This window comes from Bowmanella denitrificans (genome assembly GCF_002887595.1).
GTDB lineage: Bacteria > Pseudomonadota > Gammaproteobacteria > Enterobacterales > Alteromonadaceae > Bowmanella > Bowmanella denitrificans.
Genome location: NZ_PEBU01000015.1, coordinates 1 through 56,545, shown reverse-complemented (window position 1 = coordinate 56,545; position 56,545 = coordinate 1). Strand labels below are relative to the sequence as shown.

The 56,545-nt window shown below is 49.3% G+C and carries 62 protein-coding genes, 4 tRNA genes and 1 pseudogene (1 of these 67 cut by a window edge); 25 read left to right on the top strand and 42 right to left on the bottom strand.

Annotated elements, in window-relative coordinates:
- A protein-coding gene (locus CSR04_RS21705; RefSeq protein WP_172449456.1) for a transglutaminase TgpA family protein crosses the window boundary here: on the top strand, positions 1-1,691 show its 3' portion. 316 nt of this gene lie to the left of the window's left edge; only the last 1,691 of its 2,007 coding nucleotides appear in the window; its start codon lies off the left edge, out of view; its stop codon occupies positions 1,689-1,691.
- Positions 1,692-1,705: 14 nt separating this feature from the next.
- On the opposite strand, the gene rlmM is transcribed toward CSR04_RS21705, so the two are convergent.
- From rlmM to CSR04_RS21685, 4 genes are read right to left on the bottom strand one after another with little or no spacing between them, the layout of a single operon-like run.
- Entirely contained in the window at positions 1,706-2,764 is a 1,059-nt protein-coding gene (gene rlmM, locus CSR04_RS21700; protein ID WP_102798438.1) for a 23S rRNA (cytidine(2498)-2'-O)-methyltransferase RlmM, read from the bottom strand.
- A complete protein-coding gene (locus tag CSR04_RS21695) occupies positions 2,764-3,138 on the bottom strand; it encodes a DUF423 domain-containing protein (protein WP_102798437.1) in 375 nt (124 codons plus the stop codon). The genes rlmM and CSR04_RS21695 overlap by 1 nt, the downstream gene beginning before the upstream one ends.
- Positions 3,135-3,749 carry an alpha/beta family hydrolase gene (locus CSR04_RS21690; protein ID WP_102798436.1) on the bottom strand — a complete coding sequence of 205 codons (615 nt, stop codon included), beginning with the start codon at positions 3,747-3,749 and terminating at the stop codon, positions 3,135-3,137. Before CSR04_RS21690 ends, CSR04_RS21695 begins: the two co-directional genes overlap by 4 nt.
- Complete coding sequence (locus CSR04_RS21685; protein WP_102798435.1) at positions 3,736-4,644, bottom strand: transcriptional regulator GcvA; 909 nt, start codon at positions 4,642-4,644, stop codon at positions 3,736-3,738. The genes CSR04_RS21690 and CSR04_RS21685 overlap by 14 nt, the downstream gene beginning before the upstream one ends.
- Before the next feature lie 205 nt (positions 4,645-4,849).
- Here CSR04_RS21685 and CSR04_RS21680 point away from each other — a divergent pair, with 205 nt between their 5' ends.
- Positions 4,850-5,113: a hypothetical protein gene (locus CSR04_RS21680; protein ID WP_102798434.1), complete on the top strand. Its 264-nt coding sequence runs from the start codon at positions 4,850-4,852 to the stop codon at positions 5,111-5,113.
- Between the two features lie 49 nt (positions 5,114-5,162).
- On the opposite strand, the gene CSR04_RS21675 is transcribed toward CSR04_RS21680, so the two are convergent.
- From CSR04_RS21675 to hemA, 9 genes are all read right to left on the bottom strand, one after another.
- The gene (locus CSR04_RS21675) at positions 5,163-5,612 is read right to left on the bottom strand and encodes a hypothetical protein (protein WP_102798433.1); all 450 of its coding nucleotides are present in this window, start codon (positions 5,610-5,612) and stop codon (positions 5,163-5,165) included.
- Positions 5,612-6,463: a 3-deoxy-8-phosphooctulonate synthase gene (gene kdsA / locus CSR04_RS21670; RefSeq protein WP_102798432.1), complete on the bottom strand. Its 852-nt coding sequence runs from the start codon at positions 6,461-6,463 to the stop codon at positions 5,612-5,614. Before kdsA ends, CSR04_RS21675 begins: the two co-directional genes overlap by 1 nt.
- The gene (locus CSR04_RS21665; protein ID WP_102798431.1) at positions 6,460-7,707 is read right to left on the bottom strand and encodes a DUF819 family protein; all 1,248 of its coding nucleotides are present in this window, start codon (positions 7,705-7,707) and stop codon (positions 6,460-6,462) included. The genes kdsA and CSR04_RS21665 overlap by 4 nt, the downstream gene beginning before the upstream one ends.
- 45 nt (positions 7,708-7,752) lie before the next feature.
- Entirely contained in the window at positions 7,753-8,556 is an 804-nt protein-coding gene (locus CSR04_RS21660; protein WP_102798430.1) for a SirB1 family protein, read from the bottom strand.
- 47 nt (positions 8,557-8,603) lie between these two features.
- Positions 8,604-8,972, bottom strand: coding sequence for a SirB2 family protein (locus CSR04_RS21655; protein WP_342751428.1), 369 nt, complete (start codon positions 8,970-8,972; stop codon positions 8,604-8,606).
- 190 nt (positions 8,973-9,162) lie between these two features.
- The gene (locus CSR04_RS21650) at positions 9,163-10,731 is read right to left on the bottom strand and encodes a DUF3369 domain-containing protein (protein WP_102798514.1); all 1,569 of its coding nucleotides are present in this window, start codon (positions 10,729-10,731) and stop codon (positions 9,163-9,165) included.
- Positions 10,732-10,887: 156 nt separating this feature from the next.
- Entirely contained in the window at positions 10,888-11,736 is an 849-nt protein-coding gene (prmC, locus tag CSR04_RS21645; RefSeq protein ID WP_102798428.1) for a peptide chain release factor N(5)-glutamine methyltransferase, read from the bottom strand.
- Entirely contained in the window at positions 11,726-12,814 is a 1,089-nt protein-coding gene (prfA, locus tag CSR04_RS21640; protein WP_102798427.1) for a peptide chain release factor 1, read from the bottom strand. Before prfA ends, prmC begins: the two co-directional genes overlap by 11 nt.
- Before the next feature lie 15 nt (positions 12,815-12,829).
- Positions 12,830-14,086 (bottom strand): glutamyl-tRNA reductase, encoded by a 1,257-nt coding sequence (gene hemA / locus CSR04_RS21635; protein WP_102798426.1) that lies wholly within the window; start codon positions 14,084-14,086, stop codon positions 12,830-12,832.
- 125 nt (positions 14,087-14,211) lie between these two features.
- Between hemA and lolB the strand changes: the two genes are divergently transcribed.
- The 12 genes from lolB to CSR04_RS21575 all read left to right on the top strand — a co-directional run bounded on the left by lolB (position 14,212) and on the right by CSR04_RS21575 (position 21,867).
- Entirely contained in the window at positions 14,212-14,802 is a 591-nt protein-coding gene (gene lolB, locus CSR04_RS21630) for a lipoprotein insertase outer membrane protein LolB (RefSeq protein ID WP_102798425.1), read from the top strand.
- Complete coding sequence (ispE, locus tag CSR04_RS21625) at positions 14,787-15,644, top strand: 4-(cytidine 5'-diphospho)-2-C-methyl-D-erythritol kinase (RefSeq protein WP_102798424.1); 858 nt, start codon at positions 14,787-14,789, stop codon at positions 15,642-15,644. The genes lolB and ispE overlap by 16 nt, the downstream gene beginning before the upstream one ends.
- A gap of 153 nt (positions 15,645-15,797) precedes the next feature.
- Positions 15,798-16,745 carry a ribose-phosphate pyrophosphokinase gene (locus CSR04_RS21620; protein WP_102798423.1) on the top strand — a complete coding sequence of 316 codons (948 nt, stop codon included), beginning with the start codon at positions 15,798-15,800 and terminating at the stop codon, positions 16,743-16,745.
- A gap of 103 nt (positions 16,746-16,848) precedes the next feature.
- Positions 16,849-17,226: a hypothetical protein gene (locus CSR04_RS21615; RefSeq protein ID WP_146027228.1), complete on the top strand. Its 378-nt coding sequence runs from the start codon at positions 16,849-16,851 to the stop codon at positions 17,224-17,226.
- Positions 17,227-17,357: 131 nt separating this feature from the next.
- Entirely contained in the window at positions 17,358-17,987 is a 630-nt protein-coding gene (locus CSR04_RS21610) for a 50S ribosomal protein L25/general stress protein Ctc (protein ID WP_102798421.1), read from the top strand.
- A gap of 5 nt (positions 17,988-17,992) precedes the next feature.
- Complete coding sequence (pth, locus tag CSR04_RS21605) at positions 17,993-18,577, top strand: aminoacyl-tRNA hydrolase (RefSeq protein WP_102798420.1); 585 nt, start codon at positions 17,993-17,995, stop codon at positions 18,575-18,577.
- 14 nt (positions 18,578-18,591) lie between these two features.
- Entirely contained in the window at positions 18,592-19,683 is a 1,092-nt protein-coding gene (gene ychF, locus CSR04_RS21600) for a redox-regulated ATPase YchF (RefSeq protein ID WP_102798419.1), read from the top strand.
- A 309-nt stretch (positions 19,684-19,992) separates the two neighbouring features.
- Positions 19,993-20,069: transfer RNA gene (locus tag CSR04_RS21595), tRNA-Met, on the top strand.
- A gap of 5 nt (positions 20,070-20,074) precedes the next feature.
- A tRNA-Leu gene (locus CSR04_RS21590) sits at positions 20,075-20,159 on the top strand.
- Positions 20,160-20,162: 3 nt separating this feature from the next.
- A tRNA-Gln gene (locus tag CSR04_RS21585) sits at positions 20,163-20,237 on the top strand.
- 27 nt (positions 20,238-20,264) lie between these two features.
- A tRNA-Gln gene (locus CSR04_RS21580) sits at positions 20,265-20,339 on the top strand.
- A 130-nt stretch (positions 20,340-20,469) separates the two neighbouring features.
- Positions 20,470-21,867 (top strand): alanine/glycine:cation symporter family protein, encoded by a 1,398-nt coding sequence (locus CSR04_RS21575; RefSeq protein ID WP_102798418.1) that lies wholly within the window; start codon positions 20,470-20,472, stop codon positions 21,865-21,867.
- Positions 21,868-21,871: 4 nt separating this feature from the next.
- Here the strand turns inward: CSR04_RS21575 and CSR04_RS21570 are convergent, their stop codons facing one another.
- Positions 21,872-22,558: a hypothetical protein gene (locus CSR04_RS21570; RefSeq protein ID WP_102798417.1), complete on the bottom strand. Its 687-nt coding sequence runs from the start codon at positions 22,556-22,558 to the stop codon at positions 21,872-21,874.
- 183 nt (positions 22,559-22,741) lie between these two features.
- Positions 22,742-23,902 (bottom strand): FAD-dependent monooxygenase, encoded by a 1,161-nt coding sequence (locus CSR04_RS21565; RefSeq protein ID WP_102798513.1) that lies wholly within the window; start codon positions 23,900-23,902, stop codon positions 22,742-22,744.
- Between the two features lie 201 nt (positions 23,903-24,103).
- Between CSR04_RS21565 and CSR04_RS21560 the strand changes: the two genes are divergently transcribed.
- The 8 genes from CSR04_RS21560 (at position 24,104) to CSR04_RS21525 (ending at position 31,578) form a co-directional block, all read left to right on the top strand.
- Positions 24,104-24,388, top strand: a complete 285-nt coding sequence (locus CSR04_RS21560; protein ID WP_102798416.1) for a hypothetical protein — start codon at positions 24,104-24,106, stop codon at positions 24,386-24,388.
- An 86-nt stretch (positions 24,389-24,474) separates the two neighbouring features.
- Positions 24,475-25,326: a DMT family transporter gene (locus CSR04_RS21555; protein WP_102798415.1), complete on the top strand. Its 852-nt coding sequence runs from the start codon at positions 24,475-24,477 to the stop codon at positions 25,324-25,326.
- Positions 25,327-25,441: 115 nt separating this feature from the next.
- On the top strand, positions 25,442-26,881 hold the full coding sequence (gene miaB / locus CSR04_RS21550) for a tRNA (N6-isopentenyl adenosine(37)-C2)-methylthiotransferase MiaB (protein ID WP_102798414.1): 1,440 nt from the start codon (positions 25,442-25,444) through the stop codon (positions 26,879-26,881).
- 14 nt (positions 26,882-26,895) lie between these two features.
- Positions 26,896-27,942, top strand: a complete 1,047-nt coding sequence (locus tag CSR04_RS21545; protein ID WP_102798413.1) for a PhoH family protein — start codon at positions 26,896-26,898, stop codon at positions 27,940-27,942.
- Positions 27,939-28,400 (top strand): rRNA maturation RNase YbeY, encoded by a 462-nt coding sequence (ybeY, locus tag CSR04_RS21540; protein WP_102798412.1) that lies wholly within the window; start codon positions 27,939-27,941, stop codon positions 28,398-28,400. Before CSR04_RS21545 ends, ybeY begins: the two co-directional genes overlap by 4 nt.
- A gap of 32 nt (positions 28,401-28,432) precedes the next feature.
- A complete protein-coding gene (gene corC / locus CSR04_RS21535) occupies positions 28,433-29,311 on the top strand; it encodes a CNNM family magnesium/cobalt transport protein CorC (protein ID WP_102798411.1) in 879 nt (292 codons plus the stop codon).
- On the top strand, positions 29,286-30,842 hold the full coding sequence (gene lnt / locus CSR04_RS21530) for an apolipoprotein N-acyltransferase (RefSeq protein ID WP_102798410.1): 1,557 nt from the start codon (positions 29,286-29,288) through the stop codon (positions 30,840-30,842). Before corC ends, lnt begins: the two co-directional genes overlap by 26 nt.
- Before the next feature lie 106 nt (positions 30,843-30,948).
- On the top strand, positions 30,949-31,578 hold the full coding sequence (locus CSR04_RS21525; protein WP_102798409.1) for a DUF2490 domain-containing protein: 630 nt from the start codon (positions 30,949-30,951) through the stop codon (positions 31,576-31,578).
- A gap of 22 nt (positions 31,579-31,600) precedes the next feature.
- Here the strand turns inward: CSR04_RS21525 and CSR04_RS21520 are convergent, their stop codons facing one another.
- From CSR04_RS21520 to CSR04_RS21495, 6 genes are read right to left on the bottom strand one after another with little or no spacing between them, the layout of a single operon-like run.
- Positions 31,601-32,968, bottom strand: a complete 1,368-nt coding sequence (locus CSR04_RS21520) for a tetratricopeptide repeat protein (RefSeq protein ID WP_102798408.1) — start codon at positions 32,966-32,968, stop codon at positions 31,601-31,603.
- 1 nt (position 32,969) lies between these two features.
- Entirely contained in the window at positions 32,970-33,599 is a 630-nt protein-coding gene (locus tag CSR04_RS21515; RefSeq protein ID WP_102798407.1) for an energy transducer TonB, read from the bottom strand.
- A 2-nt stretch (positions 33,600-33,601) separates the two neighbouring features.
- The gene (locus tag CSR04_RS21510; RefSeq protein ID WP_102798406.1) at positions 33,602-34,006 is read right to left on the bottom strand and encodes an ExbD/TolR family protein; all 405 of its coding nucleotides are present in this window, start codon (positions 34,004-34,006) and stop codon (positions 33,602-33,604) included.
- Between the two features lie 2 nt (positions 34,007-34,008).
- On the bottom strand, positions 34,009-34,383 hold the full coding sequence (locus CSR04_RS21505) for a MotA/TolQ/ExbB proton channel family protein (protein WP_102798405.1): 375 nt from the start codon (positions 34,381-34,383) through the stop codon (positions 34,009-34,011).
- Positions 34,380-35,684, bottom strand: a complete 1,305-nt coding sequence (locus CSR04_RS21500; RefSeq protein ID WP_102798404.1) for a MotA/TolQ/ExbB proton channel family protein — start codon at positions 35,682-35,684, stop codon at positions 34,380-34,382. Before CSR04_RS21500 ends, CSR04_RS21505 begins: the two co-directional genes overlap by 4 nt.
- Positions 35,681-36,400: a DUF3450 family protein gene (locus CSR04_RS21495; RefSeq protein ID WP_102798403.1), complete on the bottom strand. Its 720-nt coding sequence runs from the start codon at positions 36,398-36,400 to the stop codon at positions 35,681-35,683. Before CSR04_RS21495 ends, CSR04_RS21500 begins: the two co-directional genes overlap by 4 nt.
- A gap of 215 nt (positions 36,401-36,615) precedes the next feature.
- Between CSR04_RS21495 and CSR04_RS21490 the strand changes: the two genes are divergently transcribed.
- A complete protein-coding gene (locus CSR04_RS21490) occupies positions 36,616-38,769 on the top strand; it encodes a TonB-dependent receptor (RefSeq protein WP_102798402.1) in 2,154 nt (717 codons plus the stop codon).
- Between the two features lie 66 nt (positions 38,770-38,835).
- Complete coding sequence (locus CSR04_RS21485; RefSeq protein ID WP_102798401.1) at positions 38,836-39,516, top strand: Fe2+-dependent dioxygenase; 681 nt, start codon at positions 38,836-38,838, stop codon at positions 39,514-39,516.
- Here the strand turns inward: CSR04_RS21485 and CSR04_RS21480 are convergent, their stop codons facing one another.
- The gene (locus CSR04_RS21480) at positions 39,517-40,440 is read right to left on the bottom strand and encodes a DMT family transporter (RefSeq protein WP_102798512.1); all 924 of its coding nucleotides are present in this window, start codon (positions 40,438-40,440) and stop codon (positions 39,517-39,519) included. It abuts the gene before it with no gap.
- A 91-nt stretch (positions 40,441-40,531) separates the two neighbouring features.
- On the opposite strand from CSR04_RS21480, the gene CSR04_RS21475 reads away from it, so the two are divergent.
- On the top strand, positions 40,532-41,971 hold the full coding sequence (locus CSR04_RS21475) for an aminotransferase-like domain-containing protein (protein WP_102798400.1): 1,440 nt from the start codon (positions 40,532-40,534) through the stop codon (positions 41,969-41,971).
- Between the two features lie 294 nt (positions 41,972-42,265).
- Here the strand turns inward: CSR04_RS21475 and CSR04_RS21470 are convergent, their stop codons facing one another.
- From CSR04_RS21470 to CSR04_RS25450, 20 genes and pseudogenes are all read right to left on the bottom strand, one after another.
- Positions 42,266-42,568, bottom strand: coding sequence for a type II toxin-antitoxin system RelE/ParE family toxin (locus CSR04_RS21470; RefSeq protein ID WP_102798511.1), 303 nt, complete (start codon positions 42,566-42,568; stop codon positions 42,266-42,268).
- A complete protein-coding gene (locus tag CSR04_RS21465; protein ID WP_102798399.1) occupies positions 42,556-42,813 on the bottom strand; it encodes a type II toxin-antitoxin system Phd/YefM family antitoxin in 258 nt (85 codons plus the stop codon). Before CSR04_RS21465 ends, CSR04_RS21470 begins: the two co-directional genes overlap by 13 nt.
- A 555-nt stretch (positions 42,814-43,368) precedes the next feature.
- Positions 43,369-44,418 (bottom strand): serine hydrolase domain-containing protein, encoded by a 1,050-nt coding sequence (locus CSR04_RS21460; protein WP_102798398.1) that lies wholly within the window; start codon positions 44,416-44,418, stop codon positions 43,369-43,371.
- Between the two features lie 648 nt (positions 44,419-45,066).
- Complete coding sequence (locus CSR04_RS21455) at positions 45,067-45,357, bottom strand: AbiV family abortive infection protein (RefSeq protein WP_102798397.1); 291 nt, start codon at positions 45,355-45,357, stop codon at positions 45,067-45,069.
- 614 nt (positions 45,358-45,971) lie between these two features.
- Positions 45,972-46,289 (bottom strand): hypothetical protein, encoded by a 318-nt coding sequence (locus tag CSR04_RS21450; RefSeq protein ID WP_146027227.1) that lies wholly within the window; start codon positions 46,287-46,289, stop codon positions 45,972-45,974.
- A gap of 135 nt (positions 46,290-46,424) precedes the next feature.
- The gene (locus tag CSR04_RS21445) at positions 46,425-47,036 is read right to left on the bottom strand and encodes a DUF6037 family protein (RefSeq protein ID WP_102798395.1); all 612 of its coding nucleotides are present in this window, start codon (positions 47,034-47,036) and stop codon (positions 46,425-46,427) included.
- Between the two features lie 173 nt (positions 47,037-47,209).
- On the bottom strand, positions 47,210-47,530 hold the full coding sequence (locus tag CSR04_RS21440) for a hypothetical protein (protein WP_102798394.1): 321 nt from the start codon (positions 47,528-47,530) through the stop codon (positions 47,210-47,212).
- A 131-nt stretch (positions 47,531-47,661) separates the two neighbouring features.
- The gene (locus tag CSR04_RS24805) at positions 47,662-48,042 is read right to left on the bottom strand and encodes a hypothetical protein (RefSeq protein ID WP_172449455.1); all 381 of its coding nucleotides are present in this window, start codon (positions 48,040-48,042) and stop codon (positions 47,662-47,664) included.
- Entirely contained in the window at positions 48,032-48,352 is a 321-nt protein-coding gene (locus CSR04_RS21430) for a hypothetical protein (RefSeq protein WP_102798392.1), read from the bottom strand. The genes CSR04_RS24805 and CSR04_RS21430 overlap by 11 nt, the downstream gene beginning before the upstream one ends.
- A 112-nt stretch (positions 48,353-48,464) precedes the next feature.
- Positions 48,465-48,926, bottom strand: a complete 462-nt coding sequence (locus CSR04_RS21425) for a hypothetical protein (RefSeq protein ID WP_102798391.1) — start codon at positions 48,924-48,926, stop codon at positions 48,465-48,467.
- A gap of 466 nt (positions 48,927-49,392) precedes the next feature.
- Positions 49,393-49,752: a hypothetical protein gene (locus CSR04_RS21415; protein ID WP_102798389.1), complete on the bottom strand. Its 360-nt coding sequence runs from the start codon at positions 49,750-49,752 to the stop codon at positions 49,393-49,395.
- A 943-nt stretch (positions 49,753-50,695) separates the two neighbouring features.
- Positions 50,696-51,370, bottom strand: a complete 675-nt coding sequence (locus CSR04_RS21400) for an alpha/beta fold hydrolase (protein WP_102798386.1) — start codon at positions 51,368-51,370, stop codon at positions 50,696-50,698.
- Positions 51,371-51,454: 84 nt separating this feature from the next.
- Positions 51,455-51,766, bottom strand: a complete 312-nt coding sequence (locus CSR04_RS21395; protein ID WP_102798385.1) for a ribonuclease E inhibitor RraB — start codon at positions 51,764-51,766, stop codon at positions 51,455-51,457.
- A gap of 54 nt (positions 51,767-51,820) precedes the next feature.
- Positions 51,821-52,174 (bottom strand): hypothetical protein, encoded by a 354-nt coding sequence (locus tag CSR04_RS21390; protein WP_102798384.1) that lies wholly within the window; start codon positions 52,172-52,174, stop codon positions 51,821-51,823.
- A 272-nt stretch (positions 52,175-52,446) separates the two neighbouring features.
- Positions 52,447-52,650 carry a hypothetical protein gene (locus CSR04_RS21385; RefSeq protein WP_146027225.1) on the bottom strand — a complete coding sequence of 68 codons (204 nt, stop codon included), beginning with the start codon at positions 52,648-52,650 and terminating at the stop codon, positions 52,447-52,449.
- A 136-nt stretch (positions 52,651-52,786) separates the two neighbouring features.
- Entirely contained in the window at positions 52,787-53,287 is a 501-nt protein-coding gene (locus CSR04_RS21380) for a hypothetical protein (RefSeq protein ID WP_102798382.1), read from the bottom strand.
- A gap of 129 nt (positions 53,288-53,416) precedes the next feature.
- Entirely contained in the window at positions 53,417-53,731 is a 315-nt protein-coding gene (locus CSR04_RS21375) for a hypothetical protein (protein ID WP_146027224.1), read from the bottom strand.
- 236 nt (positions 53,732-53,967) lie between these two features.
- Positions 53,968-54,294, bottom strand: coding sequence for a low molecular weight protein tyrosine phosphatase family protein (locus CSR04_RS21370; RefSeq protein WP_102798380.1), 327 nt, complete (start codon positions 54,292-54,294; stop codon positions 53,968-53,970).
- A 122-nt stretch (positions 54,295-54,416) separates the two neighbouring features.
- Positions 54,417-54,836, bottom strand: a complete 420-nt coding sequence (locus tag CSR04_RS21365; protein ID WP_102798379.1) for a hypothetical protein — start codon at positions 54,834-54,836, stop codon at positions 54,417-54,419.
- A gap of 226 nt (positions 54,837-55,062) precedes the next feature.
- Positions 55,063-56,463: pseudogene (locus CSR04_RS25450) on the bottom strand (transposase); the annotation flags it as partial.
- Positions 56,464-56,545: the final 82 nt, after the last annotated feature.

The following is a 56,545-nucleotide window of genomic DNA, read 5'->3' as shown; positions in this document are numbered from 1 at the left end:
GAGACTACTTCCAACTGATTGGCGTGCAGTTTTTCCTGTTAGGGGCTGCACTGGTGTTTAACCAGAATATTGCCTTCAGCCTGTTTTATGCCCTGCTTTGTGTTTTACTGCTGCTGAGTCTGGCCTGTCATATTAATCCGTCTGCCAGGTGGCCGATACTGATTAAGCGGGTTGGCAAATTATGTCTTCAGGCACTACCTATTGCCGTGCTGATGCTACTTGTCCTGCCGAAACTGGGGCCACTTTGGCAGATGCCGACGGGTAAAGGCACCCAGACCGGTCTTAGCGATAAAGTTTCCCCAGGTGATCTGGCTCAATTGGCACGCACCGATGATTTAGCCTTTCGCGTGACCTTTGAAGGGAATGCCCCGCCCATGTCTCAGCGTTACTGGCGGGCACTGGTAATGGAGGACTTTGACGGCAGCAATTGGCAGGTGCATCCCTATCGCCGCAAATTGCAGGAAAGATACAAGGGGGCTAATCAGACCTTTTCACCACAAGTGAGCGGACCGGCACATAGCTATCAAATCATCGCCGAGCCGACCAAACAACGCTGGTTGTTTGCCCTGGATGTGGCAACCAGCCAGGATAGCCACGTATGGCAAAGTCATGACTACACATTGCAAAGTCGAATCCCGTTACAGTCCAACCTGGCTTATCGGGTACGCTCTTACTACCAAACCGCATTGCACGAAGGGATCCCAAATCTGGATAAACGCCTGAATCTGCAAACGCCTGAGCAGGCAAATCCCCGCACTCGCGAATGGGCCAGCCAATTAAAAGCTCAGAACACCAGTGCAGAACAGATCATTCAGGCCATTGCCAAGTTTATGCAGCAGCAGGAGTTTCGTTATACCCTCAAACCCGGCCGTATGCCCGTTGACCCTGTAGACAGATTTTTGTTTGAAGAAAAAGCTGGATTTTGCAGCCATTATGCCAGTGCAACAGCCTACTTGCTGCGACTGAGCGGTGTTCCTGCCAGATTAGTTACCGGTTATCTGGGTGGGGAAATGCGCGGTGACCGTTACATGAGCGTTTACCAATATGATGCCCACGCCTGGGTGGAATGGCTGTCTGATGAAGGTTGGCAACGCTTGGATCCCACCGCCTGGGTAGCGCCTTTACGACTGCAATTTGGTCTGGAACAGGCGGTAGAATTTGAACAAAGCTTTCTGGCCGATGCACCACTTGCCAATCTTCGCAATATTGAGTGGTTTAACAACCTACGTGGATTAATGGCCGACATGGATTACTGGTGGAGCCGTTGGGTTCTGGGATTTGACCAGCAAAATCAACAAGATCTGCTTAAAGCATTGCTGGGCGAATTGAAACTTTGGAAACTGCTGTTGTTTAGCTTCACCCTGGTGGCTGTCATTGCTTTATTACTGGCGGCTTACCATATCAGGCCCTGGTTGCAGGCCAGACAAAACCTGCCCCACTGGTACTACCAAAAAGCACTTAAATTACTGGCCAGGTATGACATACAGCGCCCATATTGGCAGGGGCCACAGGACTTCAGTATGAGTCTGGCAACAAAATCAGATAAGCAATCCCTGCAACACTTTGCAATCTTGACCCGCTGTTTTACCCATCTAAATTATCGACCTTTAACGGCGCAGCAGAAAAAACGACTAGTGCGTCAAATGCGACATCAGCTGCGCAAGCTAAAGCGCAGCCTGGCTAAAAAGTAGCCCCATCAAACGACTCATTTTTTAAACAAGTGCAGGGTGATTTCTTCCCGATCATGGTACAAGTGCTTGGCTACCAGGCGATACGCCTGACCGGCCATGGCCTCTTCGATACAATTCTGCGCTTGCTGCACAGTTTCAAAACGCCTTTTCATTGGCAGTTTAAGGTTAAAAATGGCCTCTTTGCACCAGCCATCTCTTACCCAATCTGCCATCAGTCTCGCCACTCTGACCGGCTGCTCCACCATATCGCATACCAGCCAGTGAACATTCTTTTTCTTTGGCCGGAATTTAAAGCCATCTTCAGCATAATGGCGAACCTGACCGCTTTCCATCAGGCTGGGTGCCATAGCACCATTGTCAACAGCCTGCACAAATAGCCCACGCCGAACCAATTGATAGGTCCAGCCTCCCGGACAGGCCCCCAAATCCACCCCCTGCATACCACTTTGCAGCCTACTTTGTTGTTCAGCTTCGCTTAGAAAGGTCTGAATCGCTTCATCCAATTTAAGACTGGAGCGACTGGGGGCATCCGCAGGGGTTTTCAGACGCATAATCCCCAGCGGATGTGGACTGATTGCATCCGGCTCGGCTACGCCCAGATGTAAATGCTGGCCATCGGTGAAAAAAGCGAAAAGCACCGGCTTTCTGGCATTCTCTTTATGCGTCAGCTTGCCGGCTTTTCGCAGCGCCTGACGCAAAGGGACAGCAAATTTTCGACAAAACTTAGACAGTTCCCGTCCTTCTGTGGTGTCTGGGTACTCCACGCGCAAATCGCCACAAAGGGGAAAATCCGCACACGCGGTCAGAATAGGGCTGATGCGATCAGCAGGATCCAGCGACGTCAGGCTGGCAAGACAGGCAAACTGCTGACGGGAGAAAATCACCTCACTCAGGGGTAAGGCTTCGGCCAAAGGGCGCGCATCTTCGGCTTGATAGCATTCAAACAACACAAAGCCACTGTTTGGTTTTAACCGGGGAAAACCAAATATCTGTCGCTGTGCCGCTTTTTCCTGTAATTCGTTGGCCAGGTCCGATTCAAAGCCAGCCCGGCAATAGGCTAATAATCCAGCCATCAGATTTGGCCTCCCCGCAGTGCTGCAATCAACAGCAACAACCAACCAAGAATCATGGCCAATCCGCCCAAAGGGGTTATGGGTCCCAGCCATTTCATTCCGGTTATTGCCAGCAAATACAACGAACCGGAAAACAATACCACCCCGGAGCACATGCTGATTGCAGCCCATTGCAACAGTGGCTGAGGCTGCTGACGGTACAGTAGCACCAATAGAATAAGCGCCAATGCATGCCAAAGCTGATATTGAACGCCGGTCTGAAACGCCGCCAGTAGTTGATTTTCCAGTTTGCCTTTAAGACCATGAGCTGCAAAGGCCCCCAACATCACGCCGGTCAGCCCAAAAAAAGCCGCCAAGGTTAAAATCCACTTCATTTATTAGCTCCGATAAATGCCACCATCTGCTGACAGGCTGTATGCAAATTATCCTCGAATACCAAGCCCGACGATTTACGCGGTACAAAACTGTGATCGCCATCCGTTATCTTCGCCACCTGAACCCTGCTATGCAGTGAATAGCCAGCAATTTCTTCTTCCCTACCAAAGGGATCCCGCTGCCCCTGCACTATCAAGATGGGCTTGCCAGGCTTTTGCAGGTGGTCAATACGCAATTTTTCGGGTTTACCAGGGGGATGAAAAGGATAACCAAGACACAAACAGCCCTGAACTTCCAGGCTATCAGCCAGCATCGACGCAACCCTCCCGCCCATAGATTTACCGCCGATAAAACGGGGAAGATTAACCGGTACTTGTGCCAATGCGTCCTGCATTGCGGATTGTAATTTGGCCATGCCATCCGGTGGACGTTTTTTACCCTGCTGCTCGGCTAACTGCATATAAGGAAAATTAAACCGGTAGACATTAACACCCAGTTCGCACAGACCTGCAGCGACCTGCTGCATAAAGTCGCTGTGCATACCAGCACCGGCACCATGTGCCAGCAATAAGCTGGCAATGGGTTGGTGGGCAGTATCAGCTAAAATCATCGCTTTCCTGTTCTTCTTTTACCTGAGCCAATACCCAGTCTCTGAAGGTGGCAATTTTACCCAATTCGGTCTGAGATTCATGACACACGACATAGTAGGCATTTTTAGTGATCAGCTTTTCGGCAAAAGGACAGATCAGACGCCCAGCCTGTATTTCCGGGCGCGCCAGAACGGAGTGTCCTAGTGCTATACCCTGCCCTAGGGCTGCGGCCTGTAAAACCAACATGGAATGGCTGAAAATAGGCCCCTGATTAACATTCACCCCCAGCACGTTAAATTCACGGATCCAGTTTTTCCAGGGTTCACGTGAGGCATCATGCAATAGTTGGTGATAACGCAGGTCATCCAGGGTATCCAGCGGTTTGTCTGACTGAAACAACATAGGCGAACATATGGGGGTCAGATACTCAGTATGCAGCTTGTCAGCCTGCAAGCCAGGCCACTTGCCGCGCCCATAATAAATGGCAACGTCCACATCGTCGGTCAAATGGCCTTCATCAAAATCTACTGCCTTGATACGTACGTCAATATCCGGATATTGGGCGCTGAACTTATGAATGCGCGGAACCAACCACTGAATAGCAAAACTGGGAGGTAAAGCCACCGTAATGGCTCCCTTTGCGCCCCTGGCTAATAGGCGCTGGGTGGCTTCCTGCAGTGAGCTGAAGATGTCCTTAATATCCAGATAGTAACCCTGGCCTTCCTCTGTGAGTAACAATGAGCGATTTTTCCGCAAAAAAAGTTTGATACCCAAAAATTCTTCCAAAGCCTTAATTTGGTGGCTAACCGCGGCCTGCGTCACAAACAGCTCATCCGCTGCGCGAGTAAAACTCAGGTGTCGGGCTGCTGCCTCAAAGGCTTTAAGGGAATTCAGCGGCGGTAAGCGGCGTGACATCAAAATGACTCTTTCATTATTTTTTCTAATCCATTTACCTGAATTAATGTCAATTTAACGCTTGCAATTTATCGGTTATATTTTAACCGTGAGATAAAAAATTGCTTTATAAAAAGCAAGTTAACAGTTCATCACCAAAACAAAACTGTAACAAAGATCTCATAAAAGCGTAACTTTAACATTATATTTACTTAAGGTATTGCAGATGAAAAACTTTAACAGAATTCTCACTTGTGGCCTAGTACTGCTTAGCAGCCAGGCCGTTAATGCCAATACATTGGACAAAGACTGGTTAGCCGAGCTCATCCAGGCCCAGGTAAAAGCAGCGGCAGACAGCCTGGAACTGCCTCAAATTAAACCGGTTATTATATTGACCGAGGACAGTCTGACACTGGACAGCAAAGATAACAACGCTGAGCTGCTAGTAAAGGCTGACAGCCGCCAGGATCTGCAGACCAAGGCTGACTAGTCACCTTATCTGCAATCCTGCCATAGGCAAGGATTGCCCCTGTTGATGTTTACGCCTGGACGGCGGGGATATCCCCGCCTTCTTGTGCCCTCATCAAACTTTCCCTCATCAGCATCAACTTTTGCTCAATAATCTCTAAACCCATTTTCTGCCCATAAACATGAAACCCTTCAGAACAGGGGTTCATAAAACCATGCAGCCAAGCACTGTCCAGCACCTCAACCTTGTCTTTTTTACGCAAAGCCGACTTCACCGGTACCAGATCAAAATGTGACTCATGGCTTGGAAACACCAGCGTTGTGCTTATCTGTGTATTCAGCGCCAATGCATTACGAATCTGGCCAGGATAGAAACCAATAATATGCTGAACATGATCAAATGCCTGTTTGCTACTGTAAGGGCTGACACAAGTGATTTGTGCATATTGCTGGATGGTTTCCCTGACCTGTTGCAGCCAGGGACCATCGCCAAAGATATCGGTCACCAACAGGCAGTTCATCAACTGGCACTGGTATCCAAAGGTGCGAAACCTTTAATTAAATCATCCAAGGCTTTCATTTGCTGTAAGTAAGGCTCCAGCTTGTCTAGTTGCAGGGCACAGGGACCGTCACACCGGGCCTGATTTGGATCAGGATGCGCTTCAATAAACAGGCCAGCCAGCCCAAGAGCCATGCCACTGCGGGCAAGTTGTGCAGCCTGAGCACGCCTGCCATCCGCCGAATCACTGCGACCACCTGGTTTTTGTAATGCATGAGTGGCATCAAATATAACTGGGGCAAAGGCCTTCATTTCGTCCATGCCTAACATGTCCACCACCAGGTTGTTGTAACCGAAGCAACTTCCCCGCTCACATAAAATCACGCGGTTATTGCCGGCTTCGATAAACTTGCTGATGATATGGCGCATCTCATGCGGCGCCAGAAATTGCGGTTTCTTAACGTTAATAACCGCATTAGTCTTCGCCATGGCCACCACCAGATCGGTCTGGCGGGCCAGAAAAGCCGGGAGCTGAATCACATCCACCACTTCTGCAACAGGGGCTGCCTGATGGGGTTCATGTACATCGGTAATCAAGGGCACATCAAACTCACGCTTGATCTCTTCAAAAATTCGCAGCCCTTCTTCCATACCGGGTCCCCGGTATGAATGCACCGATGAGCGGTTAGCCTTATCAAAGGACGCCTTAAATACATAGGGAATGCCCAGGCGGTTGGTGACCTGTTTATAATGCTCGGCGATGCGCAGGGCCAAGTCTCTGGATTCCAGCACATTCATCCCGCCAAACAAGACAAAAGGCTGGTTGTTTGCCACTTGTAAACCAGCAAAGTCGATTTGCTGCAGATTACTCATCCCGCTACTCCTTTCATAATCAAACCACAAAGATAGGCCATATAAGTACCCAGACCATACCCCATCACTGCAAGCAGGATACCCACTGGTGCCAGTGATGGGTGGAATGCTGCCGCAACAACCGGCGCAGACGCGGCGCCTCCCACATTAGCCTGACTACCCACCGCCATGTAAAAAATCGGTGCCCGAATCAGCTTGGCAACCCCCAGCATTAATCCAGCATGGATCATCATCCAGACAATACCCAGAACAAAAAATACCGGGGTTTCAGCAATCTTAGTAATATCCATATGCAAGCCGATGGTGGTCACCAGAATGTAGACAAACAAGCTGCCCACCTTAGAAGCACCGGCTTGTTCAAGGTGGCGCATGGGACTGAATGACAAGGCGATACCTATAGTGGTTGCGGTAACCACCAGCCAGAAAAATTGACTGTGCAGGCTGTATTGCTCACCCCACGGCGCATTCACCACCATCCAGGGTTGAATAGTATCGGCCAGAAAATGGGCAATGCCACAAGCACCAAAACCAACGGCAAAAATACCGACCAAGTCTTTCAAATGTGGGATACGGCGTTTTTCCGCTTCATATTTTTCCACTTTTTCGATGATGTCCTGAATGGCTGAGGTATCCGCTCCACTTTTGGCATCCAACTGCTTGGCATTGGCAGCCATCACTAGCAATACCGCCATCCAGAGATTGGCCACAATAATATCCACCGTCACCATAGTGGAAAAAATGCCGCCCCCTACTTCAAATATTTCCTTCATGGCCGCCTGATTGGCACCACCACCAATCCAGCTACCTGCGATAGTCGTCAGGCCCCGCCACACTTCATCAGGGCCCTGCCCATTCATCGCTTCTGGCGCCACGGCAGACATTATCAGCAGTGCGATAGGACCACCAATCACAATGCCCACAGTACCGGTCAAAAACAGGATCAAGGCTTTTGGCCCAAGGCCAATAATAGACTTGAGATCCATACTCAGGGTGAGTAACACCAAGCAAGCAGGTAATAAATAACGTGACGCCATGTAATAAGCATTGGAAGTGTGGCCGTCAACAATGCCAAAGGTATTCAGTAATGATGGGATGAAATAGCACAGCAGCAAGGCTGGCACATAGCGATAAAAGCCTTTAAAAAAAGCATGATTACTGTGGGATGTATAAAATACCCCCCCCAGAATAATCGCCAAAATACCTATCACCACTGCATCGTTGGTGATCAAAGCGGGATGGGCCATCAGACCTCCTAAATATCGTTAACCCTTTATCGTTACACCACCAGCTCAGTGCAGTACAACGAATTCCTGGGTAAAATGTTTAAGCTGCATCTTCAGCAACTGGGCAGCCGGGTCTCTGGGACATTGGCTGATGTAATAGCGGTAGTCTGCCAGTGCGCCACCAGGGCAATCAAGCTGCTGTAATAAAAAACCTCTGTCCCGGCGCTCATATGGATCATCCGGGCATAGCTGCACCAGCAGATCACTGGCCTGCCAGGCCTGTTCAAAACGTTGCTCTTGAATAAACGTGGCTTTTAGGTTGTTAAGCAACCGCACGACGATATCTCTGCAACTGCCAGGTTGTAACCAGTTAGCGAGTTGAGACTCGTCATCTTCTTCATGCATGTCGTCCAGCAGCGTATGATACAACGCTTCCACTTGCTGCCAGTTGAGGATCTTGCCATTGAGAGGATCGATAAATTGCCGACGCAATGCCCCTTTTTGACGACTAATCAGAAAATGACCGGGAAAGTTAATTTCAGTCAATTCAAACCCCAACTGCCTGCCCATATAGCAAAACAGTAAGCCCAGACAAATGCTCCCTCCGGAGCGATAAGCCAAAACCTGATCCATTCTTACCATATTGGAAGCATGTAAGTCCGGCCCCTGGCCAAAGGCCAGTTCCTTATAGAAAAAATGCAGAAAGGCACCAAAGGGGTCTGGGCCAGTCAGGCGCTTTTTTCCAAGCTCAATCCACTCATGCACCTGACGTATCTGTGCATCCACATCCACCGGGCCAAACAACAGACCAAGTTGCAAGGCAGCCTTCAGCGGCTGCTCTTGCGCAATACTAGAAAATACAGGCGACACTATTTACCTCTGGGGCAACTACATCAAGGTCGACAATCCGACGAATTTCAGGAGAACAATATGGGTTGCTTGAATATGGCGACTTTGGCGGCAAAGGCTAACCAACTGATGGCACCAACAAAACCAATCCAACGAATGGTATTGGTGCGGCCTAACTTAAGGGCCACCAGTCCCAACAAAATGTAGAACAGTACAGCCATCAGTTTCTCTGTTACCCAGGCATGCACAAACGGATATTGCGCAATCATCACACACAAGGTGACGGCACTGGCCAGCAGCAAAGTATCGACGACATGGGGAACAATTTTGACCCATTTCTTGTGCAGCATCGGAGACCCTCTAAGCTGCCAGAAGAAACGCAATATAAACAATGAAAGACTGATAGCAATTGCGGTCAGGTGAAGGTGTTTGACCATCATATACATAGCACTAACCCTGTTATTGTAATTATATTGTGAGGCGCTTCGTGCCCCACCGGAGCCCAACTTTACTTTGCCAAAGAGGCAAAATCGAGCCCTGAAATGCGATTTAGGACTAACTGGCTATTTTTGCGATGAATTCAGGTTAAAACCGCAACTCAATATCAATATTGTCAACCAACTAGCATTAGCTGCATGGCGATTCTGGCAAGTTGTCCGGATAGGCATAGCAAATAGCCTCTATTTTATCCCGATTGGCCAGCATGATATCCACTAACCTGGGGTCAAACTGCTTGCCGCGCTGCGACTTAATTAAGTCCAGTACCTTATCCAGCGGCCAGGCTTCTTTGTAACAACGTTTGGCATGCAATGCATCGAACACGTCGGCCAGCGCGGTTATGCGGCAAAAAATATGAATTTCATCGCCTTTCAATCCACGTGGATAACCCTGCCCATCCCAGTATTCGTGATGGTCCCTGGCCAGCAGTGCGGCCGCTTTTATGATTGGACGACGGGAATCCTTAAGAAGCTGATAACCAAACTCTGCATGATTCCGTACAATTTCAATCTCTTCAGCGTTTAGTTTGCCAGGCTTGAGCAAAATGGACTCTGGGATCTTTAATTTACCGACATCGTGCAATGGTACGGCCAACTTGAGTATGTCCAGTTCCTCGTCACAGAGACCATATTCCCGGCCCAGCAACTCACACATCAGCGTCATTCGTTGAATATGCTTGCCACCGCCCATTTCCTTTTCCAAAGCCTGGCCTAAGCGCTCGACAATTTCCCGCTGAGTATCTTCGATATCTTTGGTCAGCAGTACATTGTCAAAGGCAATCTGCACGTTCTGAGCAAAAATTTCCAGTAAGCGTTTGTCAGTCTCGGTTAATTTGCGCGGCAACCCAGACAAGTACAACAACGAGCCACGCATGGTTTTGCTGTTGCAGTAAGCGACCAGATATTCTTCGGCATAAACGATTTCCCTTTCACGCAACGCCTGATGGCAGGCATCCAGTTGCGAACCGCTCAGCACATTATCCAGAGGTTTACCTTCATGATCGGCAAAGTCGCCTTTGCCGGTAAACACATAGAAATCAGAGGACACATCGTTATCGATAGGACGGGGGCCTGCCACCGCAGAGGTAATATAAGCGGCGTCCTGTGTGCCGCCTAACAACGAAGACAGTTGCTGTACTATGCCGTCAATAAAGTGCTCAAGAGAATGAATGCTGAACAGATCTGCAGAGGCTGATATGATTTTCTCCAGCCCCTTACGGTTCTCTTCGATAACCATAATGTCGCGATAAGAGCGCAGGGTGGCAATAACCACGGTAAACAGCTTCTGTGCCGTCAGCTCCGTCTTGGATTTGTAGTCGTTGATATCGTAGTTGATGATGACATGTTTTTCCGGTGCCTGACCTGGCTGTCCGGTGCGCAGAATAATGCGGGTAAAATGGTTGTTGGCTTCACCACGAATAAATTCAGCAACTTGCAAACCTGCATCATCGGTTTCCATCACAACGTCCAGCAGCACAATGGCAATGTCATCATGCTCCAGAAACAATTTCTTTGCTTCAGCACCGGTATAAGCACTAATAAACTCAATACCTTTGTCCTGAAAGACAAAATCACTCAGGGCCAGCTTGGTGACGGCATGCACTTCGGGCTCATCGTCAACGATTAAAACCTTCCAGGTACTTCTTTCCTCAATGATTTCATCATCAGACTCATCCAGGAACAACAGGTCATCGGACATCATGGCGCCTCCAGTCTGCCAATTAAAAGCTAAATTTTGTCGATTCAATCAGTTAGCAGAATAGCTTGTTTCAGCAGGACGGCAAGTAAAAGCGACCAGAGCGTATTGACCTTCTGAGTATAGATGCCATTCAAATTCAAAAGGCCAACACGCACTTTATACGTGCCATTGCCCCATACTCAATCTGTCCAGTCCAGCCAAGTCCTTCAGGGTATCCACCTGTGCAAAACCCGCCTGCTCAAGTAACTGTCTGACCGCTTCCCCTTGACTATGACCATGTTCCAGTAACAGGAAACCGGAATCGACCAGATAAAGGCTGGCCTGAGAAATAATTTGGCGAATATCTGCCAATCCATTTTCATCTGCGGTCAAAGCAGACAAAGGTTCAAAGCGCACATCCCCTTGCTGCAAAAAGGGGCTGTCGGGTTCTACGTAAGGTGGATTACTGAGGATCAGAGAGAATGTCTGCTTTGGCACATTGTTAAACCAATGGCTCTGCAAAAACCTGACATTAGTTAGTTGATTCAACTGGGCATTTTGTTCGGCCAGTTCAACAATCTGTGACTCAAAGTCAACCCCTATCACCTGCCAGCCTGGTCGTTCACTGGCCAATGCCAGGGCAATGGCCCCGGTGCCCGTGCCTAAATCCAATACATTAATAGGGCTGTGATCAAACAGCGCCAGCGCCGTTTCCACCAACAATTCAGTTTCCGGCCGTGGGATCAAGGTCAAATTGTTAACCTTAAGGGTCAGACTCCAGAAATCCCGTCGCCCGGTCAGATGGGCCACAGGCACGCCTTTGCTACGCTTTTCAATTAATGCCTGATACGCAACCCATTGATTTTCTTGCAAAGGTTTTTCCGGCCAGGTGTGCAAATAAACCGGCGAGACATCAAGGCTATGGCAAAGTAACACTCGGGCATCTAAGGCAGCCGACTCAGAATCGCTCAGCACTTGCCTGGCCCATTGTAACGCGTCCTGAATCGTCAGATCATCAGCCTTCATCGGATAGCGACGCCAGCAGATCGGCTTGGTGTTCCTGGCGAATTGGCTCAAGAATACCGTTGAGATCGCCCTCAACAATTTCGTCTAGCTTATATAAGGTCAGGTTAATGCGATGGTCTGTGACCCTGCCCTGTGGGAAGTTATATGTTCGTATGCGCTCAGACCGGTCGCCACTGCCCACCAGATTACGACGGGTGCTGGCTTCTTCCAGTGCACGTTTATCCTGCTCCATCTGGTTTAACCTGGCCTGCAACACCGACATGGCTTTAGCACGGTTTTTGTGCTGGGAGCGCTCATCCTGACACTCCACCACCAACCCGGTGGGTAAGTGAGTAATACGAATAGCCGAGTCGGTTTTGTTTACGTGCTGACCACCGGCACCACTGGCCCTGAAGGTATCCACCTTAAGCTCTGCCGGGTTGATGGTAATGGCTTCGGACTCAGGTAACTCAGGTAATACCGCCACGGTACAGGCCGATGTATGGATACGCCCCTGGGATTCGGTTTCGGGAACGCGCTGAACCCGGTGTCCACCGGATTCGAATTTCAGAATACCATAGGCGCCGTCCCCCATTACATTGGCGATAATTTCCTTATAGCCGCCATGTTCGCCTTCATTAGCGCTGACCACTTCCACTCGCCATCTGCGGCTTTCTGCATATCGACTGTACATACGAAACAGGTCCCCGGCAAAAATGGCCGCCTCGTCGCCACCCGCTCCGGCACGAATTTCCAGGAAACAGTTTCTATCGTCGTTAGGATCCTTGGGCAGTAATAACACCTGCAGCTCAGTCTCTAATTCCTCTAAGCTGTGTTTGGCGGCTTTAATTTCTTCTTCCGCCATTTCACGCATCTCAGGATCCTCTTCCTTCAGCATTTCCTGAGCACTAACCAAATCCTGCTGCGCTTGGCGGTAGGCTCTGAAGCACTTTACCAGTTCCTCCAACTGCGCGTATTCCCTGGACAAGTTGCGGAACTTTTCCTGATTGGCAATCACCCCGGCGTCGCCCAACAACGCCTGCACTTCTTCAAAGCGCTCCATCAGGGATTCCAATTTGTTCAATACAGATGCTTTCATAGAATCTCGGTTTTCCTAAATCTTTTCCAATCCCAGAGCCCGCTGTAACAGGTTGAGACTATTTGTATCCTGGCTTAGCGCTGCTTCCTTAATAGCCTGGGTTGGCGCATGGATCAGGCTGTTGGTTAGTTTGTTTGCCAGCTCGACAATGACGTCCTGCGGGTCTTTGCCATCTGCCAGTTGCTTGAGCGCGCGCTCCTGCAACTTAAATTTATTTGCTTCACTCTGGGCCCGATAGTCCCGCACCAGATCCATCGATGCTTGGGCGCCATGCCATTGAAGAAACTCTTGCACCGCCAGGTCTATCATCTGCTCGGCTTTTTGCGCGGCACTTTGTCTGGATGCCAGATTCTGCTGCACAATCTGTTGCAGATCATCTACCGTATAAAGATAGGCGTCATCCAACTCCGCCACTTCAGCTTCTATATCTCTGGGCACAGCAAGATCCACCAGAAACATAGGTTGATGGCGACGATTTTTTAGTGCTCTTTCCACTACACCTTTACCCAGAATCGGTAACTGGCTGGCTGTGGAACTGATCACAATATCGGCTTCTGCCAGGTGCTCTGGTATTTGCGCCAGCGTGATGACTCTTGCACCAATGGGATCAGCCAGCTCCTGAGCCCTGGCAAGGGTACGATTGGCCACCAGCATACTTTTTACCTGCTGTTCATGTAGATGGCGCGCCACCAGCTCAATGGTTTCACCGGCCCCAATCAACAGGACTTTAATCTTGTCCAGAGAAGAGAAAATATGCTTGGCCAGTTGCACCGAGGCATAGGCCACAGAGACAGCATTGGCACCGATATCCGTGTCTGACCGCACTTTTTTGGCCACCGCAAAGGTCTGTTGAAACAGTCGCTCAAAACCACTGCTTACCATGCCGCTGTCTTTGGCGCTGACAAAGGCTTGCTTCACTTGTCCGAGAATTTGCGGCTCGCCGAGTACCAGTGAGTCCAAACCACTGGCCACACGCATCAGGTGGCGGATTGCATCCTGCTCCTGATATACATAACTGTTGGGTTGCAGACTTTGCTGCTCGAGATTATGGAAGTCGGCCAGCCAGGCCAACAAAGCCTGCTGTTGCTGAGCATCAAGCTGGGCATATATCTCTGTGCGATTACAAGTGGAAAGAATCACCGACTCCTGACTGCCAAGTTCATTTCGAAGTGACAATAAGGCGTCAAGCTGCGCATCCGCCGAAAACGCCACTTTCTCTCGGACATCCACAGGAGCCGTGTTGTGATTGATACCGAGTGCAATTAGGGCCATGTGGGTGTTTAGTGTCTTTACGCGCCAAGGATTACGGCGTGGCATTGTACGCAAAAGCCAAACCTATTGAAAGCACCGGGCAATCTGTGTTCCCATAGCGGCCATTCAAGACCCGGATTTCGTCAATGTTCCGTTCGTTTTTTTGCCTTTTTGGTGCTTGTTTGTTGCTCAGCCTGTTGAGTGCCTGCACCACCCGCCCGGATGTAACCTACTCCGTTGACGCCAAAGCCAATCAAATCAAGCTGCAAAACCTGCACAGCTGGCGTATCAATGGCAAATTGGCCTACCAAGGTAAAGAAGAGCGTTTCAGTGCCACCTTAAACTGGCAGCAATCGCCAGACGAGTATGAATTGGGCCTGAGCAGTTTTATCGGTACACGTATTTTGACATTGCATAAAAACGGTGCACTGGTCACCCTGGAATACGAAGACAAAGACTATCAACACCAAAATGCCAGCGAACTGTTATACGAGTTAACCGGCTGGCCCATTCCGGTAGAGCAAATTCCCCTGTGGATCAAAGGCCAGGTTTCACCCGATACCCGACCACTGTTTTCTGACAATGGTCTGTTACAACAATTAAATACCGCACAGGGATGGCAGGTAAATATGAGCGATTACCGGCCAACTGGCGCCTACATTTTGCCCTACAATCTGGAACTTAAGACCCCTACTGAGCTTATTAAAATTCGGGTAAATACATGGCAAATCAACTGACCTGGTGGCCGTCTCCGGCCAAGTTAAATCTGTTTCTGCATATCACCGGACGACGCCAGGATGGTTACCATCATCTGCAAAGCTTGTTTCAATTGCTTGACCAGGGAGACCAGTTAGCCTTTGAAACCACCACCAATGGTGCCATTCAACTGATGACCCCACTGCCCGGTGTCGCCGATGAAGATAATCTTATTGTTAAAGCGGCAAGTTTACTGAAGCAGTATTGCCACGTTAGTCAGGGCGCCAACATCTGGTTAGACAAACGGTTACCTATGGGGGGCGGTATCGGCGGAGGGTCGTCCAATGCCGCCACCACCCTGGTGGTACTCAATACCCTCTGGCAATGTGGCTTGACACTTGAGCAGCTTGAAGCGCTTGGATTGCAGCTTGGCGCTGACGTGCCGGTCTTTGTGCATGGCCGTACCACCTTCGCCAGTGGCGTCGGAGAACAATTTGTCGATACCGAACAACCAAAGCATTGGTTTCTGGTGGCCAGCCCCGGTGTGCATATCGCAACGGCAGAAATTTTCCGCCATGCCGAACTTCCCAGAAACACCCCCACTATGCAGTGGCAGGATTATCATTTTGATAGCACGGCTAACGACTGCCAGACTTTGGTGTGCCAATACCATCCTAAAGTTGCAAAGCTGTTACACTGGTTGTTAGAATACGCGCCGTCGCGAATGACGGGCACGGGTTCCTGTGTCTTCGCCGTATTTCCAGACCAATCCCAGGCCGTGAAAGTCCTGCAGGCAATGCCGGCAGAATTCGCAGGGTTTGTTGCTCAAGGGGTCAATATTTCTCCTTTGCACAGTCAACTTGAGCAATGGAAAAACGGCTAGACTTAATGCGTCAACCAGTTGCCAAACAGAAAAATGGGGTCAGGGTAAAATTACACAGCCGGGATTTGTCAGACAACACCTGTGAATACGTGAATTTTACCCTGACCCCATTTTTTTGAACCTTGTTATTGATAGCCTACTGAGGATCCTACTGTGCCGGATATGAAGCTATTTGCTGGTAATGCCATACCAGAACTCGCCCAGAAAGTCGCCGACCGACTCTACACCAAACTGGGCCATGCCAGTGTAGGACGATTCAGCGACGGCGAAATCAGTGTCGAAATTCACGAAAACGTGCGCGGCTCTGATGTCTTTATTATCCAATCCACCTGTGCTCCGACAAACGACAATCTGATGGAACTGATTGTGATGATCGACGCTTTGCGCCGCGCATCTGCAGGGCGTATTACCGCGGTTATCCCTTACTTTGGTTATGCCCGTCAGGATCGCCGTGTACGCAGTGCCAGGGTGCCGATTACCGCAAAGGTCGTGGCTGACTTTTTATCTAATGTTGGCGTAGACCGTGTATTGACAGTGGATTTACACGCAGAGCAGATTCAGGGCTTCTTTGATGTCCCAGTGGATAACGCCTTCGGTACACCGATTCTGTTGGAAGACATGCTGGAGCGCCAGTTTGATAACCCTGTGGTGGTATCACCGGATATCGGTGGCGTAGTGCGTGCCCGGGCCCTGGCCAAAGTGATGAATGATCTGGACCTGGCGATTATCGATAAGCGTCGTCCAAAGGCCAACGTTTCCCAGGTGATGCACATTATTGGTGATGTTCAGGACCGCGACTGCATTATTGTTGACGATATGATTGATACCGGCGGCACACTATGCAAAGCGGCGTTGGCCCTTAAAGAGCATGGTGCCAAACGGGTATTTGCTTATGCTACTCATGCAATATTCTCAGGTAATGCAGCGCAGAACCTGAAGGATTCCGTTATTGATGAGATCGTTGTCACAGACAGTATCCCGCTGTCAGCAGAAATCCGGGCGCTGGACAAAGTTAAGCAACTAAGTTTGTCGAATATGTTAGCTGAGGCTATCCGCCGGGTTAGTAACGAAGAATCCATCTCCGCTATGTTTGAATACTAATTGCAAACAGCAAGATGTAAGAAAACCGCATGCCTATGCGGTTTTTTTTTATGCCCTTGATTCAGTATTGTATACTGCTTCAAACTTAGATTAGGGATAGCCCATGCGAAGAACACTCTGCTGGTTATTTGTTGGTCTGCTGGCGGCATGTCAGGCACAGAGCACACAACCTGTCACTGCCACTAAAAAGGAGGTAGACATGAAAAATGACGCCAATAAAGTGCAGAAGCTTAAGTTTACCGGTACGGTGAAATACAAAAGTTTCGAAGGCGGCTTTTATGCTATCGACACCGCGGATGGTGGCAAGTACCACCCTATGGGGCTAAGTCAGGAGCATAGACGTGACGGTTTAATTGTCGAAGTTGAAGCGCAAACCGTCCCGGATCTGCTGACCATCCAACAATATGGTACCCCGATTAAAATCCTGAGTATCAAAGTGCTGGATGACAGTCAGATATCCAATAAAGATAACCGTATGTAAGCCCCCTCCAGATTCTCCTTATCCTTGTCTCTGCCAAACAGCGGTGGTAGAATTCGCCGCCTTTTTTCTAAAGGTATTTATCATTTGTGGGATTTTGGTCGCGAAATTCCACCCACTATTTGGAGTAAATTATGTCTGAAGCGATTTTTAATCTGGATGCAGAAGTCCGCACAGACCTGGGGAAAGGTGCGAGCCGCCGCCTGCGTCGTGAAGACAAAGTACCTGCTATCCTGTACGGTGCTGGCGAAGAGCCTGTTTCTTTGACTCTTGAGCACAACAAAGTGCTGCAAGCCCAGGAATTCGAAGCATTCTACAGCCATGTTCTGACCTTGAACATTGCCGGTAAAAAAGTAGAAGCCCTGGTCAAAGACATGCAGCGTCACCCTTACAAGCCAAAAGTCACGCACATTGACTTTTTGCGTGTTGACGCCAAGCAAGCCCTGACCACCAACGTACCTTTGCACTTCATCAACGAAGACAAAGCGCCTTCAATCAAAACTCACGGCGGTCATGCTGAGCACCATGTTGCAGATGTAGCCATCAGCTGCTTGCCTGCCAACCTGCCAGAGTTTATTGAAGTTGACCTGATTGCGGTTGAACTGGGTCAAACTCTGCACTTGTCTGATCTGAAGCTGCCTAAAGGTGTAACGCTGGTTGAACTGGCAAAAGGTGCCGATCACGACCAGGCCGTTGTGACCGTTAAGGCTGCTAAAGGCGCTTCTGCTGCTGAAGGCGAGGAAGAAGCCAAGACTGAGGAATAATCCTCTTGGCTGATATCCAGCTGATCGTGGGCCTGGGCAATCCAGGTCCCGAGTACGAAAAAACCAGGCACAATGCAGGTGCCTGGTTTGTTACTGCCCTCGCCCGCCAACATGGCATTTCCCTGAATTTGGAAAACAAATTTTCCGGCCTTACCGGACGCGGCACTATTGCCGGTCAGGATGTGCGCTTGCTGCTTCCCCTGACCTTTATGAATCGCAGCGGCCAAGCCGTTGGCGCGATGGCTAATTTTTACCGGATCCAACCGGCAAATCTGCTGGTGGCGTTTGATGAGCTTGATCTTCCACCGGGCATTGTACGATTGAAAACCGGCGGCAGTTCCAGTCAGAACGGCATCCGCGATATTGTTGCCAAATTAGGCAACAATAAAGATTTTCACCGCTTACGCATTGGCATAGGCCATCCCGGCGATAAACAAAAGGTTACCGGGCATGTACTGGGTAAAGCGCGTAACGAAGAACAACAACTTATCGATGCGGCTATTGACGAAGCCATACGATGCACCGACATATTGCTGAAAGACGGGATGACCAAGGCGATGAATCGCCTGCACTCGTTTAAAGCGGAATAACTTGAGGAATCAACATGGGTTTTAAATGTGGCATAGTGGGCTTACCCAATGTGGGTAAATCCACCTTATTTAATGCGCTGACCAAAGCCGGAATTGAGGCAGCCAACTTCCCATTTTGCACAATAGAGCCCAATACCGGCGTGGTACCCGTGCCGGATACCCGTTTGGATGAACTGGCAAAAATAGTCAATCCCCAGCGCGTCATCCCCACCACCATGGAGTTCGTGGATATCGCAGGCTTGGTAGAAGGCGCTTCGAAAGGTGAAGGTCTGGGTAACAAGTTCCTGGCCAATATCCGCGAAACTGATGCCATCGGCCATGTAGTGCGTTGCTTCGACAACGATAATATCGTGCATGTGGCTGGCAAGGTGGATCCCGCTGGTGATATTGACGTGATTAACACCGAGCTGGCCCTGTCAGACCTGGAAACCTGCGAAAAAGCATTGCTACGTGTAGGCAAGCGTGCCAAAGGTGGAGACAAGGACGCCAAATACGAAATGCAGGTGTTGGAAAAGATCAAACCTTACCTGGATGAAGGCAAAATGCTGCGCATGGTCGCTCTTGAAAAAGAAGAGCTGGCGGCCATTGCCTATATGAACTTTCTGACCCTCAAGCCCACCATGTACATTGCCAACGTCAATGATGATGGCTTTGACAATAACCCTTACCTGGATAAAGTCAGGGACATTGCCGCCGCCGAAAACGCCGTGGTCGTGGCCGTGTGTGCCGCCATTGAATCGGAAATTGCCGAGCTGGATGATGAAGAGCGCCACGAATTTATGGCGGATATGGGCCTGGAAGAGCCAGGTCTGAACCGTGTTATTCGCGCCGGTTACAGCCTGTTGAGTCTTAATACCTATTTCACCGCTGGCGTGAAGGAAGTGCGGGCCTGGACCTTTCCAATCGGCTCCACAGCCCCTCAGGCGGCAGGAAAGATTCATACGGATTTTGAAAAAGGCTTTATTCGCGCTGAAGTCATCGGTTTTGAGCACTATGTTGAGTTCAAAGGCGAAGCCGGTGCAAAAGATGCTGGGAAATGGCGTCTGGAAGGAAAAGACTACATTGTTAAAGACGGTGACGTGATTCACTTCCGCTTCAACGTATAATGATAGAAGCCCGGTTCGCCGGGTTTTTTAATGTCTTTTTCTGGCTGTCAGTCATTTTCTAATAGCAAACTCTTTAGCAGTGGCAGAAAACACCACCGTTTTTGCCACTTTTGTTTTGCTGATAATCCCAATACCTTCAATCACTTTGCAAAACTAACGTCGATTTCGCGGATATTTTCACCCAACTGCGGAGAATTTACGCCGCAGTGAACAGATACTGAGCACTTGACACAAAGCTGTCAAAAAAGGGGTTGACGCTCCAAAAGAGGATCAGCATAATACGCGCCACTCAAGACGAGTACCGAAGATGGCTACGTAGCTCAGCTGGTTAGAGCACAGCACTCATAATGCTGGGGTCGCAGGTTCGAATCCCGCCGTAGCCACCATCAATGCGGAAGTGGTGAAATTGGTAGACACGCTGGATTTAGGTTCCAGTGCTTCACGGCGTGAGAGTTCGAGTCTCTCCTTCCGCACCATGTTGGGGTGTCGCCAAGCGGTAAGGCAGCGGGTTTTGATCCCGCCATGCGTTGGTTCAAATCCAGCCACCCCAGCCAATTTCTTCGGTATTGTTTTGACCCTTTTGGGGTATCGCCAAGCGGTAAGGCAGCGGGTTTTGATCCCGCCATGCGTTGGTTCAAATCCAGCTACCCCAGCCATATTAAGAAAAGCCGGTCTCTGATCGGCTTTTTGCTTTTTATCGCCCTTATCATAGCCGTGCGGCTGGACAGTTGTTCGCAATCACGCCAGTATAGGCGTCCAGAAGTCCAATAAGAATAAAGAGCAACAGTGATCCACGACATCGTCTCCGCCGTTAACGGCGTACTCTGGGGCTGGCTACTCATTGCCATGCTAATTCTCGCCGGTATTTGGTTCAGCGTTCGCCTTGGTGGCGTACAGATATTCCAGTTTCGTCATATGTTCAGCCTTCTAAAAGGCAGCAGCCAGCATGATAAGGCCGGTATTAGTTCATTTCAGGCGCTGTGCACCAGTTTATCTGCCCGGGTTGGTACCGGTAATTTGGCCGGCGTGGCGGTGGCCATCTCTTTGGGAGGCGCCGGTGCGGTGTTCTGGATGTGGGTGATTGCCTTTTTAGGCATGGCCACCGGCTTTGCTGAAAGCCTTTTAGGTCAGCTCTACAAAGTAAAAGATGCCAACGGCGAATACCGTGGTGGTCCGGCCTATTACATACAACAAGGGCTCAATAAGCGCTGGTTGGCCATCGCCTTTTCTCTGTGTTTATTTCTTGGTTATGGTTTTATCTTCAGTGCCGTACAGGCCAATTCCATTACTGATGCACTGAATCATGCCTATGGGATCCCAACCCTTAATGCTGGTGTGGTGATTATTCTGCTGGCCGGTGTGATTGTGATTGGCGGCTTGCGCGGCATTGCGCGTTTCTCCGAATGGATGGTGCCTTTTATGGGCATCAGCTATGTATTGGTCGCCATTGGTATCACCCTGCTGAATATCGAGCAGGTACCGGCCATGTTGTATAACATCATCACCTCGGCTTTTGGTTTACAGGAAGCGGCCGGAGGGGCCTTTGGCGCGGCCCTTAAGCACGGTATTCAGCGGGGCCTGTATTCTAATGAAGCGGGCTCTGGCAGTGTGCCTCACGCAGCAGCCAGTGCCACGCCCAATCCCAACCACCCAGCCAGTCAGGGCTATGTGCAGATGCTGGGGGTGTTTTTGGATACCATGGTGTTATGTACCTGTACCGCCATGATCATTCTGTTAGCTGGCGGCTCTCAGGGCGAGCATATGGAAGGCATTCGTATGACCCAGGACGCCATGGCCTTTCATTTAGGTGGCGGTGGCAATGATTTTGTCGCAGCTGCCATCAGTTTGTTTGCCTTCACGTCGGTGGTAGCCAACTACGCCTACGGCGAAAGTAACCTGCATATGTTTAAACTGGATAACAAAGCCGGTCGCAGTGTTTATACCGCAGGCTACCTAGCCATGATCCTGTGGGGCTCCATGGCGTCATTGCCCCAGGTGTGGGCCATGGCAGATATGGCGCTGGGCCTGATGACCGTTATCAACATCATCGCTATTGTGTGGCTGACACCGACCATAGTGAATGTCAGCCGCGACTATCTGGCGCAGCGCAAAGCCGGTCAGACCCCAGAATATCGACATGGCAACTGTGATATTCAGGGCCAAACCGAGCAATGGCGAAGCTAGATAATCAGTGAGTTATGTCTGATTGGGGTAGCAGTGCGATAGGCTGATCAGATAAAGGCATGATGCTGGCCACATTAGCATGTGGCAGCATCAGCACCTGCTGATTGTTTTTATCAAACAGCCATAAATACCGGCTGGTCGAGACGATAATCTGTACATCATCCAGGATCAGGTTGGTCGGCGTTTCCTTTGGATAGCCTATGGCATATTGGGTAAAGACTTTAAAGCCTGGCCCTTTACCCTCTTTTATACTGGCGCTGTCGGCCTGGGCTACGATCATCGCATACCAATAAAGAAAGAAGCCAAACATCAGTACAAACACCAAAAGTGGATTGAATTTGAAAAACGGCTTACTGGAAATATCAGAAAAACGGCAATACCAGCTCCATCGGCCTCGCAGTCGTTTATCCAGCATGTAGAAGCCATAAACCAACAGGCTGATACCCAGCCAGGCTACCATTGGGGTGGGTTTAGCAATCACGGCTAAAAAGAAGTCTGCCAGCTCTATATGTTGAAGCCCATCAACCTCGAACTGAGCTAATAAAGCATGGATATACATAAGGCCACAAGTACTGGCCAACAGATATAGCACCGACAGAATTAACGCTGGATGTTGCCTGATATAGGCCATAGTATCAGAAAGATTGCGGCCTAACTGTTGATAAAATTCTTCCGTGTTGTTGACCGACATGCAGATTTCCCAGGAGCCTATGCAATGAATTAACGCAAAGTTTACCCTGTAAATAAGCACTTGTATTTAAATGAATTAGCCTTAATTGTTCGGCTTAAAACATACCGCTAAGGCCCAGATTGCTTTTCCCACACTCCGAATACTCCAGCATTGAATACCCAGGGGCTGGTATTTTTATTGATTTTAAAGCCCCATGGCGTAGCGGGTCACCTGTTTTTTCAGGGGCCCGGCGCGCTGGGCCAATCCCAGCCCTAAATTGCGTAACAAACGAACGGGTGACAAGGCGTTGCTGAAAGTCGCATACAACCCATCCATCGCGGTCATCATCAGCAGGTTGTCTTTGTAGCGTTTGCGCTGGTATTGCCCCAACAAATCATCAAGCTTACTGCTGTCGTCCAGCCATTGTTTGTCGCCAAGTAGTTCCAACAAACAAGCGACATCCTTAAATCCCAGGTTTACTCCCTGACCAGCCAATGGATTAATGGTATGGGCAGCATCACCGGCCAGTACCATACGGCCCTGATAATAATGATTGGCATGCATTCGGGTCAGGCTGAAACTGGCGGTTTCCATCACACTAAAGTCCACCAACTCATCAGGGAAGGACTGGCAGATTTGTGTTTTAAGCTGCTCAAAAGGCAACCTTTTCAGGCGTTTTACCTCATCAGCACTGTGATACCACACCAGCGAGGCATAACCGTCAAATAACGGCAGAAATGCCATGGGTCCGGATGGCGTAAACTGCTGCCAGGTAATATCCTGCATAGGGCTGTGAGTTTTTACCGATACGGCCAAGGCCTGCTGAGCATATTGCCAGCCATGGGTGGCGATACCGGCCTGCGTCCTGACCTTAGATGCAGCACCATCAGCGCCTATTAACAGCCGGCATTGCAGCACAGTTTGGTCAGCCAGGGTCAGTTGCAGATGCTTTGTATCCTGCCTGACTGACAGCAGTGCCTGTTCAAACCACACAACGGTTTTATCAGCCATGGCCTGGTGTAAACCCAGTTGCACAATACGATTTTCAATAATGTGACCCAGATGTGGGACATCCAGCTCAGCGGCCGAGAAGTCGGTTCTTCCCTGCTCTTCCCATACAGATAAGCGGCGGTAAGGGCAAACCCGCATGCCTTGGATATATGACCAGGCTTCCAGTTGTTGCAGTAAGCGCTGAGACGCCAGACTAATAGCCGAGACGCGGATATCCGGCTGCTGTAGTCTGTCAAAAGGCGCTGGCATATGGGGTTCCAGGACGGCCACTTTATAACCCAGTCTGGTCAACCCCAGGGCCAGCGCTGCCCCCACCATATTGCCGCCAGCCACCACAATATCAAAATCCTGCATGCCATCTTTTCCATGGTTCTTTGCCGGCAAGGATAGCACGTTAAACCGACCTGTTTCGTCGCTCACTGACAGTTTTTCTTTGACTTGTAACAAGGCAAGGCCAAATAGCCCGTTTGACAAAAATGCTTACATCCTGAACCCAACCTTTTTGCCAGTAGCAGCTACAAATATAACGAATGGTCATACCAACCGGAGCCAAACATGAAAGCATTCACTTCAGTAGCAATTGTCTGTTTAACCGTCAGCACTGCAAGCCTGGCCGCCTTGAATAAGGATGAGGAAGTTCCTCGCTATGTGTTTACCTATCAGTTAAATAAACCCACCAGCTATATGGAGTATCAATACCTGCTGGTAAAACAAGATATTGATGACAATCTGGAGCAGGATATTGACGATCAGGTGATGGGCGCTTTGGCCGTACAGGCCATGGTCAGCAATCCGCCTCTGGCTGGAACCTTGCCCACCGAGGAAACCGAGCAGCAATAAGTCGCCGCATTTATTTACGACAGTTGGCCGCATCCAGCACTGAGCTCTGTTAGAATAGCCGGTGAATTCCCTTCTAACGGTGTTGTATGCGTTCTCCCATGCTGCTCGGGGCCTTGTGCCTGATTGTGGCCGAAGCCTTATTTGCCGGGGTTGGCGCACTGGTCAAATATTTAAGTGACAGTTTAAGCCAATCGCAGTTGGTGTTTTTCCGCAACTTGTTTGCGCTGGTATTTTTAATGCCCTGGTTGTTCCGCGTCGGCCTGTCGGGACTGAAGACCGAGCAATTTGGTCTGCATTTACTGCGTTCCACCTCAGGATTAGTCGGTATGTATTGCTTTTTTTACGTGCTGGCTCATTTACCTCTGGCCCAGGCCATGATGGCCCTGTTGGTTGCCCCGTTTATCGTACCTATAATTGCTTTTTTCTGGCTCAAGGAACGTATCAGCCAGAAAAGTCTGATGGCCATTGGTCTTGGCTTTATTGGCTGCGCTTTTGTGCTGCGTCCCGAGTCCGGCGGCTGGAATATCTATGTATTGTTAGCACTTTGCTGCGCCTGCTTTGTCGCATTCACTAAATGCACTATCAGAAAGATGTCAGGCTCTGAACCATCGGGGCGTATCGTGTTTTATTTTACCGGCCTGGCCACCGGTGTCTCGTTGTTCCCCTTGTTGTACAACTGGCAACCTATGCCAGATGCAGCCTGGCCCTGGTTATTGTTAATGGGGCTGATGGCGGCTATCGGTCAGTTGCTGATGACCAAAGCCTTCCAACTGGCATCGCCGGTGCGCATTGGCCTGTTAACCTACAGCAGTGTGCTGTTTGCTGCCTTTCTCGGCTACTGGTTCTGGCAGGAACCTGTCTCTGCAGGCTTACTGGCAGGCACCCTATTGATTATCTGGGCCGCCAATCTGACCATTCGGCAACGATGGTTGTGGTGATTAGCTGGCAACCTGCCGCCAGTGGCGGTAAAATACCCGGTTCATCACGGACCAAATTAACAAGGAAAGGCCCACTGCCTTTCTTTTTTACTTATTAGGGTTTTACTTAAGCAGTATGAGCAAGAAACTATTCATCAAAACCTGGGGCTGCCAGATGAACGAGTACGACTCGGAGAAAATGGCTGACCTGCTGGATTCCACCCATGGTTACCAGGCAACCGAAAATCCTGAGGATGCCGATGTCATTCTGCTGAATACCTGCTCCATCCGCGAGAAAGCTCAGGAGAAGGTGTTTCACCAGTTGGGCCGCTGGAAGACCCTGAAAAAGAAAAACCCCGACCTGATTATCGGCGTGGGTGGCTGTGTTGCCTCCCAGGAAGGCGAGCATATTCGTGACCGCGCGCCCTATGTCGATATCGTCTTTGGTCCGCAAACCCTGCATCGTTTGCCGGAGATGATCAATCAGGTCAAAGGCACCCATTCCCCGGTGGTGGACATCAGTTTCCCTGAAATTGAAAAGTTTGACCGTTTGCCAGAACCCCGCGCAGAAGGCCCCAGTGCCTTTGTGTCCATTATGGAAGGCTGCTCCAAGTATTGCAGTTTCTGTGTGGTGCCATACACCCGTGGTGAAGAAGTCAGCCGCCCGGCCGATGATGTAATCTATGAAATTGCTCAGCTTGCCGAACAGGGCGTGCGTGAAGTGAACCTGCTTGGCCAGAATGTGAATGCCTTTCGCGGCGTTAACCATGACGGCAGTATCTGTACTTTCGCAGAATTACTGCATTTGGTGGCGGCCATAGACGGCATTGATCGTATTCGTTATACCACCTCGCATCCGGTGGAGTTCACCGATGACATTATTGAGGCCTATGACGCCATTCCTGAATTGGTGGACCATTTGCATCTGCCGGTGCAAAGTGGCTCAGACCGCATTCTGACCCTGATGAAGCGCGGCCATACGGCACTGGAATACAAGTCCAGGATCCGCCGTCTGAAAAAGATCCGCCCCAACCTGAGTATGTCTTCAGACTTTATCATTGGTTTCCCCGGCGAAAGCGACGACGATTTTCAGGCCACCATGGATCTTATCCAGGCCATAGGTTTCGATTTAAGTTTCAGCTTTATCTACAGTGCACGTCCTGGCACGCCAGCGGCAGATTTGCCGGATGATGTCAGCGAAGAAACCAAAAAGCAGCGCTTATATTTGCTGCAGCAACGTATCAACCAGCAGGCCATGGACATCGCCCGTAAGATGGTAGGTACCGAGCAACGTATTCTGGTGGAAGGCCCATCCAGGAAAGACGCCGGTGAGCTGTGTGGTCGTACCGAGAACAACCGGGTTGTCAATTTCGTTGGCAGCGACGATATGATTGGCGAGTTTGTTGATGTACAGATTGTCGATGTATTCGCCAATTCTCTGCGTGGTGAAGTTGTGCGCCGTGAAGCCGATATGGGGCTGCGGGTCAGTGTTGCACCACAGAGCATTATTCAGAAACAGGCCGAACAGCCCGACAATCTGGGTGTCGGTCAATATATTCCCATCAGTATGCATTAAGCAGGAGAGTATCTTTGCCCAATCAACTGGTCAGTAACGAACTGGTACTGGAACCCAACGACCACAAGCGCCTTTCCAGCCTCTGTGGTCCCTTTGATGACAATATCAAGCAAATCGAACGCCGCCTTGGGGTGGAAATCAGTTATCGCGACAATTTGTTTAAGGTCATGGGCAAGGCACAGCAAACCATGGCCACCGCGGAGCTGCTGAAACTCCTGTATATTGAAACCCAGCCGGTCAAAGGCCAAATCCCTGATCTGGATGCACAGAAGGTGCATCTGGCCATTCAGGAAGCAAAATGCCTGGAACAGGCCGAAGCGGGTAAATATGGCAAGGAAGTACATATCAAGACCAAGCGTGGTGTCATCAAGCCGCGCAATCCACATCAGTCCCAATATGTACAGAATATCGTTAATCACGATATCAGCTTCGGGATTGGCCCGGCCGGTACCGGCAAAACTTACCTGGCAGTAGCCAGCGCGGTTGATGCGCTGGAACGCCAGGAAATCCGCCGCATTTTGCTGACCCGCCCCGCGGTGGAAGCCGGTGAAAAACTAGGCTTTTTACCTGGCGATTTGTCGCAAAAGGTCGATCCATACCTGCGCCCCCTGTACGACGCCCTGTTTGAAATGCTCGGCTTTGAAAAGGTGGAAAAGCTGCTGGAGCGCAACGTAATCGAAGTCGCGCCACTCGCCTATATGCGCGGCCGCACTCTGAATGACTCTTTTATCATTCTGGATGAAAGCCAGAATACCACGGTGGAACAAATGAAAATGTTCCTGACCCGTATCGGCTTTAATTCCAAAGCGGTGATTACCGGTGATATCACCCAGGTTGACCTGCCCCGCGGTGCACGCAGCGGTCTGCGCCATGCTATTGAAGTACTGAAGGATGTAAATGATATTTCCTTTAACTTCTTTGATGCTACCGATGTGGTTCGCCACCCAGTGGTCAGTCGGATCGTACTGGCGTACGAAGAGCATGAACGGCAGCAGGAAGAATTAAAACGTGCCGAAGCGCAACAGCGCAGCCAGCAAGATAAGGGTGAACATAAGCCGTGAGCGCCCAATTAGACCTGCAAATTGCCAGTGACGCACAAGATCTGCCGCCCGAGCACCTGATTCAGGCATGGTTGGATGCGGTGCTCAATGAAGTCAAACTGGAACAGGGCGAGATCACTGTCCGTCTGGTGGATGAAGTGGAAAGTCGCGAGCTGAATCATCAGTACCGGGGCAAGGATTACGCTACCAATGTGTTGTCTTTTCCTTTTGAAGCCCCTCCGGGTATTGAGCTGGATTTGCTGGGCGATCTGGTGATTTGTGCTGGCGTGGTCAGCCGGGAAGCCGCTGAGCAACACAAGCCTCTTTTGCATCATTGGGCACATATGTGCATTCATGGCACCTTGCATTTGCTGGGGTATGACCATATAGAGGACATTGATGCCGAGGAGATGGAAAGTTTAGAAATCCGCATTCTGGCCAAATTAAGCATTGACGATCCTTACCAGGATCGGGAATGATAGCCCCTCATTGAAATACAAGATTGGAGCCTATGAGCGACGACAGTCCCCACTCTAGCAACGGTTCTTCCAATAAAGGCTGGTTGGAAAAAATAGTCCAGAGCCTGTCGGGAGAACCGCAAAACAGGGATCAGTTGGTTGAAGTTATCAACGAAGCCCAGCAACGTGACGTAATAGACAACGCCACCCGCGATATGATCGAAGGGGTGCTGGAAATCAGTGAGATGCGGGTGCGGGACATTATGATCCCAAGAGCACAGATCGTCACTATCGGTATTGATCAAACTGTGGCGGAATTCCTGCCAGTGGTGTTGGAATCAGCCCATTCTCGCTTCCCCGTTATCAACGAAGACAAAGACCATATCGAAGGTATTCTGCTGGCCAAGGATCTGCTTGAATACGGTTTTAATCCAGAGAAAGAATTCAAGCTTAAGGATATTCTGCGCCCGGCGATTATCGTGCCGGAAAGTAAGCGCGTGGATGTGTTGCTGCGCGAATTTCGCCAGGAACGTTACCATATGGCCATTGTGGTGGATGAGTATGGCGGGGTGTCTGGTCTTGCCACCATTGAAGATATTCTTGAACTGATTGTTGGCGAAATCGAAGACGAACACGACGTTGAAGAAAACGAAACCGACGACATTCGGCCATTAAACAAATGTACTTTCTCGGTCAAGGCGCTGACCTCGGTTGAGGATTTCAACGACTACTTCAATACCGGCTTTGACGAAGAAGAAGCCGATACTATTGGCGGTATTGTGCTACGTGCGTTTGGCCATATGCCCATGCGTGACGAGTTTGTAGAAATCAATGGTATTGAGTTTCGTGTTACCAATGCGGACAAACGACGTCTAATCCAATTAAAAGTAAGCCTGCCGAAAAAGGATGACGCCGAAGAACAAGGCGGCTAAACGCCTGCCCACCTGCCTTTTCAGCTTGATGCTGGGGGCAGGTTTAACCCTTTCTTATGCCCCGTTCGGGCACTGGTTTATCGCACCATTGCTGTTGTCATTATTGTTCTGGCAACTACAGCATAAAGGTCGGGAGTTTGCCTTTTTACAGGGTTTCTGTTTCGGTCTGGGATGGTTTGGGGCCGGCATCAGCTGGGTACATGTCAGTATTGCCGACTTCGGCGGCTTACCACTTATCGCCTCTATCGGCCTGATGCTGTTACTGTGCGCCTATCTGGCCTTGTACCCTGCCCTGGCAATCAAGTTACTGGTGCGTTATATCGCCCTGCCTTACTGGCCTTTGGCTATTGGTTTTCTATGGCTGCTATGTGAATGGCTCAGAAGCTGGATGCTGACCGGGTTTCCCTGGCTGTCTATAGGCTATAGCCAGCTTCATGGTCCCTTGGGTGGCTTTCTGCCTGTGATTGGCGAAACCGGCGTATCCGTGCTGCTGATTACCCTGGCCTGTGCGCTGGGCTTAATGTTGCCAAAACGTCAATATCTGCCGGCCTTGTCACTCATTGGTATTCTTGTAATTGCCGGGTATGTACTTGGCCAGCAAAGCTGGACTGAAAAGCGCAGTGACACCAGCAAACTGGTGATGGTGCAGGGCAATATCCAGCAATCCCTGCGCTGGGTGCCAGAACAGGACCTGCCAACCATGAACCTGTATCGACGTTTGACTCAGAGTCATTGGGACGCGGACCTGATTATCTGGCCGGAGGCCGCTATCCCTAAACTGGAACCGCTGGCCCTTAACTACCTGCATGAACTGGACGAAGAGGCCGCTGCGCATAGCACCGCACTAATTACCGGTATCGTTAACTACAATTTTGAAAGCCGTGACGCCTTTAACAACCTAATTGTGCTGGGCAGTCAGCATGGCGAGCCGCAAGGGCATTATCGTTACCCCCATGCAAATCGCTATGCCAAGCACCACCTGCTGCCTATTGGCGAATTTATCCCTTTCGAAGACTGGCTGCGCGGTATTGCGCCGTTATTTGATCTGCCCATGTCATCTTTTAGCCGCGGTGATTACCAGCAAACCAACCTGCTGGCCAACAACCTGCGCCTAGCCCCGGCCATTTGCTTTGAAATCGCCTTTCCGGCACAAATTCGTGCCAATCTGCATGCCGATACCGACTTTATTCTGACCGTGAGTAACGACGCCTGGTTTGGTCATTCTCATGGTCCGCATCAACACCTGGAAATTGCTCAGGTCAGGGCCAGGGAATTTGGCATACCCGTACTGCGCGCCACCAACAACGGCATTACCGCCATTATTGATGCCAATGGCCAGGTGCTGGCTGACCTTCCGCAGTTTGAACAAGGGGTGCTGGTCAGCGATGTACCACGTTACCGCGGCCAAACACCTTATGCCAGATTCGGCGACCTTTGGGCCTGGCTGATTGCAAGCGTCGGTCTGTTGCTGGCCATCTGGCTACCCAGACGCGCTAGCACTATCACCTCCTCCTCTTTGATGGTGGAATAGTATCGTCGACTGAACTTCCCGTTGCTATTCTTTTAGCCCTCCGTATAATCCGCCCGTGACATTTTTGTGACATTTTTAAGTCACTTTTGTGACAGGTGGAGTTTTGATGCATTCGATGACTATTGCCAGGGGCCGGCCAATGATGCTGGCTTTTTTGTTTATGCTGTCCGCTAATGCCCACGCGCTGGACCAGTGGTGGAATGGTGTGAAGCTGGATACCCAATTGGGTGACTATGCGGTGTTTCTGGGCAGTGACCAACGCATGCTGGAAGACGAGAGCCGTTTATACCACTTCAATGTTAAACTCGGTGCCAGCACCAAGCTTACCGACGCGCTGAGTGCCGGTCTGGAATTCAGAGTGGAGGACAGCGACCCGGTAGAAGACCAATACCGGGATGAACAGCGCCTGACCCCCTTTGCCAGTTACAAGCTGCGCCTGTCAGATTACAACGCAGACATTCGGGTGCGTTTAGAGAATCGTTGGTTCGACGGTGATTATTCACTGCGTCCCAGAGTGCGCGGCAAACTCAGCAAAAAAATTGACAACATTGGCCTGTACGCCAGTTATGAATATTTCTTTAACGCCACTAAGGGTAAGTACAACCAAAGCCGCAGTGCGCTGGGTGCGGAGCTAGCCATCGATAACAATCTGAAAGTGGGCGCTTATCTAATGTTACTGGATGGCACGGGCGATGATGTGCATATTCTGGGCAGTGAATTCAGCTACACATTTTAGCCATAGGGCGTCATACGCCCTGTTAGCTCCTTCCTTGCTGCCGCACCAGGGTTTCCAGCGCTCGAATATTGGCTGCTATATCAGATCTGCCGGGTTGTTTGCGCAGGATCTCGTTTAACAGTGTCAGCGCATCCTGATAACGGCCCTGATCGATTTCCAGCTGTGCCAGCCCCAGTATGGCCCGCTCAGATGTGTCAGCCAAGGCCTTGGCTCGGACATAGAAGCTGCGAGCCCGTTGCCACTGTTTTTTCTCATGTAAAAGCGTTGCCAGGTTAAGCGCGGCTTCACTGTTGGCCGGATCGGCCTCAATGGCTTCGTTTAACCAGCGCTGAGCCTGTTCCTGACGGCCCGCCTGCGTTGCTTGTGAGGCTTTAACCACTTTGATTCTGGCTTGAGTAACCTTAGGTAGCGCGGCCATATGCTTATCCAGGTTAGCGAACAGTTTGTCCAGTAATGGCCACTGCTGCTGATGGGCCAGCCATGCGGTCGTTTGCTCCAGCGTGGTCACCAGGGGCTGAATATCGGCAAGCTTCAGCCCAGTTTCCAGCAATGCCACCGCCCTTTGCATACTGCCCTGCTGAACATGAAGCTGCGCGGCGAGAGCCAGATTAGCAGCGCTTTTCTCGCCAAGACGCAAGGCCACTTCCAAACTACTCAGCGCCAGTTCCTGCTGACCTTGCTGCAATGCCAACTGGCCACGGGTCAGCCACAGTTGCGGATCATCGCCATTTTTTTCCAGCATACCTTCCAGTAGACCGGCTGCCTGGGCAAACGCGCGGGATTGGGTCAATGCATACAACAGTCCCTGACGCCACTGCAAATTGTCCGGCTCCAGAAAAAGTGCCTGCTGATAACCGGCTATCGCACTTCCGGCATCCTTGAGTTGCAAATTAACATACGCCAGTTGCCCATAAGTTTGCGCATCGGCCCGACCTGCAGCAATGCTTTTTGCCAGTAGCGGCTGCGCGCTGGCGTAATCCTGCTTCAGCATATACACCATACTGAGACCCTGCTGGGCCAGTGTCAGCTCAGGCATGGCGCTCAGCGCCGCGCGAAATGCCGATACAGCCTGATCATAATGTTTAAGGGTCAAAGCCACCTGACCACGCAGAACCTGCAATGCGGCGCTGTCCTGGGCCAGGGGACGATCGGCGAACGCCTGCCACACCGCCTGGTAATCCTGGCTGGCTAAGCTGGGCTGAACACTGCGGGCAAAGTTTCTCTCTGTTGGTGCCAGCTGTGCTTCGGTTTGTGCCAACGGCTGATTATTCAACAAGAATTGCCACTTAGGCTCACTGAATTGAACTTGTACTGTTGCTCCTGCCACCGCTTTACCGGCAAACAGGGATAATAACAACCACAGGGCAAGGGGGGGATTCTTCACTGGCATTTTACTCGCTAATATTAATGGGCCAGATAAATTTGGCCCGGACTGTTTCGTTGCCTTTGCTCGGGGCAGAAAAACGGCTGCTGCGAACCATCTTAAGGATCTCCGGCTTTAGTTCCGGGTGTGGATTTTCCACCACGTCCAACAGGGTTACCTGCCCCTGCTCATCCACCAGGATTTCCAGCTTGATCAGCACCTGCTTAATGCCCTGGCGGCTTAAACTGGCTGGCAATCTGATACTCAATGGCGTCAGTAAGGTTGGTAAACCATCCAGCTCATCCAGGCTGAATGCCTGCCAATCCACCTCCAGACTTTGCCAGTCAGTCCTGGCCATCTGCATAACGGGTGCAGGGGGCTGAATGGCAGTTAGCTGGAGTACATCCGGCTTAGTTAATTGAATACTGGGGCCCGAACCGCTTACCTGCAGATTAATCGGCGCGTCTGCTATGACCTGCTGAACAGGGGTCGGCGGTGGCGGTGGCGGCGGCAGCATGGCAACCGACACCTCGCGAATGGTCAGTTGTTCGGCTTCTTTGGCCTGCCAGCCCTGCCCCAACCACAGCAGAGCGAGGGCCATACTGAGAATACTCAGACTCACCAGCGTGGCCTTGGCCTGTTGAGTAATGCGCTGCATACTCAGTTTCTGGTCGCCAGGTTAACGGTTTTAGCACCGGCCAGTTTGGCCTCATCAAGCACCTCGACCAGCAACTGGGTGGCAACGGTTTTGTCGGCCTGAATCACCACCGGCCGCGCCTGAGTGCGCAGCAACTGCTCCAGCGTGCCCCGCACACCGGCCACACCTATCTGGCTGCCATCGTAAAAGACCTCACCTGTATCGGTGATAGCCAGCAAAATAACGGTCTGCTCCAGTTGTTGTGCGGATATAGACTGAGGCTTGTCCACCTCAACCCCGGTTTCACGCACAAACACCGTGGTGACAATAAAAAAGATCAACAGGATAAATACCACATCCAGCAAGGGCGACATATCGATGCCTTGCTGTTGCTGCTGCTCGAGCTTCTGTTTAAGTCTGGATTGCATCGTCAGCCCTGCTGCATCAAGACGGCACTATGCTGACGATGGCGTAAATAGCCCTGCAACAGCCAGCCAGGGATCGCACACACCAATCCCAATTCGGTGGTCAGCAAAGCATCCCCGATCCCCTGGCTAAGCTGATAGCCACTGTTACCCTGCTCTGACATGGCCATAAAACAATCCAGTAAGCCGATGATAGTGCCGAGTAACCCCAGCAAAGGCATTGTGCCAATCAGCAACTGACTGAATTGCGCATCCCGCTGTTCAAGTTGTTCATCCAACCCCCTTAATTGCAACAGTTGCAGGGCAAGATGCTGATAACAGTATAATGCGGTCAGTACTATGGCCCAGCACACCCAATTAGAAAGCAGTTGCGCCATCATGCCTTAACTTCCTTGAGTATGTGCGGTGCAGGTTTGACCGCTGCGCTGGCGGGTTGCTCTGACTGACTTAACTTAATGGCGAAATCCTCCAGTTCATGGAAGTAAGCACGGGCTTTTCTGGACAGTAACGCATTCAGAATTAACGCCGGAATCGCCACCACTAACCCCAGCTCCGTGGTAATCAGCGCTTGCGCGATACCGCCGGACACCACCTGCGGATCGCCAGAGCCGAATAATGTCATCATTTTAAAGGTTTCAATCATACCTGATACCGTACCCAGCAATCCCAGCAGCGGCGACACTGAGGCAGTAATAGCAATGGCGCCAAGATAGCGTTCCAGTTGATGCTTTTGCCTTTGCAGTGCCGCAAACAACAGATCATCACGGTATTCTGGATTTGCTTCCTGACGGGCAATACTCAGCAGTTCTTGCTGGTGCACTGACATGCCGCTCATCAACGACGCGCTTTCATTACTGCTATAAACCTGGCTTCTGGTCAGCGCGGTCACCCTAGGAAGTCGCCATAACTGCACGGCTTTTAGCAGCGCAATGGCCAGCGCAAATAACGCAAAGAAAATAATGGGTAGCGCCCAAAGTCCGCCTTTGGCGATATGTTCAAAAGCACTTTCGCTGTTTTGTGCCAGCAGTCTGCTGTGATTCAGACTTGGGTCCAGTAGCAACTCGCCCTGGCGATTTTGTTGCAGGTGTTTTAAACCATCTGCGGGCAATTCGGGACCAGCCTTTAGCAAGCCATCTTCTGGCAGTGCGAATCCGCCGTTATCTTCTCCCAGCCACCAATGCACCGGGCCAATACGCAAAATCTGGGCCTGCTGCAAGGTACCATCAGGCATCACCAGTTGCTGTTCCTGCCACTGCGGATGCAGACGAATACGTTGCAATTCGGTGTTAAGCAGCGTCAGGCCCTGAAGCAAATCTGCACGGCTCGTGGTGGGTAGGATTTGCTGCTGATGTAAAAAACGCTTCAGCAGATTGGACTGGTATTGTTGCTGTTGCAGCCAACTGTCGAGCCGCTCCTGCAATTGGCTCAGCCCCAGCGTATTTTCATCGTTCAGCCGCCGCGTTACTGCGGTTTTCTCCCGCAAGTCTGCTACCTCTGACTCCAGCTTACGCAAGCTGGCTGCTATATGAGTGCGCTCTTTATCTGTTTTCTGCTGATACTGCTGCAGACTCTGCTGAGCCTGCTGAATATCTTTTAGCAGTGATGTTTCCACCGCGTCAGCAGCCATAGCCACAGGTGTGACTAAGCCCATACAAAGCAGAGCGATATTCATTAATCTCATCGGCCAGCTCCGGTGGAAAGTTGCACAGGCATTGGTACTAACTCGGCTTGGCGTTTTTTCTCAAACACCTCAACAGCCCTCAGAATCGCCTGCCCTTGGTCCCCAAAATGCCATTGCCAGCCATCGTCTTCAGAGCGGCCCTGACCACTTATTGCACCATCCGGACTGACAAACCAGGCCGTGGTGATCCCCAGATACAGTTGTTTAACCAGAACTTGCTGACCGGTGGGTGTGGTGACCGGCATTTCATACAAGCTGACCCGGCTGTCAAACGCATAAAGCTTATCCAGTTTGGCCAGGGCCACCTGCAGTAATGCGGAGGTATCTGCATCGTCTGACAAGCCCTCCTGCTCCTGAGCCCAGGCTGTTTGCAGTGGCGGCGGTAAGCGGCTTGCCAAGCCGTCCAGTTGCGCATTGAGCTGCTTCACCTGCAGCCTGGCATTGACTTGTTGCTGCTCAAGTTCACTTTGCTGGGCAAGCAATTCGGCACGCTTCACCTGCACTTGTGAACTGCCCTGCTGACTGTTGGCTAACAAAGCTTGCAGTTGCTGCTTCTCAGCTTCAAGCAATGTCATACGCTGCGCCAGCACAGGTTTTTGTTGCTGCCAGTCACTTTGCAATGCGGCTTTTTGTTGTTCCAGGCTCAGCCACTGCTGAACCAGCTTATCGCGACTTTGCGCTTTATCTGCCCAAGCTGGCAGCGCTAATGCCGACATGCTGACGGCTAATACAATGAATCTCGACCTGAACAAGTGCAGCCCTACCTGTGAAAAAACGTCGCTATTATCTGTTCCTGACAAAAATACTGCAAATATTAATAATCATTCCTATTTACACTAGCATCACTTTTGCTATGATACTCTGACATAAAAAAGAACGATTCTCACCCACAACAATCGTTTTTTCCGATACTTTTTTTCATAGGGATTTTATGTCTAACAGAACACACACTCCTTATGGGTCAGCAACCAGCTTGCTTGCCCTAAGCGTTGCAGCCGCTTTTTCTTCTCAAACCCTGGCTGCAGATCAGTCTGAAATTAAAGAACTGCCAACCGCCCAGGCCACGGTGCAACAACAAGACAGTTACCAGGTCACCCGCTCCAGCTCGGTTAAATTTACCCAACCACTGCTGGATACCGCCAAGTCCATCACAGTGATCCCCGAGTCAGTGATGAAAGACCGCGGCGTAGACAGCCTGCGCGATGCCCTTCGTAGCGTATCGGGTATTTCCCTGGCGGCCGGTGAAGGCGGAGCACCTTCCGGCGATAGCATGGCAATTCGGGGCTTCAGCGCCAGCAATGATATTTTTGTTGACGGCATTCGGGATATCGCCGGTTATTACCGAGATACCTATAACCTGGAATCGGTTGAAGTGGCCAAAGGCCCTGGGTCTGCGGTAACGGGACGTGGCGCCACAGGGGGAAGCATTAACCTGCAAAGCAAAACCGCACGTCTGGATCAATTCACCGATGTCAGTGCCCGCGGTGGCTCTGAGCAGGATTATCGGGCCACCGTTGATACCAATATGCAGGTTGGTGACACCAGTGCATTGCGGGTTAATTTACTGGCGCAGGATGGTGAACTGGCGGGTCGCGACGAAGTGGAAAATGCCACCTATGCCGGAGCCTTGTCCTACGCCGCCGGGCTTGGCACCGATAAACGTTTTAACGCCAATCTGGAATATCAAAAGCAGGATAATCTGCCCGATTATGGTCTGCCATGGGTAGGAACCAACCCCGTGGCTGAGCTGGCAGATTATGTCAACCAGGCCCCACCGGTGGATTTTGACAACTTCTACGGCAATGTGAACCGGGATCAGGAAGACATTAAGTCCCAGTCTGTCACCCTGCGCTACGAGCAGGATTTGTCGGCACACAGTCTGTTGAGAATTCAGGCCCGCGCCGGCGAAGTAAAACGTCAGACCATAGTCACCGCACCACGCTTTTACAAGCTGGCGGAAAGTACCGATGTACGCCTGAGCGATGAGAAAACCCGCGACAGTAAAAACAGCCTGAAGGCTCTGCAGGCCGACTGGATTGCCAATCTGCAAAGTGGTGATATCCGTCATGACCTGGTGGTCGGCGTGGAGCTGGCACGGGAAACCTTCAAGCGCTGGAACATGACCGACGTGGTAGATGACAATCTGGACAGCGGCCCGGCCCTGAATGACCTGTATCATCCAAACCCGCACTTACCCTTTACCGGTCGTTATGAGCGCGATGGCACCAGTATCGAAGCCGATGCTGACACCCTGGCCATCTATGCCTTTGACACGGTAACCATTAATCCGCAGTGGCAGGTCACCGGCGGTTTGCGCTGGGAGTCTTTCGACAGCGACTACCAATACGACTATTCCGACCCGTCTAAAGTGATCAATACCGATGACAATATGCTGGCCTGGAACCTGTCTGCAGTGTACAAGCCGGCCGAAAATGGCAGTATTTATCTGGCAGCGGGCAACTCTTATAACCCATCCGCAGAAGGGGTAGCCGTTTCCACACGTCGCAACGAGGCAGAGTTGGATCCCGAGCAAACCCGCAGTATCGAGCTGGGCACCAAATGGAACCTGCTGGATGACAAACTACTGACCAGCGCGGCCTTGTTCCGCTCGGTAAAAAATAATGCCCGCCTGTTAAATGACGACAGCATGTATGAACTGAATGGCGAGCATAAGGTGCAAGGCATTGAGTTAAGTGCCACCGGCGTTATCAGCACGCAGTGGAACATTATCGGTTCATTCAGCTATCAGGACAGCGAAGACGTCAGTACCGGTAACGAGCTGCCAAATACGCCTAAGCAGTCCTTCAGCCTTTGGACCACGTATCAGTTCAATGATGCGCTAAACGGCGGCTTCGGTGCCCAGTATGTTGGCAAACGCTATAACAACAGCTCTGAAAATCGTCGCACTGGTGATGACTATGTATTGCTGGATGTAATGCTGTCTTACCGCGTCAATGAACAGCTCAGACTGCAATTCAACGGTGAGAACCTGACCGACGAAGAGTATCTGGAGCAACTGGGCGGTGGCCATGCCATTCCCGGCGTGGGCCGCTACTTTACCCTGGGCGCCCACTATAGTTTCTAGTTAGAATGGCGTTAAGCTTGTTGTTCAGGCCCGCGATTGCGGGCCTTTTATTCTGGAAGATTCACCATGTTGTTAAAGATCCCCGCCGTGCTCAGCAAAGCACAGGTCAGGCAAATGCGCACCGTGCTGGAAGCTGCCGAGTGGATAGACGGTAATGTCACTGCGGGCTATCAGTCATCGCAAAGCAAAAACAACCTGCAATTGCCTGACAATTCAGCACAAGCCAGGCAATTAGGCGATCAGATACTGGCGGCATTGGGCCAGCATGCGTTGTTTATGTCAGCCGCCCTGCCGCTGAAAATCTTTCCCCCCTTGTTTAACTGTTATCAGGGCGGGCAGTCTTTCGGCGTACATGTGGACAATGCCATTCGCCAGGTGCCCGGCACACCGGTGAAAGTGCGAACAGATTTGTCCATGACCCTGTTTTTCAGTGAACCGGATGAATACGATGGCGGTGAACTGGTGATGGAAGATACCTATGGTTCGCAGCGGGTCAAACTGGCGGCCGGTGATATGGTGCTCTATCCCTCCACCAGTCTGCACAGAGTAACCCCGGTTACCCGAGGTCGGCGGCTGGCATCGTTTTTCTGGCTGCAAAGTATGGTGGCCAGCGACGAGAAACGCGCCATCCTGTTCGATATGGATATGGCGATTCAGTCGCTGCGCAAACAGGTACAGGACAGCCCGGAGATCGTACAACTGACAGGTGTTTATCATAATCTGCTGCGCCAGTGGGCACAGACCTGATTATACAGCCTCTGGTGTGGCAGACTTTGTCACACCCAACCACTTTTTAATCCTGGAAAATGGGGTCAATACCAGCGCATTGCCCGCCAACACCAGGGAAAATCCCCAAATCGTTTCACTGTGCCAGTGAAAATCCTCGAACCAGCTGCTTAGTACCACCGCCACCAAAGGAAACAGCACAATCACATAACTGGCCTGCTGCGGGCCGATATTTTTCAGCAGCGCAAAATAGCAGGCAAACGCCACAACCGTGCCAAATACCGCCAGATATATCAGGCTCAGCACATAAGGTGCCCTGGCATCAAAGCTGAAGCTGGCCCCGCTGAATATCGAGACCAGGGTCAGTATCAGGGTGCCATACAGCATGCCCCAGGCATTGCCCTGCAGCACGCCGACCTGACGTCTGGAATTGCGTACACTGACCATATTGCCAAACGAGGCAATTAAGGTACCGCCCAGCGCCATTAACAGTCCCACCAACACGGTATTGGACATATCCAGTTGCTGCAGATCCTGCCAGAATAATAACAAAATCCCCAGAATGCCCAGCAGTGCGCCAATATAGGTGCGCCCGGCAATAGGCTGACCAAAAAACAACCTTGTATTGATGATATTCATCAGCAGCATGGTGGAGAAAGCGATAGACGCCAGTGCCGAGGTCAGATAAGCCTGCGCCCAGTAAAGCACCAGATAATTAAAGCCAAAATTACACAGGGCCAACAGAATAAAAAAACCATGTTGCACCAGGTTAAAGCGCATCGGTAATTTCCGATACAGGCAATAACCCCACATCAGCAGCGCAGCCATGGCAAAGCGATAAACCAGGGACACTTCGGGTTCAACCACGCCAAGTTGAAATTCGATGGCCAGCCAGGTTGAGCCCCAAATCAGGACAGTGACGATATACAGCAATAGGTTTTTCATGTTGGCCATCTTCCCGTTGATTCAGCTAGCAATGATAGACCCTATCTGTATACTTAACATATACAGTTTTTTAAAAAAGCGACCTATACAGATGGAATTTTCTGCCGGCCAGCCATCGGAGCGTTTTCTCTATCATCAGGTGGTTGACCTGATTAGCGATATGCAGCAAAAAGGCACCTTGCGCCCTGGCGATCGCATTCCATCGCTGCGGCAATTAGCCGGGCGGCTGGATATCAGTGTGCCCACGGTTAAACAGGGTTACCTTGAGTTAGAACGATTAGGTTTGGTGGAAGCCAGACCTAAATCCGGCTACTTCCTGCGTGCCAGTCAGGCCAGAATGAATACCCCGCGCAAACCCAGACAGTCGACCCGGGCGGTACCTGTTGGCCGTCAGGAAATGATTGAGCAGGTACATGCCAATGTGCACCAGCACAACGCCCTGCCCCTGGCTATTTGCAATCCCGTTTCTGCCCTGCCCCCGCATAAAGCCCTGGCGCGTAATATGCGCAGGGTTATTTCACTGGCCAATGAACAGGCGCTGGGCTATGGCCCACTTAACGGTTTTCTGCCGCTGCGCCGCCAGTTGGCGTTTCGTTATCTGGATTTAGGCGTGCAGGCCGACCCGGAACAACTGGTGATCACCAATGGTGCCCAGGAGGCCCTGACCATAGCCCTGCTGCTGTTGGCCAAACCCGGCGATGTGGTCGCGGTGGAATCCCCCTGCTATTTCGGCATTCTGGAACTGATTGAAAGCCTCGGCATGCTGGTATACGAAATTCCCATCTGTCCCGATGACGGTTTATGCGTTGACGATGTTAAACGTGCCATAAACACTCAGCCCATCAAGGCCTGTATTTTCTCCACCAGCATTACCAATCCCCTCGGTGCCATGCTGACGGAAACCAACAAGCAAGCCATTGTGGCATTGCTGGAATCCAGAGATATTGGCCTGATTGAAGATGATGTTTACGGCGATCTGTACTTTGGTGAACGCCGTGGCCTGCCGGCCCAGATTTACGCTAAAAAAGGGCTGGTGATCACCTGCTCGTCTTTTTCCAAAACCGCGGCCCCCAGCCATCGTATCGGCTGGCTGCTGAGCCCCCGTTTTGCCGCGCAGGCAGTAAGATTAAAACGCGCGCTTTCCTGCACATCATCACTGCTTAACCAATGGACCCTGTCTGAATATATGGCATCGGGCGAATATGAGCGCTATATCAGGCATCTTCGTGACGTTCTAAAAATCAATATGCAGCGCATGAAAGCCAAAGTGGAGTCCGCTTTTCCCAATCAAACCCGGGTCAGCAGCCCCCATGGCGGCGCGGTGCTGTGGCTGGAGCTTGCCCGCAAGGCAGACGGCGCTCAGCTTTTTCAGCGCGCCCTGGAGCAAGGCATTAGCATTATGCCCGGCACGTTATTCTCCCCCACCGATAAATACCGGCACTGCATCAGACTTAGCTATGGCGTACCCTGGACCGGGGAGGTTGAACTGGCTATTGAGCGCCTGGGGCGGCTGGCCGGGGAGTATTGGTGAGTTGGCTGTTGGCTGTTGGCTGTTGGCTGTTGGCTGTTGGCTGTTGGCTGTTCAGACTATTGAACCCTTAGAGGGATGCCGCATAAAAGATAGTGCCGATGGCGCATAACGTTGACGCGAAAATAAGAAATCGAATCCGACTGTTAAAAACATCCTGGTGTACGGAAAAGCGGCCTGTACGCTGCAGCTCCACAACCAAAAGCAAACTAAACTCTCCTGAATGTATCACGCTGAGTGCATCGGTGATCTTGACGTAGCGAAGTGCGGACAAAGGCATCTGAGTGACGCGCCTGATTAGCTGTTTTCAAGCATATACGCACGAAACTGCCGCTCCTCCCGCATGACATAGATGACAAGAACCCGACCCTCATCCTCACGATAAAAAATACGACAGGGTCGAACCACTACCTCCCTGTATACCGAATTAGTGAGTTCTGGAGGAATCCGCCCGGATCGGGGAAAACCTTCTAACCGGTCTGTTTTGTTGAAAACCTCTTCTACCAGGCGGCTTGCTGCGGTGGGATTGTCCAGCGCGATATACTCTGCAATGGCGTTTAATTCCTGAAGAGCAGGCTCCGCCCAGATTACTTCAGCCATTTACGCATTTTCTCCCTGGCTTCACTTTGACTGTACGTTTTTCCCTCAAGTACAGCACGCTCTCCTCGTGAGAGCCCCTCAAGCAGCTCAAGCCGACGCTGCATAAACTCATAATCCTGCACATCAACAAGATAAGCGGACGGTTGACCATGTTCGGTTATCAGTACCGGCTCTTTTGTCAGATGCAGGTCTGCCAGGATCTTTGTGGCTTGGCGCTTAAGGTTGGTAACAAGTTCAACTTTCATGAGCTCACTCTGAACCAGAATAATAGTGACACTATAGTATCACTCTGCGGATGAGGCAATCACAGCTGACGAGGCTGTAGAAACCCCTGCTTTTTTCAGATAGCGATTTATCCTAGTTAAAATCCAGGAGAGTTTTTGATATCGATAAATCCAGACCTTAAAGAAGTAGCGTTATTTTTATCTTATTTATCAATGATTTTCGTATAAAACCTTGCGAATTTTTATACAGCCTCAACGCACCGTTAACAAGCACGCGAGGTTTCTGAGTCAGTGCCAGCGCTTTTGCTTGCAGCTAAAGCTGCCTGTCGATTCAGAACAATGGCCTATATACCAGCCAGTTGGAATAGATTAGCCGGAGTTGTTCAAAGGCTCAAAGTGAACAAGATGCCACATAAACAGGGGCTTGTGATACTCGTAAACACGCTAAAAGGCAGGCTTCGCATGAAGCAATGCAACACAATCGGACGAAGCAAGGCGCCCCCTTTGCCAGCTTGATTGGTTAGGCGGCGCTATAGGGAATCTCTAAATCGCCGAACAATTCGGGGCCTACGCTTCTCACTGTTCCCTGCGCAAGATTCGAACAATACGGCCGTAAACAACATTCGATAACAATTCCATATCTCCACCGGTTGTATTCACAAACTGAATAACCACTGCATCGATATCTTTGTAATAGCGTGCGATGCTATGGTATCCCAGCACCCAGCCTTTATGTTCATACTTGTAAATTGCGGAGTAGATAGCCTGTTCATCATCATTTAGCAATGCCCCATCATTCAAAGCACGCAAGAACACGCCGACATCCTGTGCGGTGGCAACCATTGAACCACCGGGAACAACATAATCCAGCGTCTTCAGATCACCATCGTATTTAGTGTAGTAACCACTGGCTACAACTTCGAGATTTACATCGCTAAGCAGCCCATAAGTATTGGTTAGCCCCAGAGGGGCAATGATCTCACTTTTGATGTACTGTTGGTGGCTGTATCCCAACACCTTGTCGAGAATACTGCCAATCAACAAATAATTGGTATTGGAGTAACGATAGTCGGTGTCAGGTTCAAAATCTGCCGGCTCATCCAGAACCAGCGCCAGATTCTCGCTGATCTCCATCAACGGGTTCCCCCAATCGAATTCCTCATCGTCGACGTAATTGGGAATACCGCTGCGATGCTGCACCATCATCTTCAGGGTGATCTGATCGGCATATTCAATTCTGCCCACAAGTTCAGGTAGGTAATCTGCCAGCGTGTCATCCAGAGACAAATTTTGTTTATTGACCAACTTGGCAACGGCCGCGGCGATATACAACTTGCTGATGCTGGCAATCTTAAACAAGGCTTGCGGGTCAGCTGGTATCTGCGCCGCCCGATCTTTCCATCCCGCTGCATAAAGAGCGGGTGGCTGATTGGCCTGGTCGACATAAACGATCATGCCATCCAGCCCAGAATCAATAGCATCATCGAGCTGCTCCTGCACCGTATCTGGTAATGGTGTTATCCATGCCCATATTCCCTCCCAAGGAGGGAACATCACGATGCAGATTATCGCCACAATAGGCATGATGATTCTCAGTAATCGAACTACAGGTTTCTTCTTTTGCATTTGCGATTACCTTTGCATGTCGCCTAACGAATGGTATGGATTTCCCTCTTCCCAGCGTTTTGCCAAACTCAAGTGGCAACTGTTGAGGAGAACGCCCATGTCAGATCTTAACTATACCTATGGCATTGTTTCGCCAGACTGCGTTTTAGTATCCATGGTGGAGACTGTCGTGGCAAGGTCATAAATACATGACCTCCTTGTCCTTTATGACATGTGCTCCATGGCATGCCAGTCACATTTACAACAAGCGTCCTGCCTGTTGCCCTGCGGGCCAGCTAAAGCTGTTTAATCTGGTTCCATACCAGACTTTTTCTCAAAATATTCTTCACCACGAAGGACGCGAAGCGCACGAAGGACAATAGAGATTGTCCACTCTTCGTGTTCTTCGTGCCCTTCGTGGTAGAAAAAGAATGACTTGAGAGAACCGGGGTTGGCTTTTGGTATCAGGCACGCAACAATAAACTTCTACATCTGAGCGAAGCCATCCAAGATAGGCTTTCCACTCAATTGGCTCCCAGCAACTTGCCCACCTTTTAGCAGCGCCCTGCACCGACCGAGAATTTTTTAGCGAGGGTCAAAGCGGCTTGGGCCGCTTGGGGCAAAGCCGCTTTGAACTATTGCCAGTATCAATGAACCTGACCCCTTTGATCAATGAACCTGACCCCTTTGATCTCTTTGATCACGTCTAACTTCCCTTTTTCCTTCACTCCACGATCTCATATGGCCAGATTTTATTTTAGCTATTTCTTCAAATACTGTTATTGAAAGAAACACAGATGGTGCAAAGTGTTTTGCAAAAAATAATATTGCTGATGAGTTTAATAGTTCGAAGACATGAGAAATCGCGGCATTATATTCATCTCTATCTAGTAGGCCAATATACTCATCTGAGGTGACCTTTGATGCATCATAAGCAAAATGATATCCCTTTTTATTCACCGAAACTCCTTAAGCAGCTAACGCCCCGTTTAAGGGGCACAAACATGTAGGCTAAACTGCAAAGCAGCCTGCATGTTTGTGTCCCAGCCCATGCCCCGCGTCGGCGACTTGAAACGATTGTTAGGTGCGCCCGTTGAAGGGGTCGGATTCTTTTGGGACATTGAGTAAATCTTTTTTATGGCCACAAGTATTGCATACATGGAATATATGTAACTTGTAATTCAAAAGAAAGCTACAAGCATGCAAGAATTTGGGAAGCGATTTAAGAACAAACCATGCCATCGTTATAAACAGGGCCAATAAATGAAAGAAAACAGTGTACGCATGGGAGTCCCAAAAGGTACTCAATAAATTGGTTGCAATAGTTACAACTAAATAGGATGCGCCCCAAATAACAAAGCCATAAAATGGCAACAGTATCAATAAACCTAGTGCGTCTAAAAAACTAACATGCCCTGCAATCTTTAGTTTTGAATTATCCGAACAGCATTCGTTCATCAGCTAAACTCCAAAGCACCTAACGCTTTGCCAATGGGCAAATGCGAACGTCGTGGGGCGAAGCCCAGTGAGTGCTTGTCCCAGGCGCGCTTTTTGCGGCGATATTAGGCAACTTGTTATACGCCATCTTTAAATGTACTCGTTAATGGTTTGATACCGCCATAACTGTCAAATTCAGCAGCCTTAACTTTACTTGCTGATTCCTCAATAGGGACTTCAATGAAAAGAAAGTACTTCGTCGCTGAATGAGCTGAAGAGTGGAAATGCAATTCTGTACCAAATGGAATTTTGCCGATGCTGCCACTATCGGTCTTAACTTCTATATCTTCACTTGAAGAATAAATCTCTGAAGTTACGAAATTAAACTTCCCCCAAATTGAACCAGCAAAAAAAGAAACCACACATAACAACGCCACTAAAATTTTACTTTTCAACTCCATGTCTCCTTTGGCGTATAACGCCGCCATAAGTGGCGAAAAAATGCTTGGCAAAAATTAGCGACGAAGGAGCGCAAGCCAAGCTTTTTTGCGTCCACTCTTGATGGCTTTGTTATATTCCAAATCTCAAGATTATCTGTTAGAAAAATTTTGAATGATTACTGCATCCGATTTGTGATCATTAGAATCGGTTGAATAGCAAAAGCTTATCGACTGATCTCCACTGAACTCTGGGTACAAACTTGGTCTTAGCAGTCTAGTTTTATTGTCATTGAACGGTGTTCTTTTTCGCCCATCTGGATTTCTCATAACACTATAACAGTAGCGCTTTTTGGGATCTTGACTGTCACTCTTTGATAGAGATGCAACCATTGCTTCCTCAATCTGTGGTGATTTACCCGGAGTTACTTGAGTTGGAATAAATTGAGCAAAATACTCATTAAACTGACTCAATATATCTCCAAGATTTTCACCATACTCTATATTAAAAAATTCCCTTAGCAGCTTCGCTTCAATAAGAAACCCAGTGGTGTTCACAGCAGTAACAAGTCGATCATTTATGTTTTCACTTTTCAATATCTCTATTTTCATCAAAGCGTATTTCGGCTTTTTTTCCCCGTCTTCGTACAGCTTCGCTAACACAATGTAATCGCGGCTTTTGTAATTGAAAGGAAACGCATCTATGACCCAGCCATTTGCTATCATATCCGCTTTCAACAACTTGAAATTCTCAAATACACTCATATTTTTTACTCTTGATGTTTAGCTAGACCTATTTTGTTGATTCGATTGCAACTATTAAGCGAAACGACACCTATCGAATATAACGCTCGGCTCTGTGGCTGGCAAAAGTGGAGGCGCAGCCGGAGCTTTTGACAGTCCGACAGCAGCCGCTTGTTAAGCGATTTATTGGACGCCTATTCTTCATGAAATTGCTCCCACGCTTCAGATTCCAATTCACCACAGTCCGAAATCAAATTTTTATCTTCATCATATATTTTAAATGTATGCTGAATACCTCCGATTGACGCTGAACCATCTAAGCCCAGCAGGAGCGTATAGAATGTATCTGTGAGCACCTGATCAAGCACTGACTTCATTTGTTCTTTTTGCTCAGATGACAACCCCATTTTTTCAATCAAATCAGATACTGCTGTTTCTTCCTGTCCAGAGGTATAAAGCTCCAACAGGTAATCCCTCTCTTTTTTCCAGCACTCTGCAAAATCTTTAGCATCCATATCTATCACTTAGCGCTTAACGCTTTGCGAAGGGGCGCAAACCACTGGCTATACTGCGCGAAGCGCCAAGCCAGTGAGTTTGTGTCCCTGCCGCGTTGTTTGCGGCAAACTTGCGCAACTTGTTATGAGTCTCATTCACTCGCATGAACAATGCTCATACATTTGTCACCGCATTCAGACAGTACCCTATTGAGGGTATTTACATCAAAGCCGATACCTTTAACTTTTGTTCCGTCTTTGAGCCAAAGCTCAATCTCAGTTTCAGACATTCGAACAATGACCGTGACTTTCTCATTCAAAATGAGCTCTCGAACTTCTTCATCGGAAGTTTCTTTGTTCATCGATGAAGCTGCTTCATTGGCTCCAGCAAAAGATGACAGCAAGCAGAGTGTTAGCGGGATTACTGTGTTTTTCACGAGAGACTCATAACGCAAAGCTTTGGGGCGGCTGAAGCACAGCGTAAGCCGTCCCAGCCACGATAGTGGCGACAATAGCGCCTTGTTATAAGCCATTTGCACACTTAACCAGCAGTGTAACGACTTTTGCATTTGGATTTTCATCTGAAATAATGGCATTACCATTGTTTTCCCAAGCCATTGTAGCTTGATTGTCAGTGCATCCCAAGGAAGCAGCCGCCCCTTGCGCACTCATATTTGCAAGCTTTTGCATAGATTTGTCGGATTTTGAAACCTTGTCCAACACGGTAATCTTAGCCTCTTGGTTTGCCTGTGAGACTGCGATTGAAACTTTAGGTTTAACACTAGGTGTAGAAGAGCAACTCGTCACTAAAATCGACAGAACAACTAATATCACTTTCTTCATTCATCTATCCCTGATTAAGTTTATTGATGGCTTATAACGCACCGTTAACGGGCGAGCGTATTTTGCGAGTCCGTGCCAGCGCTGTTTGCTGGCACATGCGTTTAACGGCTTGTTATAACTCATTTATACCCATGCGCCTTAATTCACTTGCTATCTCTGCTATTGGAAAGAATTTTTCAAGGGTTATTGAGCCTCCATCCCTTAAAATGATAGATAAATTTCCGATTTTTTTGTCCTTTCTTTCCACTTCAAAACATTCTACGTGTTCAGTTTTGACTCTTTCTTCGATCAAGCCGTATACCAGAGACAAATAGTCGGGCGTTATTGAAAACGTCGGGAAGTCTCTTCTTTTTCTATCTTCCAACCAACTATCGGTTGTAACCCAAGTAAAAAAAAGGAAGACTAGCACCAGAATGCCGCCTAATCCGTTTGCAACTTCCCTAACAAGTTCCGAAATTGAGATCTTTTGTAGTGCATTGGTAATGATGATGAAGGTTATTATTCCGCATACACTCGGATAAAGGGCTTGTTTTAAAACGAATTTCTTCCATTTCTTTTGGTCAAAAGAGTACATAGTCTACCAATGAGTTATAACGCTCCGTTAACTGGCGAGCGTAGTTTGCGAGTCCATGCCAGAGTTGTTTGCTGGCACATGCGTTGAACGGCTTGTTATGTGTTGAAGCCATCTGGGTCACTTTAACTTGTCAGGCTTTATTGCCAAGGTAACGAACAAAGTTGAAAACATGAAAAATATTGCGGAAATACTATAGAAAATACCCATCACGTCACTTTTAGGCTTCTCATCTATCAAGATATAAGCGCAGAGATAAGTTACACCAGAAAAGACGTAAACCAAAAAATTGTTCCACTTAGAACCGGCTCTAATCTGCGCATGATAAGTAAGAAACAAAGAGACGGCACCAACGAATATGAAAATCAATTTTCACTCCAGAACACATAACGTTCTTGTACATGGGCGAAAAACGAACGCCAGTGAGTTTTGAGTCCAAAGCCCAAAAAGGGCTGCGTGCTACAAATTGTTAGGCGCTGTCACATTCAATTCCTTGTTTTACCAGAACTTCTGCAATCTGCAGAGCATTGAGTCTGTTGCGCTGGAGTGTGTGTTGAGATGTCCCCGGCTCGAACTTTGATAGGGCCTTTTCGGACCTGGATGCCATATCTGAAATTGCGCTCAGAGCATCTCGTAAGTCATTCTGGGGCGCCGTCCTATCGTCGTTTATCAAATGAGAAGCAACCTGTAATGCATCTATGTTCTTCTTTAGCATCTTATGCTGCCACGTTCCTGGGGTTAACTTCTGACAAGCTTTCTCCGACTTGCTAAGAAGAGACGTTATCGGACGAAGTGCTTCTTGAGTGCCATCAAATGTCAGATTTTTCATCGCTGCACCAATTCTCGTATGCCTAACGAATGATATGGACTCTCCCTTTCCCGGGTGCCACGCTTAACTGGCAACCATTGAGGAGAACGCCCATGTCAGCTCTTAACTATACCTATGGCATTGTTTCGCCAGACTGCGTTTTAGTATCCATGGTGAAGACTGTCGTGGCAAGGTTTGAATATCATGACCTCAATGTCTTATATGGCGGGCCAGCCCCATTTACAACAAGTGTCCTGCCTGTTGCCCTGCGTGCCAGCTAAAGCTGTTTAATCTGGTTCCATACCAGACTCTTTCTCAAAATATTCTTCACCACGAAGGACGCGAAGTGCACGAAGGACAATAGTGATTGTCCACTCTTCGTGTTCTTCGTGCCCTTTGTGGTAGAAAAAGAATGACTTGAGAGAACCGGGGTTGGCTTTTGGTATCAGGCACGGAACAATAAACTTCTACATCTGAGCGAAGCCATCCAAGACAAGCTTTCCACTCAATTGGCTCCCAGCAAATTGCCCACCTTTTAGCAGCGCCCTGCACCGACCGGGAATTTTTAAGCGGGACCAAAGCGGCTCGGGCCGCTTAAGGGATGATGTTTCAGCAATTGCGGCGGGCTTCAAAAAGCCTTCTAACGAATGAGGTCCCACAACCACGCAGATTACTCGCTCTATACCTGCGCTCGCCCTGCGGGCCGCCCTTTGGGCGTTCAAATGGATTCCTTACCCATTTGTCATCATGGCCAGAGCAACTGTAAGTCCACTAACAAGTCGAATGTAGAGCGGCAGTCCCATACCACACATCAAGATTAGTGTAGCTGTTGTTTGACAAACGGGGGAGTCCATGTAGCCCCAATCACAGGACCACCGGAGTGGAGCAATTTTTGTGGAATAATGGAGCGTAGCGACACCACAAATAATTGCGCAACGTAGGTGGTTCCGCGTGCATTGGATTGTTATACGTCTGCACCCTGTATCAAGCTCCAGCATTGCTTGGGGTTTGTTTGAAGCACAAAATGTGTGCCATCTACTTCATGTACCGTTAGCTTATGACACAGCCTACTAAAAGGCTCCAACGCAGCTCTCGACACCAATTTATCATCCTTTGGCCTTATATACGAACATGGAATTTCGATTGGTGTAACTGGGTACTTAAGCGTTGCTATCTGCTTAAGTCTATGGTCAAGAACGTCGTTAGAAACGTGATCAAGCGCCTCATAAAACACCGCGATTAGCTTTGAACTAGAGAACCGGCCAAATAAGATTTTTCCCAGTATAGAGTTTGGGACAAACCTGCTTTTGAGCACGCTCACCGGTAAATATCTTGCCAGCGATGCCATCCATGAAGGTGAGGATATAAAGCTCGCGGCGAATATTATGTGGCGGATATTTTTGCACCCAATATTTAACATATTATAGGCGACCATTCCCGAATAGGATTCAGCAACCAATACTAAGGGTTCATCGCCAATCGTGTCGACCACATACTGTGCCTGATCGATGTAACCAGCCGCAGCATCCTGTATAAGAGGCACCGTAATCACTTCTAATCCAGCAGGGGCGGATTCAATAAAGGGCTCGAATAACCTTCCCGTTCCATCCATACCAGGGATCAAAACTACCTTCATCATTCAACCGTATAACGCCGCCAACACAGGCGAGCAACTTGTTGCGAATCCATCACTAGCAGAGCTAGTGCGATGTGTTCGGCCTTGTTATGTTCTTTGAACAACACGCCAGTTTTCCAATATTACATTATGCTCATCCGCCACTTTGTTTAGCCAAACCAGTGTTTTCGCAATATCCTTTTCCTGCAAGATTCCGTCAATCCGTAGCCTGAGTGAATAACCAAAACCATTAGGGTGCTTTTGAGTGCTCACTCTCATGCTGTTGTCGGGGTGATAAAACTCCGCTGCCAGCGACGGAAGTTTGGCCTTGCCAACAACATAAAATTCAAACTCCAACTCATGAAAGCCTGATATATCAATACCTGAATTCGCTAGCCTATTAATTTTCGAAGAAATCATAAGAGAACATAACGCCCCAAGCAGCGGCGCGAAGCGTCCGACTGCCTTTGCTTGTTATATAGCCCACTCAACGGCCTGAACTCCTTCGATTTCCTTAACGATTTCTTCTAGAACTCGTTTGGCTTTTTCTTCTGGTGCTCGATCAGGTTTACCAAATAGCCTCTTAAGAAAAGACACTTTTTGTTCAGGCCAAATTTGCCAAAGTGGGGGTATAGACGCTTCATCATTTTTCCCAAGATAAAATGTCACCGCTTCGCCATCAATTACGGACTCTATAGCGTACATATAATCTTCATTTTCAGGACTGCCAGGCTTAAACCCTCGTTTGGAGAATTCACCATAAAAATAGTCAGCCATCTCCTTATTAGTTTTGAACTTATCCGTCTTCATATACAGATTCAGGCTCATTCGATGACATCCCTCTTGGCTATATAACGAATGATATGGACTCCCCCTTTCCCGGAGTTTTGCCAATCTTGAGTGGCAACTGTTGAGGAGAACTGTCCATGTCTGATTTTAACTATGTCTATGGCATTGTTTAGCCAAACTTAGTTTTAGTATCCATGGTGAAGACTGTCGTGGCAAGGTTTGAATATCATGACCTCAATGTCTTATATGGCGGGCCAGCTCCATTTACAACAAGTGTCCAGCCTGTTGCCCTGCGTGCCAGCTAAAGCTGTTTAATCTGGTTCCATACCAGACTTTTTCTCAAAATATTCTTCACCACGAAGGGCGCGAAGCGCACGAAGGACAATAGAGATTGTCCACTCTTCGTGTTCTTCGTGCCCTTCGTGGTAGAAAAAGAATGACTTGAGAGAACCGGGATTGGCTTTTGGTATCAGGCTCGGAACAATAAACTTCTGAATCTGAGCGAAGCCATCCAAGATAGGCTTTCCACTCAATTGGCTCCCAGCAACTTGCCCACCTTTTAGCAGCGCCCTGCACCGACCGGGAATTTTTTAGCGAGGGTCAAAGCGGCTTGGGCTTCTTAGGTACAAAGCGTTGGCACAATTGCCCCATTTATCGATGTTTCAACGACATTGCCCTCTTGATCCCGCTTGCTTCGAATTTACCAAGTAGCTCATTAAGAACTGCCAGCTCCGCTTCGTTGTTTGGCTGGCACTCGATTTTATCTACTCGGTGGCGAACTAAGTACCACTCGTTTTCGTTTTTAATTTGCCCTTTTGCCACGATACGCTGAAGTTGAGCTTCGCTTTTTTGAAAGAAGCTAGGCAAATGCGACCCTACAATTTTATAAAACACCTTGATAGCGGATGACCTATATTGGGCGTTTAAATCGCCCAACATCAGATGCGTGTCACGTAGCCCTTGCTCGAAACCTGATGCGAGCAGAGAAGGCTTAATTGCATTATCAGGGCTATTAATTATTTCGTTAACTTGGCTCAAAGATACCGACCAGCCATTTAGCAGCGGCTCTAATTCTGGGCTATTTAGTTTGACAAGCTCTTCGGCTAATTCCTTGTAAACGTTAACAAGAGTTTCAAGCTTCTTAGATCTCATGGAAAACTCTCAATTCCTTACTGCGTACAACGCAAAGGCTTGGGGCGCAGGCACGGAGCTATAATCGCGAAGCGGCCCGTGTTTGCGTCCCAGCGAACGAAGTGAGTGGCAATAGCGTATTGTTATATTTCATACGCACAAGACTACAATAAAACCTATTGCTAAAACAAACACTAAGGAGAAATAAGGCATTTTGTATGTACGGTAGTTTCTTGCATCTCCGGGGGGAGTTAACCATGCCAGAAGAGTTGATGTGTAAGTCATGACCTTTGGTTTCATTTTTCCGTTTGAGCTGATCACATGATATTTCCAGTTCTGAAACTCACCACCATACCTAGTAAGATCTGATTCCAGTTCCTCTTTTGCGGCAGATAAAGCTTGTTCTGAATTTTCCAGAAGTCTAGTGATTCGAAGAATTACTTTGCCTTCCTTGGTATAACGCATAGAACATTCTGATGGGACTGTTCGCTCTTGAAGAACCCTAAATCCACTTTTAGCTGATGCGTCTGATTGAAATAAGAAACTGTAGGCGACTGTGACTTTTTCGTCTCTTTTCCGAACCAAAATTTACATCCTTGCTGTCTGAAAGAAATATAAAGCAGCCATATGAGGCGGAGCGTATTTTGCGCCGTCCCAGCCGCCGCTTTTGGGCGGCGATATGATGGCTTTTGTTATCTGACTCATCTTAAACGCACATGCTTTGATACACGATTCTCAAGAATTCTTATCAGCACAGGGTCCATCCGGTCATAGTTGTCAGGGATATCTAGACATACAAGTTTTTTCCCGGTCAGAAGATCCTTGAACTTCTTTGATACCTTGTTCTTATGTGTCTTTTCCATAACAAAGACAATATCAGCCCATTCAATCAGATCTCCACTAACGACGGTTTCAGCATCCAGATTTGTGCCACAACCTATAGCATTGATGCCTTCATAGGCAGAGAACACTTCTTCGCCCGTGGGACTTCTCAGCCTATTTTCACTGCATACAAACAATAGATTCACGATTCCTTCCAATCTGATAACGCTTTGCAAAGGGGCGCAAAACGCTGGCTATACTGCGCGGAGCGCCAAGCCAGTGAGTTTGCGTCCCAGCCGCATTGTTTGCGGCAAACTTCCGCAACTTGTTAGGTTGCATTCGAAGAGCTATTTTTGGGCACAACATTTTTGCGTTCCCGTATTTCTCTCATAAACTCCTCGTGTCCAGTAAAGTCATTTTTGTTAAATATTGAGTCTTCTTTGATTTCAAGTGATTTCATAAGACCCAAAATTTGTTCTATCTGGGCATCGTAGTCCAACGCAACCATTTGAACATAAAGCATATATTCGTCGAGACTGATTTGCCTGTCTTCGTTATTCATTTTGGCCTGAATGAATAGCCCCCAATTAGATTGATGTATTTTGTGTTTTGCATAAGCTGCTTTCAACAGCCCTTGCAGGGCCATATATACTGGAACCTTATTGTTTTTGAACTTTTCTTGTAGAAAAAGTACGACAGAAACAATAGTAACGATATAAGCAATAATCTGATCGATGGATAAATTCATAGTTCCTCCTTGCAACCTAACGAGCCTGTAGAAAAAGGTTGTTTCGGGTCTTCATTTTCTACGCTCGGCTTAATGATTAACTTGCCTTACTTTGCCTTGAACTTGAGTGTTTTTCAATTGGATTGGCGCTTGGCTTGGGGACTTTCCTCTGCCGCATAATTGCACTGATTTGGGCCTGAGTTTACAGGGCTGGCGGAGCGTTTTTTAGGGGGAGTTCAGGGGCAAGTCAGGCCGCTAACTGGCCGTAATGGTTGAGTTTTTCTATATTGTGTATCAAACAGAATAAGGTCCACTGACTTTGAACTTTCGCTGTACCTCTGAGGCTGAATCGCCTGAGTTGTTTGTTGACGGTGATATTGCCAAACACCGGCTCCACTGTCGACATGCGGTGACTGTATATCTGTTTGCCTTGCGCACTGTCTACCCGATGCTTCATCCAGTCTGTATACGTGGGCTCCCGCCCCGCATCGAGTCTAAAGCTCACCTGGCGTCCCGCGCCTTTGCGGTGGTCGGCAGCGCTGGGGTTGTGCATGCACTGCTGTTTTTTGTCACAGTGGCGGCACTGCAATAACTTACCCTCGAAGTAGGCGATTTTTATGCCTTGCTCATTCTTTCTTATCCCTCTGAAGCTGATGCGTTGACCTGCCGGACAAACACACTGGTGATTGATAGGGTCAAAGCTGAATTCACTGGCCGGGATGACGCCTTGCTTACGCACCTTTTTATCCTGATGGCGTTTACCATATTTGCGCTTTTGCTCGTTGAACTTGGGGTCGCGTTGCCGGAACTGGTTGTCAGGGATATAGGCATTAATTCCCTGCTCATGCAGATACTGCATGTTCTGTTCATTCGCAAAGCCCGTGTCGGCCGTGATAATGGTTTGCGCTTTTAAGATGTCATCACTAATAGCCAATCGCCGGAAACGCTCTCGAATACTTGCCAATACCGGTTGCAAGGTATGGTGCTCCTGGCCTTCACCAAAGGCTTGGGCATCAACGATGATTTGATGCTTTTTATCCACTGCCGCCACGCCGTTGTAGCCCTGGATGGTGCCTTTGCTGGTAGTCATCTTGGCCGATTCATTGTCAGTGATATTACTTTTGACTTCCTTGATACGCTTGCCTTTGCCCATCCTTGGGTTATGCGTCTTTAGGAATTGGTCTATCTTGTCATGGGCCTTGTTCAATGTCTCAATAGCTTGCTCCGCCCGCTTTTGACGGACTTCCTCCGCGGCGTCAGACTTATCCAATTTCTCGTGCTCAGTCATGTGATAGCGAATTTGCCGTTTCAGTTTGGCGCGCTTGGCTTCCAGCTCCTTAAAGGTGCCAGACCATTCTTTCGCCGCATTCGACGGCATCTTGCAGCCATCAATCGCAAACAACTCATTGCCCAGTAAACCCTGGGTATGGCATATCAATAACACCTGCTCGAATACCTGTTCTATCTCCTTACGCCGACCACTGACAAAAGCTGCAATGGTGGTGAAATGCGGTACCGAATCACACGACAAGGCTTTAAAAATCACATTGGTTTCACAACACCACTGAATTTCACGGCTGGAGGTGATGCCTTTGGAATACGCAAACAGGATGATTTTTAACAGGGCTGCCGGATCATAAGCAGGACGGCAAACAGGGTGAGATCACGAACATTATTTGAGCAACCTCGACTTGATTTGTCAGACCAATTGACGAGCTGATCATGCTGTG

Excerpts from the sequence above, each read along its gene's own strand:
- rlmM (WP_102798438.1), bottom strand. The coding sequence starts at position 2,764 with ATGGCTGGATTATTAGCCTATTGCCGGGCTGGCTTTGAATCGGACCTG.
- CSR04_RS21695 (WP_102798437.1), bottom strand. The coding sequence starts at position 3,138 with ATGAAGTGGATTTTAACCTTGGCGGCTTTTTTTGGGCTGACCGGCGTG.
- CSR04_RS21690 (WP_102798436.1), bottom strand. The coding sequence starts at position 3,749 with ATGATTTTAGCTGATACTGCCCACCAACCCATTGCCAGCTTATTGCTG.
- CSR04_RS21685 (WP_102798435.1), bottom strand. The coding sequence starts at position 4,644 with ATGTCACGCCGCTTACCGCCGCTGAATTCCCTTAAAGCCTTTGAGGCA.
- CSR04_RS21680 (WP_102798434.1), top strand. The coding sequence starts at position 4,850 with ATGAAAAACTTTAACAGAATTCTCACTTGTGGCCTAGTACTGCTTAGC.
- CSR04_RS21675 (WP_102798433.1), bottom strand. The coding sequence starts at position 5,612 with ATGAACTGCCTGTTGGTGACCGATATCTTTGGCGATGGTCCCTGGCTG.
- kdsA (WP_102798432.1), bottom strand. The coding sequence starts at position 6,463 with ATGAGTAATCTGCAGCAAATCGACTTTGCTGGTTTACAAGTGGCAAAC.
- CSR04_RS21665 (WP_102798431.1), bottom strand. The coding sequence starts at position 7,707 with ATGGCCCATCCCGCTTTGATCACCAACGATGCAGTGGTGATAGGTATT.
- CSR04_RS21655 (WP_342751428.1), bottom strand. The coding sequence starts at position 8,972 with ATGGTCAAACACCTTCACCTGACCGCAATTGCTATCAGTCTTTCATTG.
- CSR04_RS21650 (WP_102798514.1), bottom strand. The coding sequence starts at position 10,731 with ATGTCCGATGACCTGTTGTTCCTGGATGAGTCTGATGATGAAATCATT.
- prmC (WP_102798428.1), bottom strand. The coding sequence starts at position 11,736 with ATGAAGGCTGATGATCTGACGATTCAGGACGCGTTACAATGGGCCAGG.
- prfA (WP_102798427.1), bottom strand. The coding sequence starts at position 12,814 with ATGAAAGCATCTGTATTGAACAAATTGGAATCCCTGATGGAGCGCTTT.
- hemA (WP_102798426.1), bottom strand. The coding sequence starts at position 14,086 with ATGGCCCTAATTGCACTCGGTATCAATCACAACACGGCTCCTGTGGAT.
- lolB (WP_102798425.1), top strand. The coding sequence starts at position 14,212 with ATGTTCCGTTCGTTTTTTTGCCTTTTTGGTGCTTGTTTGTTGCTCAGC.
- ispE (WP_102798424.1), top strand. The coding sequence starts at position 14,787 with ATGGCAAATCAACTGACCTGGTGGCCGTCTCCGGCCAAGTTAAATCTG.
- CSR04_RS21615 (WP_146027228.1), top strand. The coding sequence starts at position 16,849 with ATGCGAAGAACACTCTGCTGGTTATTTGTTGGTCTGCTGGCGGCATGT.
- CSR04_RS21610 (WP_102798421.1), top strand. The coding sequence starts at position 17,358 with ATGTCTGAAGCGATTTTTAATCTGGATGCAGAAGTCCGCACAGACCTG.
- ychF (WP_102798419.1), top strand. The coding sequence starts at position 18,592 with ATGGGTTTTAAATGTGGCATAGTGGGCTTACCCAATGTGGGTAAATCC.
- CSR04_RS21570 (WP_102798417.1), bottom strand. The coding sequence starts at position 22,558 with ATGTCGGTCAACAACACGGAAGAATTTTATCAACAGTTAGGCCGCAAT.
- CSR04_RS21565 (WP_102798513.1), bottom strand. The coding sequence starts at position 23,902 with ATGCAGGATTTTGATATTGTGGTGGCTGGCGGCAATATGGTGGGGGCA.
- CSR04_RS21560 (WP_102798416.1), top strand. The coding sequence starts at position 24,104 with ATGAAAGCATTCACTTCAGTAGCAATTGTCTGTTTAACCGTCAGCACT.
- CSR04_RS21555 (WP_102798415.1), top strand. The coding sequence starts at position 24,475 with ATGCGTTCTCCCATGCTGCTCGGGGCCTTGTGCCTGATTGTGGCCGAA.
- miaB (WP_102798414.1), top strand. The coding sequence starts at position 25,442 with ATGAGCAAGAAACTATTCATCAAAACCTGGGGCTGCCAGATGAACGAG.
- corC (WP_102798411.1), top strand. The coding sequence starts at position 28,433 with ATGAGCGACGACAGTCCCCACTCTAGCAACGGTTCTTCCAATAAAGGC.
- lnt (WP_102798410.1), top strand. The coding sequence starts at position 29,286 with ATGACGCCGAAGAACAAGGCGGCTAAACGCCTGCCCACCTGCCTTTTC.
- CSR04_RS21525 (WP_102798409.1), top strand. The coding sequence starts at position 30,949 with ATGCATTCGATGACTATTGCCAGGGGCCGGCCAATGATGCTGGCTTTT.
- CSR04_RS21520 (WP_102798408.1), bottom strand. The coding sequence starts at position 32,968 with ATGCCAGTGAAGAATCCCCCCCTTGCCCTGTGGTTGTTATTATCCCTG.
- CSR04_RS21515 (WP_102798407.1), bottom strand. The coding sequence starts at position 33,599 with ATGCAGCGCATTACTCAACAGGCCAAGGCCACGCTGGTGAGTCTGAGT.
- CSR04_RS21510 (WP_102798406.1), bottom strand. The coding sequence starts at position 34,006 with ATGCAATCCAGACTTAAACAGAAGCTCGAGCAGCAGCAACAGCAAGGC.
- CSR04_RS21505 (WP_102798405.1), bottom strand. The coding sequence starts at position 34,383 with ATGATGGCGCAACTGCTTTCTAATTGGGTGTGCTGGGCCATAGTACTG.
- CSR04_RS21500 (WP_102798404.1), bottom strand. The coding sequence starts at position 35,684 with ATGAGATTAATGAATATCGCTCTGCTTTGTATGGGCTTAGTCACACCT.
- CSR04_RS21495 (WP_102798403.1), bottom strand. The coding sequence starts at position 36,400 with ATGTCGGCATTAGCGCTGCCAGCTTGGGCAGATAAAGCGCAAAGTCGC.
- CSR04_RS21490 (WP_102798402.1), top strand. The coding sequence starts at position 36,616 with ATGTCTAACAGAACACACACTCCTTATGGGTCAGCAACCAGCTTGCTT.
- CSR04_RS21485 (WP_102798401.1), top strand. The coding sequence starts at position 38,836 with ATGTTGTTAAAGATCCCCGCCGTGCTCAGCAAAGCACAGGTCAGGCAA.
- CSR04_RS21480 (WP_102798512.1), bottom strand. The coding sequence starts at position 40,440 with ATGAAAAACCTATTGCTGTATATCGTCACTGTCCTGATTTGGGGCTCA.
- CSR04_RS21475 (WP_102798400.1), top strand. The coding sequence starts at position 40,532 with ATGGAATTTTCTGCCGGCCAGCCATCGGAGCGTTTTCTCTATCATCAG.
- CSR04_RS21470 (WP_102798511.1), bottom strand. The coding sequence starts at position 42,568 with ATGGCTGAAGTAATCTGGGCGGAGCCTGCTCTTCAGGAATTAAACGCC.
- CSR04_RS21465 (WP_102798399.1), bottom strand. The coding sequence starts at position 42,813 with ATGAAAGTTGAACTTGTTACCAACCTTAAGCGCCAAGCCACAAAGATC.
- CSR04_RS21460 (WP_102798398.1), bottom strand. The coding sequence starts at position 44,418 with ATGCAAAAGAAGAAACCTGTAGTTCGATTACTGAGAATCATCATGCCT.
- CSR04_RS21445 (WP_102798395.1), bottom strand. The coding sequence starts at position 47,036 with ATGAGTGTATTTGAGAATTTCAAGTTGTTGAAAGCGGATATGATAGCA.
- CSR04_RS21440 (WP_102798394.1), bottom strand. The coding sequence starts at position 47,530 with ATGGATGCTAAAGATTTTGCAGAGTGCTGGAAAAAAGAGAGGGATTAC.
- CSR04_RS24805 (WP_172449455.1), bottom strand. The coding sequence starts at position 48,042 with ATGGCTTATAACAAGGCGCTATTGTCGCCACTATCGTGGCTGGGACGG.
- CSR04_RS21430 (WP_102798392.1), bottom strand. The coding sequence starts at position 48,352 with ATGAAGAAAGTGATATTAGTTGTTCTGTCGATTTTAGTGACGAGTTGC.
- CSR04_RS21425 (WP_102798391.1), bottom strand. The coding sequence starts at position 48,926 with ATGTACTCTTTTGACCAAAAGAAATGGAAGAAATTCGTTTTAAAACAA.
- CSR04_RS21415 (WP_102798389.1), bottom strand. The coding sequence starts at position 49,752 with ATGAAAAATCTGACATTTGATGGCACTCAAGAAGCACTTCGTCCGATA.
- CSR04_RS21400 (WP_102798386.1), bottom strand. The coding sequence starts at position 51,370 with ATGATGAAGGTAGTTTTGATCCCTGGTATGGATGGAACGGGAAGGTTA.
- CSR04_RS21395 (WP_102798385.1), bottom strand. The coding sequence starts at position 51,766 with ATGATTTCTTCGAAAATTAATAGGCTAGCGAATTCAGGTATTGATATA.
- CSR04_RS21390 (WP_102798384.1), bottom strand. The coding sequence starts at position 52,174 with ATGAGCCTGAATCTGTATATGAAGACGGATAAGTTCAAAACTAATAAG.
- CSR04_RS21380 (WP_102798382.1), bottom strand. The coding sequence starts at position 53,287 with ATGAGATCTAAGAAGCTTGAAACTCTTGTTAACGTTTACAAGGAATTA.
- CSR04_RS21375 (WP_146027224.1), bottom strand. The coding sequence starts at position 53,731 with ATGCGTTATACCAAGGAAGGCAAAGTAATTCTTCGAATCACTAGACTT.
- CSR04_RS21365 (WP_102798379.1), bottom strand. The coding sequence starts at position 54,836 with ATGAATTTATCCATCGATCAGATTATTGCTTATATCGTTACTATTGTT.